The sequence below is a fragment of the Paenibacillus glycanilyticus genome (assembly GCF_051200795.1).
Classification (GTDB): Bacteria; Bacillota; Bacilli; order Paenibacillales; family Paenibacillaceae; genus Pristimantibacillus; species Pristimantibacillus glycanilyticus.
Window position 1 is genome coordinate 97501 of record NZ_CP195155.1, and the last position, 57087, is coordinate 154587.

General features: G+C 51.3%; 58 protein-coding genes, 2 tRNA genes, 2 rRNA genes, 1 other RNA gene and 1 riboswitch (1 of these 64 only partly in view). Of the genes, 44 read left to right on the forward strand and 19 right to left on the reverse strand.

Annotated elements, in window-relative coordinates:
- The 18 genes from ACR9FF_RS00470 to ACR9FF_RS00555 form a co-directional block, all read left to right on the forward strand.
- Positions 1–1135: ribosomal RNA gene (locus tag ACR9FF_RS00470) — 23S ribosomal RNA — on the forward strand (it extends 1798 nt beyond the left edge of the window).
- Between the two features lie 137 nt (positions 1136–1272).
- Positions 1273–1389, forward strand: a 5S ribosomal RNA gene (gene rrf / locus ACR9FF_RS00475).
- A gap of 125 nt (positions 1390–1514) precedes the next feature.
- Entirely contained in the window at positions 1515–2696 is a 1182-nt protein-coding gene (locus tag ACR9FF_RS00480; protein WP_435168194.1) for a GNAT family N-acetyltransferase, read from the forward strand.
- A gap of 166 nt (positions 2697–2862) precedes the next feature.
- Positions 2863–4320 (forward strand): IMP dehydrogenase, encoded by a 1458-nt coding sequence (guaB, locus tag ACR9FF_RS00485; protein ID WP_127497762.1) that lies wholly within the window; start codon positions 2863–2865, stop codon positions 4318–4320.
- Positions 4321–4605: 285 nt separating this feature from the next.
- The gene (locus ACR9FF_RS00490; protein WP_435168196.1) at positions 4606–5892 is read left to right on the forward strand and encodes a D-alanyl-D-alanine carboxypeptidase family protein; all 1287 of its coding nucleotides are present in this window, start codon (positions 4606–4608) and stop codon (positions 5890–5892) included.
- A gap of 178 nt (positions 5893–6070) precedes the next feature.
- Positions 6071–6952: a pyridoxal 5'-phosphate synthase lyase subunit PdxS gene (gene pdxS, locus ACR9FF_RS00495; RefSeq protein ID WP_127497766.1), complete on the forward strand. Its 882-nt coding sequence runs from the start codon at positions 6071–6073 to the stop codon at positions 6950–6952.
- A 38-nt stretch (positions 6953–6990) separates the two neighbouring features.
- Positions 6991–7578 (forward strand): pyridoxal 5'-phosphate synthase glutaminase subunit PdxT, encoded by a 588-nt coding sequence (pdxT, locus tag ACR9FF_RS00500; RefSeq protein WP_201008890.1) that lies wholly within the window; start codon positions 6991–6993, stop codon positions 7576–7578.
- Positions 7579–7614: 36 nt separating this feature from the next.
- Entirely contained in the window at positions 7615–8898 is a 1284-nt protein-coding gene (serS, locus tag ACR9FF_RS00505) for a serine--tRNA ligase (RefSeq protein ID WP_435168199.1), read from the forward strand.
- 79 nt (positions 8899–8977) lie between these two features.
- Positions 8978–9066 (forward strand) — tRNA-Ser (locus ACR9FF_RS00510).
- A 258-nt stretch (positions 9067–9324) separates the two neighbouring features.
- Positions 9325–9669, forward strand: coding sequence for a hypothetical protein (locus ACR9FF_RS00515; RefSeq protein ID WP_127497772.1), 345 nt, complete (start codon positions 9325–9327; stop codon positions 9667–9669).
- A gap of 12 nt (positions 9670–9681) precedes the next feature.
- On the forward strand, positions 9682–9858 hold the full coding sequence (locus ACR9FF_RS00520) for a hypothetical protein (protein ID WP_435168201.1): 177 nt from the start codon (positions 9682–9684) through the stop codon (positions 9856–9858).
- 23 nt (positions 9859–9881) lie between these two features.
- On the forward strand, positions 9882–10034 hold the full coding sequence (locus tag ACR9FF_RS00525) for a small acid-soluble spore protein P (protein WP_127497774.1): 153 nt from the start codon (positions 9882–9884) through the stop codon (positions 10032–10034).
- Between the two features lie 129 nt (positions 10035–10163).
- Positions 10164–11222: a hypothetical protein gene (locus ACR9FF_RS00530; RefSeq protein WP_435168204.1), complete on the forward strand. Its 1059-nt coding sequence runs from the start codon at positions 10164–10166 to the stop codon at positions 11220–11222.
- A gap of 23 nt (positions 11223–11245) precedes the next feature.
- Complete coding sequence (locus ACR9FF_RS00535) at positions 11246–11971, forward strand: DsbA family oxidoreductase (protein ID WP_435168206.1); 726 nt, start codon at positions 11246–11248, stop codon at positions 11969–11971.
- Between the two features lie 42 nt (positions 11972–12013).
- Positions 12014–12439: a NucA/NucB deoxyribonuclease domain-containing protein gene (locus tag ACR9FF_RS00540; protein WP_435168208.1), complete on the forward strand. Its 426-nt coding sequence runs from the start codon at positions 12014–12016 to the stop codon at positions 12437–12439.
- Positions 12440–12674: 235 nt separating this feature from the next.
- Positions 12675–13442, forward strand: coding sequence for a glycosyltransferase family 2 protein (locus ACR9FF_RS00545; protein ID WP_435168210.1), 768 nt, complete (start codon positions 12675–12677; stop codon positions 13440–13442).
- Between the two features lie 103 nt (positions 13443–13545).
- Positions 13546–14328, forward strand: a complete 783-nt coding sequence (locus ACR9FF_RS00550; RefSeq protein ID WP_435168212.1) for a methionine ABC transporter ATP-binding protein — start codon at positions 13546–13548, stop codon at positions 14326–14328.
- On the forward strand, positions 14321–14983 hold the full coding sequence (locus tag ACR9FF_RS00555; protein ID WP_435168214.1) for a methionine ABC transporter permease: 663 nt from the start codon (positions 14321–14323) through the stop codon (positions 14981–14983). Before ACR9FF_RS00550 ends, ACR9FF_RS00555 begins: the two co-directional genes overlap by 8 nt.
- Here ACR9FF_RS00555 and ACR9FF_RS00560 read toward each other — a convergent pair whose 3' ends face one another.
- From ACR9FF_RS00560 to ACR9FF_RS00570, 3 genes are all read right to left on the reverse strand, one after another.
- On the reverse strand, positions 14984–15502 hold the full coding sequence (locus ACR9FF_RS00560) for a DinB family protein (RefSeq protein WP_435168216.1): 519 nt from the start codon (positions 15500–15502) through the stop codon (positions 14984–14986).
- Positions 15503–15876: 374 nt separating this feature from the next.
- Positions 15877–16143 (reverse strand): hypothetical protein, encoded by a 267-nt coding sequence (locus tag ACR9FF_RS00565; protein ID WP_435168218.1) that lies wholly within the window; start codon positions 16141–16143, stop codon positions 15877–15879.
- A gap of 69 nt (positions 16144–16212) precedes the next feature.
- Entirely contained in the window at positions 16213–16443 is a 231-nt protein-coding gene (locus ACR9FF_RS00570) for a protein tyrosine phosphatase (RefSeq protein WP_435168220.1), read from the reverse strand.
- A gap of 89 nt (positions 16444–16532) precedes the next feature.
- Between ACR9FF_RS00570 and ACR9FF_RS00575 the strand changes: the two genes are divergently transcribed.
- Positions 16533–17258, forward strand: coding sequence for an MBL fold metallo-hydrolase (locus ACR9FF_RS00575; protein ID WP_435168222.1), 726 nt, complete (start codon positions 16533–16535; stop codon positions 17256–17258).
- 117 nt (positions 17259–17375) lie between these two features.
- On the opposite strand, the gene ACR9FF_RS00580 is transcribed toward ACR9FF_RS00575, so the two are convergent.
- Positions 17376–17453: transfer RNA gene (locus tag ACR9FF_RS00580), tRNA-Arg, on the reverse strand.
- A gap of 283 nt (positions 17454–17736) precedes the next feature.
- Here ACR9FF_RS00580 and ACR9FF_RS00585 point away from each other — a divergent pair.
- Positions 17737–17928, forward strand: coding sequence for an aspartyl-phosphate phosphatase Spo0E family protein (locus tag ACR9FF_RS00585; RefSeq protein WP_091190862.1), 192 nt, complete (start codon positions 17737–17739; stop codon positions 17926–17928).
- A gap of 2 nt (positions 17929–17930) precedes the next feature.
- Here ACR9FF_RS00585 and tadA read toward each other — a convergent pair whose 3' ends face one another.
- On the reverse strand, positions 17931–18401 hold the full coding sequence (tadA, locus tag ACR9FF_RS00590; protein ID WP_127497795.1) for a tRNA adenosine(34) deaminase TadA: 471 nt from the start codon (positions 18399–18401) through the stop codon (positions 17931–17933).
- Positions 18402–18614: 213 nt separating this feature from the next.
- Here tadA and ACR9FF_RS00595 point away from each other — a divergent pair, with 213 nt between their 5' ends.
- Genes ACR9FF_RS00595 through rluF form a run of 3 tightly spaced genes read left to right on the forward strand, consistent with a single transcriptional unit; the run spans position 18615 to position 21961 of the window.
- Positions 18615–20489, forward strand: coding sequence for a PAS domain S-box protein (locus ACR9FF_RS00595; protein WP_435168225.1), 1875 nt, complete (start codon positions 18615–18617; stop codon positions 20487–20489).
- 17 nt (positions 20490–20506) lie between these two features.
- Positions 20507–21253 carry an NAD-dependent epimerase/dehydratase family protein gene (locus tag ACR9FF_RS00600; RefSeq protein WP_435168227.1) on the forward strand — a complete coding sequence of 249 codons (747 nt, stop codon included), beginning with the start codon at positions 20507–20509 and terminating at the stop codon, positions 21251–21253.
- 6 nt (positions 21254–21259) lie between these two features.
- Positions 21260–21961 carry a 23S rRNA pseudouridine(2604) synthase RluF gene (rluF, locus tag ACR9FF_RS00605; RefSeq protein ID WP_201008900.1) on the forward strand — a complete coding sequence of 234 codons (702 nt, stop codon included), beginning with the start codon at positions 21260–21262 and terminating at the stop codon, positions 21959–21961.
- 64 nt (positions 21962–22025) lie between these two features.
- On the opposite strand, the gene motB is transcribed toward rluF, so the two are convergent.
- Both motB and motA read right to left on the reverse strand, forming a co-directional pair.
- Positions 22026–22844, reverse strand: coding sequence for a flagellar motor protein MotB (motB, locus tag ACR9FF_RS00610; protein WP_127497803.1), 819 nt, complete (start codon positions 22842–22844; stop codon positions 22026–22028).
- Positions 22831–23628, reverse strand: a complete 798-nt coding sequence (motA, locus tag ACR9FF_RS00615; RefSeq protein ID WP_132312498.1) for a flagellar motor stator protein MotA — start codon at positions 23626–23628, stop codon at positions 22831–22833. Before motA ends, motB begins: the two co-directional genes overlap by 14 nt.
- 169 nt (positions 23629–23797) lie before the next feature.
- Here motA and ACR9FF_RS00620 point away from each other — a divergent pair, with 169 nt between their 5' ends.
- Positions 23798–24091, forward strand: a complete 294-nt coding sequence (locus ACR9FF_RS00620) for a hypothetical protein (RefSeq protein WP_435168230.1) — start codon at positions 23798–23800, stop codon at positions 24089–24091.
- Between the two features lie 24 nt (positions 24092–24115).
- Entirely contained in the window at positions 24116–25354 is a 1239-nt protein-coding gene (locus ACR9FF_RS00625) for an EAL domain-containing protein (protein ID WP_435168232.1), read from the forward strand.
- Positions 25355–25359: 5 nt separating this feature from the next.
- On the opposite strand, the gene ACR9FF_RS00630 is transcribed toward ACR9FF_RS00625, so the two are convergent.
- Positions 25360–25878, reverse strand: a complete 519-nt coding sequence (locus ACR9FF_RS00630) for a GNAT family N-acetyltransferase (RefSeq protein WP_201008901.1) — start codon at positions 25876–25878, stop codon at positions 25360–25362.
- A gap of 106 nt (positions 25879–25984) precedes the next feature.
- Here ACR9FF_RS00630 and ACR9FF_RS00635 point away from each other — a divergent pair, with 106 nt between their 5' ends.
- Positions 25985–27202, forward strand: a complete 1218-nt coding sequence (locus ACR9FF_RS00635) for an MFS transporter (RefSeq protein WP_435168235.1) — start codon at positions 25985–25987, stop codon at positions 27200–27202.
- Between the two features lie 114 nt (positions 27203–27316).
- Here ACR9FF_RS00635 and ACR9FF_RS00640 read toward each other — a convergent pair whose 3' ends face one another.
- The 3 genes from ACR9FF_RS00640 to ACR9FF_RS00650 all read right to left on the reverse strand — a co-directional run bounded on the left by ACR9FF_RS00640 (position 27317) and on the right by ACR9FF_RS00650 (position 31182).
- Entirely contained in the window at positions 27317–27784 is a 468-nt protein-coding gene (locus ACR9FF_RS00640; protein ID WP_012772118.1) for a C40 family peptidase, read from the reverse strand.
- A 5-nt stretch (positions 27785–27789) separates the two neighbouring features.
- A riboswitch (cyclic di-AMP (ydaO/yuaA leader) is annotated at positions 27790–27946 on the reverse strand.
- 310 nt (positions 27947–28256) lie between these two features.
- Positions 28257–29078 (reverse strand): hypothetical protein, encoded by an 822-nt coding sequence (locus ACR9FF_RS00645; RefSeq protein WP_127497815.1) that lies wholly within the window; start codon positions 29076–29078, stop codon positions 28257–28259.
- Between the two features lie 97 nt (positions 29079–29175).
- Positions 29176–31182, reverse strand: coding sequence for a M1 family metallopeptidase (locus tag ACR9FF_RS00650; protein WP_127497817.1), 2007 nt, complete (start codon positions 31180–31182; stop codon positions 29176–29178).
- A 103-nt stretch (positions 31183–31285) separates the two neighbouring features.
- Between ACR9FF_RS00650 and ACR9FF_RS00655 the strand changes: the two genes are divergently transcribed.
- The 5 genes from ACR9FF_RS00655 to ACR9FF_RS00675 all read left to right on the forward strand — a co-directional run bounded on the left by ACR9FF_RS00655 (position 31286) and on the right by ACR9FF_RS00675 (position 34870).
- Positions 31286–31807 carry a YwhD family protein gene (locus tag ACR9FF_RS00655; RefSeq protein ID WP_127497819.1) on the forward strand — a complete coding sequence of 174 codons (522 nt, stop codon included), beginning with the start codon at positions 31286–31288 and terminating at the stop codon, positions 31805–31807.
- A gap of 74 nt (positions 31808–31881) precedes the next feature.
- On the forward strand, positions 31882–32505 hold the full coding sequence (locus tag ACR9FF_RS00660) for an RNA polymerase sigma factor (RefSeq protein WP_127497821.1): 624 nt from the start codon (positions 31882–31884) through the stop codon (positions 32503–32505).
- Positions 32502–33059: a zf-HC2 domain-containing protein gene (locus ACR9FF_RS00665; RefSeq protein WP_435168239.1), complete on the forward strand. Its 558-nt coding sequence runs from the start codon at positions 32502–32504 to the stop codon at positions 33057–33059. Before ACR9FF_RS00660 ends, ACR9FF_RS00665 begins: the two co-directional genes overlap by 4 nt.
- Positions 33060–33092: 33 nt before the next feature.
- Entirely contained in the window at positions 33093–34241 is a 1149-nt protein-coding gene (locus ACR9FF_RS00670) for a hypothetical protein (RefSeq protein ID WP_127497825.1), read from the forward strand.
- The gene (locus tag ACR9FF_RS00675) at positions 34238–34870 is read left to right on the forward strand and encodes a hypothetical protein (RefSeq protein ID WP_127497827.1); all 633 of its coding nucleotides are present in this window, start codon (positions 34238–34240) and stop codon (positions 34868–34870) included. The genes ACR9FF_RS00670 and ACR9FF_RS00675 overlap by 4 nt, the downstream gene beginning before the upstream one ends.
- 50 nt (positions 34871–34920) lie before the next feature.
- On the opposite strand, the gene ACR9FF_RS00680 is transcribed toward ACR9FF_RS00675, so the two are convergent.
- The 7 genes from ACR9FF_RS00680 to ACR9FF_RS00710 all read right to left on the reverse strand — a co-directional run bounded on the left by ACR9FF_RS00680 (position 34921) and on the right by ACR9FF_RS00710 (position 42431).
- Complete coding sequence (locus ACR9FF_RS00680; RefSeq protein ID WP_435168241.1) at positions 34921–35646, reverse strand: peptidylprolyl isomerase; 726 nt, start codon at positions 35644–35646, stop codon at positions 34921–34923.
- 120 nt (positions 35647–35766) lie between these two features.
- Positions 35767–36099, reverse strand: a complete 333-nt coding sequence (cyoD, locus tag ACR9FF_RS00685; RefSeq protein ID WP_127497831.1) for a cytochrome o ubiquinol oxidase subunit IV — start codon at positions 36097–36099, stop codon at positions 35767–35769.
- 1 nt (position 36100) lies between these two features.
- A complete protein-coding gene (cyoC, locus tag ACR9FF_RS00690) occupies positions 36101–36727 on the reverse strand; it encodes a cytochrome o ubiquinol oxidase subunit III (RefSeq protein ID WP_127497833.1) in 627 nt (208 codons plus the stop codon).
- A complete protein-coding gene (locus tag ACR9FF_RS00695; RefSeq protein ID WP_127497835.1) occupies positions 36728–38704 on the reverse strand; it encodes a cbb3-type cytochrome c oxidase subunit I in 1977 nt (658 codons plus the stop codon).
- 21 nt (positions 38705–38725) lie between these two features.
- Positions 38726–39679 (reverse strand): ubiquinol oxidase subunit II, encoded by a 954-nt coding sequence (gene cyoA, locus ACR9FF_RS00700; protein WP_435168244.1) that lies wholly within the window; start codon positions 39677–39679, stop codon positions 38726–38728.
- A gap of 222 nt (positions 39680–39901) precedes the next feature.
- Entirely contained in the window at positions 39902–40210 is a 309-nt protein-coding gene (locus ACR9FF_RS00705; RefSeq protein ID WP_174806602.1) for a hypothetical protein, read from the reverse strand.
- A gap of 127 nt (positions 40211–40337) precedes the next feature.
- Positions 40338–42431: a transglycosylase domain-containing protein gene (locus ACR9FF_RS00710; RefSeq protein ID WP_201008908.1), complete on the reverse strand. Its 2094-nt coding sequence runs from the start codon at positions 42429–42431 to the stop codon at positions 40338–40340.
- Between the two features lie 151 nt (positions 42432–42582).
- Here ACR9FF_RS00710 and speE point away from each other — a divergent pair, with 151 nt between their 5' ends.
- The 4 genes from speE to argS all read left to right on the forward strand — a co-directional run bounded on the left by speE (position 42583) and on the right by argS (position 46291).
- Positions 42583–43410 carry a polyamine aminopropyltransferase gene (gene speE / locus ACR9FF_RS00715; RefSeq protein WP_127497841.1) on the forward strand — a complete coding sequence of 276 codons (828 nt, stop codon included), beginning with the start codon at positions 42583–42585 and terminating at the stop codon, positions 43408–43410.
- Between the two features lie 154 nt (positions 43411–43564).
- Positions 43565–44098 carry a DNA-deoxyinosine glycosylase gene (locus ACR9FF_RS00720; RefSeq protein WP_435168247.1) on the forward strand — a complete coding sequence of 178 codons (534 nt, stop codon included), beginning with the start codon at positions 43565–43567 and terminating at the stop codon, positions 44096–44098.
- A gap of 70 nt (positions 44099–44168) precedes the next feature.
- Positions 44169–44615: a DUF1934 domain-containing protein gene (locus ACR9FF_RS00725; protein ID WP_435168249.1), complete on the forward strand. Its 447-nt coding sequence runs from the start codon at positions 44169–44171 to the stop codon at positions 44613–44615.
- Positions 44612–46291, forward strand: a complete 1680-nt coding sequence (gene argS, locus ACR9FF_RS00730) for an arginine--tRNA ligase (RefSeq protein WP_435168251.1) — start codon at positions 44612–44614, stop codon at positions 46289–46291. Before ACR9FF_RS00725 ends, argS begins: the two co-directional genes overlap by 4 nt.
- Positions 46292–46906: 615 nt before the next feature.
- Here argS and ACR9FF_RS00735 read toward each other — a convergent pair.
- Positions 46907–48037 carry a S8 family peptidase gene (locus ACR9FF_RS00735; protein WP_201008911.1) on the reverse strand — a complete coding sequence of 377 codons (1131 nt, stop codon included), beginning with the start codon at positions 48035–48037 and terminating at the stop codon, positions 46907–46909.
- 368 nt (positions 48038–48405) lie between these two features.
- Here ACR9FF_RS00735 and rpoE point away from each other — a divergent pair, with 368 nt between their 5' ends.
- From rpoE to ffs, 9 genes are all read left to right on the forward strand, one after another.
- On the forward strand, positions 48406–48990 hold the full coding sequence (gene rpoE, locus ACR9FF_RS00740) for a DNA-directed RNA polymerase subunit delta (RefSeq protein ID WP_127497851.1): 585 nt from the start codon (positions 48406–48408) through the stop codon (positions 48988–48990).
- Positions 48991–49374: 384 nt separating this feature from the next.
- On the forward strand, positions 49375–50979 hold the full coding sequence (locus tag ACR9FF_RS00745) for a CTP synthase (RefSeq protein WP_127497853.1): 1605 nt from the start codon (positions 49375–49377) through the stop codon (positions 50977–50979).
- Between the two features lie 134 nt (positions 50980–51113).
- Complete coding sequence (locus ACR9FF_RS00750) at positions 51114–51512, forward strand: response regulator (protein ID WP_012772140.1); 399 nt, start codon at positions 51114–51116, stop codon at positions 51510–51512.
- A gap of 330 nt (positions 51513–51842) precedes the next feature.
- Positions 51843–53096: a UDP-N-acetylglucosamine 1-carboxyvinyltransferase gene (locus ACR9FF_RS00755; protein WP_127497855.1), complete on the forward strand. Its 1254-nt coding sequence runs from the start codon at positions 51843–51845 to the stop codon at positions 53094–53096.
- Between the two features lie 119 nt (positions 53097–53215).
- Positions 53216–54580, forward strand: a complete 1365-nt coding sequence (gene rho / locus ACR9FF_RS00760) for a transcription termination factor Rho (protein WP_435168255.1) — start codon at positions 53216–53218, stop codon at positions 54578–54580.
- 24 nt (positions 54581–54604) lie between these two features.
- The gene (locus ACR9FF_RS00765) at positions 54605–55858 is read left to right on the forward strand and encodes a radical SAM protein (RefSeq protein ID WP_127497859.1); all 1254 of its coding nucleotides are present in this window, start codon (positions 54605–54607) and stop codon (positions 55856–55858) included.
- A gap of 109 nt (positions 55859–55967) precedes the next feature.
- Positions 55968–56165 (forward strand): 50S ribosomal protein L31, encoded by a 198-nt coding sequence (rpmE, locus tag ACR9FF_RS00770; RefSeq protein ID WP_012772144.1) that lies wholly within the window; start codon positions 55968–55970, stop codon positions 56163–56165.
- A gap of 75 nt (positions 56166–56240) precedes the next feature.
- A complete protein-coding gene (locus tag ACR9FF_RS00775) occupies positions 56241–56675 on the forward strand; it encodes a hypothetical protein (protein ID WP_435168258.1) in 435 nt (144 codons plus the stop codon).
- Between the two features lie 60 nt (positions 56676–56735).
- Positions 56736–57003: signal recognition particle sRNA large type (gene ffs, locus ACR9FF_RS00780), an RNA gene on the forward strand.
- Positions 57004–57087 lie beyond the last annotated feature (84 nt).

The window sequence follows — 57087 nt, forward strand, 5'->3', positions numbered from 1 at the left end:
AAAGGCCCAAGCGACTGTTTAGCAAAAACACAGGTCTGTGCGAAGCCGTAAGGCGAAGTATACGGGCTGACGCCTGCCCGGTGCTGGAAGGTTAAGGGGAGCGGTTAGGAGCAATCCGAAGCTGTGAACCGAAGCCCCAGTAAACGGCGGCCGTAACTATAACGGTCCTAAGGTAGCGAAATTCCTTGTCAGGTAAATTCTGACCCGCACGAATGGCGTAACGACTTGGGCGCTGTCTCAACGAGAGATCCGGTGAAATTTTAATACCTGTGAAGATGCAGGTTACCCGCGACAAGACGGAAAGACCCCATGGAGCTTTACTGCAGCTTGATATTGGACTTTGGTACGATCTGTACAGGATAGGTGGGAGCCTGAGAAGCATGAGCGCCAGCTTGTGTGGAGGCGACGTTGGGATACCACCCTGATCGTATCGGAGTTCTAACCTGCTACCCTGAATCGGGTAGAGGGACCGTGTCAGGTGGGCAGTTTGACTGGGGCGGTCGCCTCCTAAAATGTAACGGAGGCGCCCAAAGGTTCCCTCAGAATGGTTGGAAATCATTCGGAGAGTGCAAAGGCATAAGGGAGCTTGACTGCGAGACCAACAAGTCGAGCAGGGACGAAAGTCGGGCTTAGTGATCCGGTGGTACCGAATGGAAGGGCCATCGCTCAACGGATAAAAGCTACCCTGGGGATAACAGGCTTATCTCCCCCAAGAGTCCACATCGACGGGGAGGTTTGGCACCTCGATGTCGGCTCATCGCATCCTGGGGCTGAAGTAGGTCCCAAGGGTTGGGCTGTTCGCCCATTAAAGCGGTACGCGAGCTGGGTTCAGAACGTCGTGAGACAGTTCGGTCCCTATCTGTCGCGGGCGCAGGAAATTTGAGAGGAGCTGTCCTTAGTACGAGAGGACCGGGATGGACGTACCGCTGGTGTACCAGTTGTTCCGCCAGGAGCACCGCTGGGTAGCCAAGTACGGACGGGATAAGCGCTGAAAGCATCTAAGCGTGAAGCCCCCCTCAAGATGAGATTTCCCAACTAGTAAGACCCCTTGAAGACGACGAGGTTGATAGGTTCGGGGTGGAAGCACAGCAATGTGTGGAGCTGACGAATACTAATCGGTCGAGGGCTTATCCTAAACAACCCCCAAAAAGTGAAGTTAAGCGTTGCAGCTTATTCCGATTACTTTTCGGGGACCCCGCAAGAAACTTAAGGAATTCATAATTTCGCATCCAGTTTTCAAGGCGCAAGCTTTGAATAAGCCAAGAGCTTACGTTTGGTGGCGATGGCGGAGGGGAACCACGCGTTCCCATACCGAACACGACCGTTAAGCCCTCCAGCGCCGATGGTACTTGGACCGCAGGGTCCTGGGAGAGTAGGACGTCGCCAAGCAATAAAGAGCCTGTCGCATTTACGCGGCAGGTTTTTTTGTGTTTATCGTTTTCTAACATTGCCCTGTCTCCTCCCACTGTGCCATAATGTGAATGTTTACAGGCCAATTTGAGAGGAGTCTGGTTATGACCAAGGAAACACGATTGCTTACGATGGATCAATTCGACGATATGATTGAGTTAAGTCAGTTTGCATTTCAATATGAAATTCCGGCTGTTAAGCTGGCAGAATCACGGGAGCGTTTTGAACGGGAGGAAACGGATCGCTGGGGGATCTACATAGATGGCAAGCTTGCAGCTCAACTGGCCATCCTAGATTTATTTACCTATATTGGCGATAAGCGATTTGCCATGGGCGGTATTGCAGGCGTATCGACTTGGCCTGAGTTTAGACGTCAGGGGTTGGTTGCCGAATTGCTTCATCACTCTCTTGAGAAGATGAAAGAGAAGGGGCAAACTTTATCTTTTCTACATCCGTTCTCGATTGGCTTTTACCGCAAATTTGGCTGGGAGGTCTATACGGACCTTAAAACTTACCGGATCGATGTAAACCAGCTGCCCGCAAGAGCGCCATACAACGGAACCATCAAACGGGTGGAGCAGAGCTACGAGCTGTTGAATCCGATCTATAACACCTATGCCAAGCAAGTGAATGGCGCGTTGGACCGTTCGGTAGCCTGGTGGAATTACAGGATTGCCTCACGCAAGAAGGGACAGACCTGCGTCTTTTTTGACAGTGCCGGAGAAGCGCAAGGTTATGTCATCTACGAGGTGAAGAACAGAGAGCTGTTCGTTCATGAGTTGATTGATTTAACGGAAGAGGCTCGCCGTGCTCTATGGTCGTTCCTTGGTCAGCACGATTCTATGATTGACCGGCTGGAAATTAAAGTAGCGACAGACGACAGTCTTGCTTATCTGCTTAATAATCCGCGGATCAAGCAGGAGATTGAACCGTATTTTATGGCCCGGATTGTGGATGCGGAAGCATTCCTTAACGAATATCCGTTTGAGGCCGGCAAAGAGGAGACCCTCCTGCTCGACATTCAGGATGAGCATGCGGCTTGGAACAATGGACGGTTTGCGGTTCGTATTGCCGCTGATGGCACTGCGAATGCAGAACGTATATCGGGAGAAACTAATAAGGAGTCTATTCGGACAGGAATCGGATCCTTGGCAGCTGTTCTGACCGGCTATAAACGTCCGACCGAGCTGCTTCGTTACGGTCTCATTCAAGGCGACAGCCGGCAGGTGGAGCAGCTGGAGAGAAGAATTCTGGTACGCACAACGTTCCTGCCCGACTTTTTCTAAAGCGCTATCAACGAGATTGACTATTACTGGGTGTAAAAAGGCTTACTTTCCTGCATAAGGGAACCGTTCCACTCATAAACCTAACATCCTTGACAGCCCCTACCCCCTCTGATAATATTGCAATAATATGCGTGAGAGGTATCTAAATTAAGGGAGGAACTTACTCGTGTGGGAAACGAAATTCGCCAAAGAAGGCCTGACATTCGATGATGTACTGCTCGTACCGCGGAAATCTGTGGTGTTGCCTCGTGAATCGGACGTATCTACAAAACTTAGCGAAGGCATCAAGCTGAACATTCCGTTGATCAGCGCAGGGATGGACACTGTTACGGAGTCGGCTTTGGCGATTGCTATAGCTCGTGAGGGCGGAGTCGGCATTATTCATAAAAATATGTCGGTTGCTCAGCAGGCAGAAGAAGTTGATCGCGTTAAACGTTCGGAGAGCGGCGTTATTACGAATCCATTCTCGTTGACACCGGATCATCACGTTTACGACGCTGAAGAACTGATGGGCAAATACCGTATTTCCGGTGTTCCGATCGTAGACAACGAACAGAAGCTGGTTGGTATTTTGACAAACCGCGACTTGCGTTTTGTTCATGATTATTCGATTAAAATCAACGAAGTGATGACTCGTACGGATCTTGTAACGGCACCTGTCGGAACGACTTTGCAAGAGGCGGAAGGCCTTCTTCAAAAGCATAAGATCGAGAAGCTTCCTCTCGTTGATGAGAACAATATCCTTAAAGGGCTCATTACCATTAAAGATATTGAAAAAGCCATTCAATTCCCTAATGCGGCGAAAGACAAGCATGGTCGTCTGCTCTGCGGCGCTGCGGTTGGTATCGGCAAAGACACGGCTGACCGCGCGGATGCGCTCGTACAAGCAGGTATCGACGTATTGGTCGTTGACTCGGCGCATGGTCATCATATTAATATTATCGAAGCGGTTCGCAAACTGCGTGCTAAGTATCCGGATCTTACGATCATCGCGGGTAACGTAGCAACGGGTGAAGCCACACGCGACCTGATTGAAGCAGGCGCATCGGTCGTTAAAGTCGGTATCGGTCCTGGTTCGATCTGTACGACGCGCGTTATCGCGGGTATCGGCGTACCTCAAATTACCGCTATCTACGATTGCGCAACCGTAGCTCGCGAATACAATGTCCCAGTCATTGCAGACGGCGGCATCAAGTATTCCGGCGATATTACAAAAGCAATCGCCGCAGGCGCAAGCGCGATTATGATCGGCAGCTTGTTCGCGGGTACGGCTGAAAGCCCTGGCGAAACGGAAATTTTCCAAGGCCGCAGCTTTAAAGTATACCGCGGCATGGGCTCGCTTGGCGCTATGAAGGAAGGCAGTAAAGACCGTTACTTCCAAGAGAACGAGAGCAAGCTTGTTCCGGAAGGTATTGAAGGACGTGTTCCATTCAAAGGTCCTCTTGCCGATACCGTTCATCAGCTGCTTGGCGGACTTCGTTCCGGTATGGGCTATTGCGGTACTAAAAACCTTGATGAACTGCGCAACGATACGCAATTCATCCGGATTACAGGCTCGGGTCTTCGCGAGAGCCATCCGCATGACGTTCAAATTACAAAAGAAGCTCCAAACTACTCGCTGTAATAACCCGACCACGGGAAAAAGCAGACAAGGACTTAGCGACTATTCGTCTAGGTCTCTTGTCTGCTTTTTTGATATGGCGCGTAAGCTTAATAGATAAGATTTTTTTAATCTGCCTCCTGAAAAATACATAACTGCCATTCGGAAATGCGTTCCCACCGCTAGCAGACTGAGAAAACCGCTCTATTTATGCCAGAAAGTAGAATCGCCCCACATTGGTTTAACTCTACCTATCCCATGTGTTACAATGAAATTCAAACGACTTAGGGATGAAAAGGGGAGAAAACGTTGAAAGTATTGCCGGTAAGATTACGGTCACTAGTAGTAGCATTCGTTGCAGGTTTAGTAGCATTATCATTAGGGACGTCCTCCGTGAATGCGGCAGGTACGGCGGGCGGCGAATGGGTGGAAAACTCCCTTGGCCTTGAGTTAAGTTCAGCCATCTTGATCGACGCCGACACGGGCCAGGTTGTATATGAAGTAAATGCGGACGAGCCCCGTCCTCCTGCAAGTATGACCAAGATGATGACCGAATACATCGTTCTTGAGCAAATCAAGAGCAAAGCGCTTAATTGGGATGAAATGATCACGGTTAGCGAAGAAGCAGCAAACACGCCGAAAGACGGCTCACAGGTTTATCTGGCTCAAGGCGAGCAATATAAAGTGAAGGATCTTTATATGGCCATGGCCGTAGGCTCCGCGAATGACGCGACAATCGCTTTGGCTTCCGCGATCGGCGGCAGCGAGCAAGGATTTGTGGAAAAAATGAATGAAACGGCTCAAAAACTCGGACTTTCTTCCGCTCATTATACAAGCGCAACCGGTTTGGCTGATACGACAGTGATTTCGGCAAGAGACCAGGCGAAACTGGCTCAAATCATTATTAAGAATGATCCGGATTTCCTGGAGTACGCGTCGACGACCGAATACAAATTCCGTCCTCGCGATGACAAACCAATCGTGAATATTAACTGGATGCTTGCTTCCAATAAGAGCAACACTTATCTAAAGGCTTTTGCTTATGACGGTGTGGACGGTATGAAAACAGGCTATATCTCCGCTGCGGGTTATACGTTTACGGGTACAGTAAAACGCGGCGACCAGCGTTATATCAGCGTTGTTATGAACACGAAGTCGAAGGAAGCACGTTTTAACGAAACAGCGAAGCTGTACAACTACGCTTTTAACTCCCTCGAGAAGAAAACGGTTATTCCGGCAAAATCCGTGGTAGAAAAAGCAGAATCGGTTAAAATTAAAAAAGGTGTGAAAAAATCGGTTCCGATCATTACAGAATCCGATATTTCACTTATTGTGAAAAAGGGTACGGAGCCGAAGGTTGAGCTTACCGGCTATGAGCTTAAAAAACCGGAGGAGCTTGTTGCTCCGATTAAAGCCGGTCAAGTCGTAGGTAAGGCAACGTACAAATATACCGATGAGCAAGGCAAAGCATTGGAGAAAACGGTCAACCTGATCGCCAGCAAAGATGTGAAAAAGGCAAGCTGGTTCGCCTTGATGTTCCGCGGAATCGGAGGCTTCTTCTCCGGTCTGTTTAACGGTATCGTCGATTTGTTCTAATCTAGCGCCGGACATACTCTAAAGCGTGACAGGTAAGGCAAATCAAGGGTTGTCGATTAATGGCCCATCCTGTAAAATAAATGGTTAGAGTAAGCGGCGAGCTTCAACCTAAATAAGCGATTAAGCGCTTAGCCCCCTTCGCGGGGGCTGCGCTCCATTTTAAGGAGGATTTCTAAGCATGGAAACAGGTACTTCGCGCGTAAAACGCGGTATGGCAGAAATGCAAAAAGGCGGCGTCATCATGGACGTTATGAACGCCGAGCAAGCGAAAATTGCGGAAGCAGCAGGCGCAACTGCCGTTATGGCATTGGAACGCGTACCTTCTGACATTCGTGCAGCAGGCGGCGTAGCCCGTATGGCTGACCCGACAATCGTAGAAGAAGTTATGAAAGTGGTATCGATTCCGGTTATGGCGAAAGCCCGTATCGGTCATATCGTAGAAGCACGCGTTCTCGAATCGATGGGCGTTGACTACATCGACGAATCCGAAGTACTGACTCCTGCGGACGAAGTATTCCATATCAGCAAGAACGAATTCACCGTACCTTTCGTATGCGGCGCTAAGGATCTGGGTGAGGCTCTTCGCCGTATCCAAGAAGGCGCAGCTATGCTTCGTACAAAAGGCGAGCCGGGAACAGGCAACATCGTTGAAGCTGTTCGTCACCTTCGCTTGATCAATGGTCAAATCCGCAAAGTACAAAACCTGTCCAAGGACGAGCTGTACAACGAAGCAAAAGTTCTGGGCGTTCCTTACGATCTGCTTCTGCAAGTTCATGAGAGCGGCAAACTGCCGGTTGTTAACTTTGCAGCAGGCGGCGTTGCAACTCCATCCGACGCAGCACTCATGATGGAACTGGGCGCTGACGGCGTATTCGTAGGCTCCGGTATTTTCAAATCGGACAGCCCGGAGAAATTCGCTCGTGCAATCGTTGAAGCTACAACGCATTACAAAGACTACAAGTTGATCGCGGAAGTATCCAAAAACCTGGGCACTCCGATGAAAGGCATTGAAATTTCGAAGCTGCAAGCAGCTGAGCGTATGCAAGACCGCGGTCTGTAAGAAGCGGAAGCGGTATCTATAGAAAGGCGTGTAGGCTTATGAAAATTGGTGTACTGGCGCTTCAAGGCGCGGTAGCAGAGCATATACGCAGTTTGGAGGCGGCGGGCGCGGAAGCGGTCGCCGTTAAACGAATTGAAGAGCTTGCTGAGCTCGACGGTATCGTTATTCCAGGCGGCGAAAGCACAACAATCGGCAAGCTGATCCGCAAGTACGACTTCCTCGAGGCGCTCAAGGAGTTCTCGAAGCAAGGCAAGCCGTTATTCGGAACCTGTGCCGGTCTTATTATTTTGGCAAGCGAAATCGAAGGTCAAGAGGATGCGCATCTGCAGCTGATGGATATGGTTGTGGCCCGTAACGCCTTTGGCCGCCAGCGTGAAAGCTTCGAGACGGATCTTCCGATCAAAGGAATCGATGAACCGATCCGTGCGGTGTTCATCCGTGCTCCTCTCATTAAAGAAGTTGGCAGCAGCGTTGAAGTATTGTCCGTATACAACGATGAGATTGTAGCCGCAAGACAAGGGCATCTGCTCGCTTGCTCCTTCCATCCGGAGCTCACGGACGATTACCGTCTGCATGCTTATTTTGTCGACATGGTGAAAGAAGCGGCTAAAACAACGACGAAGTAAAATACTTCGTATAGCACTAGAGAGGGGTCAACTGTCGTGTTGGACGTGAAATGGCTACGTAACGAATATGAGCAGGTGGAGAAGGCGCTGAAGAACCGTAGCGCTTCGCTCGACCTTATTTCCGGTTTTCCGGAGCTGGACGTTAAGCGCCGCGCTCTGCTCGTTGAAACAGATAATTTGAAGACTCGCCGCAATACGGTATCGCAGGAAGTGGCGAAGCTGAAGAAATCCGGCGGCGACGCTGAAGCGCTGATTATCGAAATGCGCGAAGTGGGTGACCGGATTAAAGAACTGGACGAGGAGATTCGCACGGTTGAGGCCCAAGTGGAAGAGCTGATGCTGGCTATCCCGAACCTGCCTCATGAGAGTGTGCCGGTAGGTTCTTCGGAAGAAGACAATGTCGAGATCCGTCGTATCGGCGAGCAAACGACGTTTGACTTCGAACCGAAAGCTCACTGGGACCTTGCGCAGGATCTGGGTATCCTCGACTTCGAGCGCGCAGGCAAAGTAACAGGCTCGCGCTTTACCTTCTACCGCGGCCTTGGCGCTCGTCTGGAGCGTGCATTGATCAGCTTTATGATGGATCTGCACAGCGACCAGCACGGCTACGAAGAAGTGCTGCCGCCTTACCTTGTTAATCGCGACAGCTTGATCGGTACAGGCCAGCTGCCAAAGTTCGAAGAGGATCTGTTTAAGATCAGCGATTCGGACTATTTCCTTATTCCAACGGCTGAAGTTCCGGTAACGAACCTTCACCGGGAAGAAATTTTGTCGGTTGAAGAGCTGCCGAAGCATTTTGTCGCCTACAGCTCGTGTTTCCGTTCGGAGGCAGGTGCGGCCGGCCGCGATACGCGTGGTCTGATCCGTCAGCATCAGTTCAACAAAGTCGAGCTGATTAAGCTGGCGAAGCCGGAAGAGTCTTATGATGAGCTGGAGAAAATGACGGCGAATGCAGAGAAAGTGCTGCAGCTGCTTGGTCTGCCATACCGTGTTCTAACGCTTTGCACGGGCGATATGGGCTTTACGGCGGCTAAGACTTACGATCTTGAAGTGTGGCTGCCTAGCGCAGGCACTTACCGTGAGATTTCGTCCTGCTCCAATGTAGAGGACTTCCAGGCACGCCGCGCAGGCATTCGCTTCCGCCGCGATGCGAAGAGCAAGCCGGAGTTCGTGCATACGCTGAACGGTTCGGGTCTGGCGGTAGGCCGTACGTTTGCCGCTATTCTGGAGAATTACCAGCAAGCAGACGGAACGATTGTAGTACCGGAAGTACTACGCCCCTATATGTGTGGTCTGGAAAAAATCAGCCCGCGTGCTTAAATAATTTGCCATGGGCCAAAAATGCAGTTGATTCTGGTTTTTGGCCTGTGGTACAATAACTTTTGTCAGTTCTTTATATGGAGAGGTACCGAAGCGGTCATAACGGGGCGGTCTTGAAAACCGTTAGGGTGCAAGCCCACGTGGGTTCGAGTCCCACCCTCTCCGCCAGTTTTTATATACAGTATACATAACACGTCCGAGACGATGGTCTCGGGCGTTTTTTTGTTGTGTTTGATTAAGTGAATTGGGGATAACCTGTTCTGCGCCAATGGCCTGCCTGTGAATAAACCCTTGCTGCACCTTATACACAGCGTTGTGAATAAAGGGGAGAATATGTGGATAAGTCTGTGGATAACGTGAATGGCCGCAGCCGAATAATTCGAATCGCATTGCCGCATCTTATAGGTTGTGGAGGTGCTTTTACAAATGGCTAATGATAAGCTTCAAATTGATCAGAATCAGCTTGTAGCCGCATGGCAGCGTACCTTGCCGGAATGGATCAAGGATGCGGATAATTGCGAGGTTTTCGCCGATGAGTCGGATCCTAACGCACTCCGCGTTACCATTCATACCGCAGGACACCAAGCTTACTCCTTTGACTTCAAGGTATGTTATGTGGATAGCCGTGAAGTGAAGGTCGAAGTGATTGATGTGGATAAAAATAAAGTCTCCATTGATGAACGTACCGATCCGATGCAGCAATTAATTCAGGATTACACCCGTCACCTGCATGAATGCGCGCAAGCCCTTCATCAGCTGACACACGCGTAGGAGGGACCGTCCATGACGAAGGCAAAAGGCTCGCTCGACAAAAACCTGTCAAACGTAATTGACGATCTGGCTCAAACGCCGGTGAACAGCCATCAGGCTCAGCAGCTCAATCAGGATGCGAATGATCGGCGCCATCAAGATGGGCTTAATCATGACCAGCCGACAGATTTGCATCATCAGCGCAGTTAACCTTCTATAGGAGGCGTTAAACCATGAGCAAACCCGATTCTTATCCCGTCCCTGAAGCACAAGAAAATGGCGGCAGACAGCGTCAAAGCCATGGCCGTCAGCAGGAGCCATTGTCCGGCTCCAAAAAGGTGAAGCAAAGAAACCATGTTCGGCATAATAACCCCGAGGGTTCATGAACTTTATAAATCCGATTAGACGAAATCCCGTTCCAGTCCGCTGGAACGGGATTTTGCTGCATTTATCTTCTAAATGTCCCGGTGTTGTTATAGAATGAAGGTATTGTTTAAAAAGGGGGACGAACGGATTTGAAAACGGTACAGCGGTTGGCTTATGTTGCACTTATTGCTGTTCTACTCGTAATAGCAGGCTGCAGCTCCGGCGATGCACCGCCTAAGCAGGCTCTTCAGGATGCCATGCAAAATATGGAAAAACTAGACAGCTACTCCGCTAAAATGTCTCTTGGCATAGATAATATCGAATTACCTGCAAGCGAGGCGCAAAACGGAATCGATATGACTTCCGTTATCACCGGTATGATGAAGGGCGCTAAGCTGGATATTAAGATGGTCTATGCGAAGGAACCGAAGCGTACGGATATGGAGCTTAATCTTCTGTTATCGGGAACAACGATTACCATTCCGATGATTATGACGGCTGACAAGCTGTATATGAAGCTGCCGGCTTTGCCGATGCTTCAGCTTCCGGAATCGGCTGCCGGTAAATTCGTTGAGCTGGATTTGAAGGCGCTGGCGGAGCAGCAAGGCGCGGCCGGAACAACGCTGGATGCCGCAGCCCAGCAGCAATTGGTGCAAGAGCTTGGCGCGGTCGTACTTAAGCATTTTGACGAGAAAACCTATTTCAAGAGCGTGAAGGCCAAGGATGCCGGCATACCGGGTGATGTAAAGGCTGATCAAGTGATCCAGTTCAAGATGGATGAGAGCAATTACAAGCAATCTGTCCAGACCATTGTCAATGAGATGGTTCCGGAGCTTCTGACGGTAATCGCTTCAAACGACTCTTATTTGCAGGCCATTCAGAAGTCCAAGGAAGATGTAGAGAAAATGAAAACGGACTGGGAAGCAGATAAGGCAGCCAAGATCGATTATCTGAACCAGAATGTGAAGGTCAATGAGCTGACTTTTACTGGAGCCATCAATAAGGATAAGATGCTGTCGTATCAGGCGGGGAAGGTTAACGTTGAACTGACGGATAAGGATACCGGCGGTACAACCAAGGTAAATGTCCATTACGACATGACATACGGCGGCTTGAACGGAAGTCCGAAGTTCCTCTACGAGGTGCCGACGGACGCCGTGAAATTCGAGGATTTGATGAAGCAAATGCAGCTTCCGCTGGGACTGTAATTAAACAAAGGATGGTGTTTATTATGAAAATAGAAGTATGGTCCGATTTTGCTTGCCCGTTTTGTTATATCGGCAAACGCCGCTTGGAGCAGGCGCTTGGCGAATTCGAGCATGGTGATCAGGTTGAGGTGGAGTTCAGAAGCTTTGAGCTTGATCCAAACGCTCCTATCGAGATCGGTCATGATGTATACGATTATTTGTCGAACAAATACGGCATGTCCCGCCAGCAGGCGATTTCCAATAACGTTCAATTGACGCAGCAGGCAAAAGCGCTTGGCCTGGATTATCATTTCGATACGATGATTTTGACCAATACGTTCGACGCGCATCAGCTGACTCACTTTGCAGCCCAATACGGCAAGCGGGAAGAGATGGCGGAACGTCTGTTCGAAGCTTATTTCACCGATTCCAAGCATCTGGGACGCAAAGAAATATTGGCTGATCTAGCCGCCGAAATCGGACTTGACCGCGAGGAAGCGCTGAAGGCTCTGGAAGATGGCACTTACAAGCAGGAGGTTCGCGCAAACGAGCAGGAAGCAGGACAGCTTGGCGTGCGCGGCGTACCATTCTTCGTCATTGACCGCAAATACGCGGTTTCCGGCGCTCAGCCAAGCGAGGTATTCCTGCAGGCGGTATCGAAGGCTTGGGAGGAAAACAAGCCGCTTACCGTTATTGGCGGAGACAGCGGGACAGACGGAGCAGATGATGCCTGCGTTGATGGGGTTTGCGCTCATAAATCCGATAAGTAACGGAATCAGGCTTGTCTAATTGCAGCAGGAGGTCACTTCGCTTTGAAGAAACTACTCGCCATTTTATTTGTGGCTATTCTGATCTATGTCGTACCTCGTCTAGACGATTGGCAGGGGCAGCCAGGAACGGAGCCTGCTTCATCAAGCAGCTATACCTTGGAGTTCCCGGCTGACCGATATCCGGAGACGGCAAAGCATATCCGCGAAGCCATGGCTTCGGGAGAGTCCAAGATCTGTACGATTGACCGGGAGAATGCCGAGGAGAACCGCAAGGAATCGCTGAAGGATATTCCGACCAAAAAGGGCTATGACCGCGATGAATGGCCGATGGCCATGTGCAAGGAAGGCGGAGACGGAGCGGATATCGCTTATATCGCTCCCTCCGACAATCGCGGAGCGGGTGCTTGGGTAAGCAACCAGCTGGATACGTTCCCGGACGGGACCCGGGTGGAATTTATAGTGAAGTAAGCATAGGCCTTTGCAAGCGCGTCCGAACGCGTCTGCAAAGGCCTATTTCATCAGAATGATAATCAGGCTGTTGTCCGACGATAATGGGATAGGTACGCATATAATAACGGTATCGGCGCAATACCGCGATCCTATTTCACTTCATATTGAAAAGCTGTTAGAGATGGCAAGACATGAGCCCGAATGCCATGTCATGACCATTTTCACAACATTAATATAGGAGGTTGCGAAAGCAATGAGCGCTGCAGACGCAAGAGGCGTCACGATCATTACATCTACCATGCGCCCCCAGCTTATCAATCAATTGTTCCAGAACTATGCCCGGCAGGATTGGGAGAACAAAGAGCTTATCATTATTGTCAATAAAGATAGGGCTGGGCTCCAGCAATATCAGAATAAGGCTAAATCTTTCCCGAATGTGCGGGTATACCGGATGTCGGAGAGCTCAAATCTTGGTGCATGTCTCAATTACGCGGCTTCGCTGGCGAAGTACGACTATATCGCCAAATTCGACGACGATGATTATTATGGACCCAATTATATCTCTGAGGCTATGGTGATGTTCCAGATAAGTAAAGCGGATATTGTCGGAAAGCTGGACATCTATTATTTTTTCCCGCATCGTTCAACCTTAATGCTGCGAAGAAGGGGGGCATCCTGGTACTCCCCGGTAAGCAAGGTTGCCGGGGCGACCATTATGTTCCATAAGGGGGTGCTTGAGAAGGTGTCCTTTAACACCAAAGTCCGCCAAGGCTCGGACGCGCGGTTTATTAAGGGAGCGTTGAACAGTAAGTTCCGTGTTTACACGACATCGCCTTATAACTTTGCGGCCTTGCGAAGAGCGGACCGCACCTCTCACACGTGGAGAATTACGGATAATAATTTGCTTGGTTCTAAGGGAGCGGTCATAATCAGAACCAACAGATACCGAAAGCGCGTAAACCGCAGCCTGCAGCAGCTGCATGAAATGGGGCTGCATAGGCCGAATTACAACGCTCAATAAGGGCGATGGACAGCTAAGCTTCTCGGATGAGAGGCTTAGCTTGCCCTTGTCTATGGATGTTTGCTACCATAAGGGCAAGTTCACGAGATAAGTAGGAGAAACGATGATCACGTTTAAAGAAGTCAGCAAACGATACAAAGCCGGCAGGCAGTGGGTGGAAGCGGTCAAGCCTACCTCTTTACATATAGAAAAAGGGCAAATTCAAGGGATAATTGGTTTCAGCGGAGCGGGCAAATCGACCTTGCTTCGTATGGCCAATCTGCTCGAGACGCCAACTACCGGAGAGGTTTATATAGATGGACAAGAGCTTACGGGGCTGAGCGCAGGAGAATTGCGGGAAGCGAGACGATCGATCGGAATGATTTTTCAGCATTATAACTTGCTAAGCAACGAGACTTGCGCGGCCAATGTGGAATTCGTGCTGAGAGCGGCAGGACTGCCTTCCAGAGAGCGGAAGAGAAGAGTGGAAGAGTGCCTTGAGATCGTTGGGCTGGCGGATAAAGCGAAGCAGTATCCGGCGCAGCTGAGCGGCGGACAGAAGCAGCGGGTGGCAATCGCCAGGGCTCTTGCGAACGATCCTAAGGTGCTGCTGTGCGATGAGCCGACTTCGGCGCTTGATCCGGTTACGACCCTGTCGATTCTGGAATTTCTGGAGAAAATCAACCGTGAGTTCCAGGTGACGATCATGCTGGTGACGCATGAGATTCAGGTGGCTAAGCGGTTATGCAATAACATTGCCGTTATGGAGAACGGGCAGATCACCGAGCAGCTCGATAGGAATCTTCCCGGTGTTAAGCCGGTAACGCCGCTAGGGCAGTTTTTGTTCGACACCACCGATGGTTCTTCCTCTTCCGTGTGGTACAGAGGGGAGGATTACCATGGATAGTGTTCTGGCATTAAAATCAGAGATGATAAAAGCGATCGAGCAGACTCTCACAATGGTCTCCATCTCGGTCTCGGCAGCAGTCATTATCGGCTTGCCAATCGGCATACTCCTGTTCCTCACGGCACCTGGCCATCTACGGGCTAACCGCCCGTTATACGGCGTTGTTAGCTACGCGGTGAATCTGGTTCGTTCTTTTCCGTTCCTTATCCTGCTCGTAGCTTTAATTCCATTCTCCCGAATGATTGTAGGAACCGCGATTGGCCCCCTTGCAGCTTCCGTATCGTTGTCAGTGGCGGCTATTCCGTTCTATGCGCGGCTGGTGGAGCAAAGCCTGCGGGAAGTGCCTAATGGGGTTATAGAGGCTGCGGTGGCCTCGGGAGCGCCGATGAAGCATATCATATGGGGGGTACTGTTGTCCGAAGCCCGCCCGGGACTGGTATCCGGCCTTACGGTAACGATTATTAGCTTTATCTCGTATTCCGCGGCGGCAGGTACCGTCGGGGGCGGAGGGATCGGCGATTTAGCCATCCGTTACGGCTATCAGCGGTTTGATACCGAAGTAATGGCGGCGTGCATCGTGATTCTGGTTGTTCTCGTGCAGCTTGTCCAATGGACAGGCAGCTTCGCTGCCTCCCGGCTGGATAAACGTAAATAATTAACTGTTCAAGTAACGCTCTTGGATAATCGTGAGATGATTCCGTTCATGCCCGTAGATAATGCAAGCTAGCGCGCGGGCGCTAAGCGGTAACTGATTCGAAATGCCAAGCCGGGTGAATGCTTCTTTAGGCAACTGCTTCAGCAGAACGATCGTCGCTTGGCGAACGGCGTTATAGTTCTCGAGCAAGTCGGAAACAGAGAGACCTTCGAACGGATTGCCCTCCATATAAGCGTCCTGGTCAAAGCCGGGAAGCGGGGTGGAGTCGCCTCTTGCGATGCGAAGCAGACGGTAGCTCATAATACGTTCGGTGTCCGTGACATGACCCAAAACCTCTTTCAGCGACCACTTGCCCTCCGCATAACGATACTCCGCTTTCTCGTCCGATAACCCGGAGTAAATACGGTTCGTTTCCGCTTGCTGCTCAGCTAATAATGCAATCAAATCTCCTTCCGGGACAAGGTTGATATATCCGGTTACAAATCCTTGATATTCGCCTTCTTGCGGACGTTCGAGCATGAATGGCACCTCCTTAGAATTAATTGGAGTATACCTCCTGCGGTGGTTGTTTTCAATAGAAAAGAGGAGCCCTTTTACAGGCCCCTCTTTCGACGGTGTGTTGTTTGAATGAGACTTTACATATCACACTTCACGTATTGATCACTCGGGCGCGTCTTACTCACGAACCGTTAGGGCGGAACGTGTTAAGCTCGCGGTTGGATGTACTCTGCGGCACAACCCCTCGCTTCCATCGTTATAAGTAGCTAGTTAAGATCCCTCAGCAGTTCTTGCACTATAAAGTCCAATGGAACCACACCTCACTTACACCGTCACAAGTATTATGGTCCGGCTTCACCATTGTTATGCACGATTCGTAAAGAAATTGTAAATCGCTAATCCGAATCCCTTAATGCCAATCCGCAATTGGCGCATACCTTATCTGACTGATGGACGAGGTGTCCGCAGCCCGGGCAATTCTCGTGGTCTTCATTGTTTGCTGTTTGTGGAGGTTCGGGGCTTTTGCCGACCAGATGATCCCGGATTTCCTGAATGTTTCTTGCCATTGTTGAATTGTCGATGGCGCTTTGGATAACTTCATGCAGAATCCAGTAAGCAAAGAAGATAATTAATAATCCGAATATAATTAATACGACAATCATGATGAACCTCCATGGCAGAATGAATTTGGATGAAATTTACAATCAGTATACCATGGAGAAGAGGAAGGGTTAATCCGGAACTTCGATATAATCCGATACCGTGCTTTTCAGCAGATCGATAAGCTCCTCGTCCATAAAGCCGTATTCATCGGGAATCCCGAGACAAATAACCTGCTTGCCGATTAATTCGGAGGAGAATCTGGCCTGCAGTCTTCTCAGATGCTTTCTCTCCATCACAAAAGTAAGATCAGCCCAGCCGACATGCGCGGCGGTTTTTACTGCGAAATCCAGCTTTGACAACGGAGAATGCGGACGATTTGACGCGCGGCTATGGAGAGATCTATACTCTACTCGTATGTTACAGGATCAATTGAAACGGAGGCAGCGCTATGCGGATTGCAGATGGTATTGAGATGTTGGAGCTTGAATTGGGGCCGATGACAATCTGTCCGACGGTCTTGTTCGACAAGGATGAATGGGTGCTGGTCGACACGGGCATGCCGGGTTCGGACTCAACAATTATAGAGCTTGCCAAGCAGGCGGGCATTGGTGAACGGAAATTGAATACGATTCTTCTGACTCATCAGGATCTCGATCACATAGGAGGGCTTCCGGGCTTCAAAGCGGACAATCCGGAGCTTGTTGTCTACGCGCATGAGGGTGACCGTGCCGTTATCGATGGCAAGAAGCCAATGCTTAAGGCATCGCCCGAAAGAATAGCTACTTTGCTCGGGGCGCTGCCGGAGGCAGCCCGCAGCCAGTTCGAGGCGACTTTCATTCACCCTACAGGCGCAAACGTAAATCGGACATTGGCAGACGGAGAAAATCTGCCGTTCGGTGGCGGGATTACGGTTATTCATACGCCGGGCCATACGCCGGGCCATGTGAGTCTCTACCATCAGCCAAGCAAGACGTTAATTGCGGGCGATGCGATGGTAGTGGATAATGGAGAGCTTAAAGGCCCTAGGGAGGCTGTAACGCCCGACATGGCAACGGCGCTTCAGTCGCTGAAGAAGCTTAAGGATTTCGATATTGAAACCGTAATCTGTTATCATGGCGGAGTGATCAAAGGCGATGTGCAAAGCCGTATCGCTGCGATAACGGAAGGCATATAAAAGGTAGCTCAATGATAAACGCGCAAATTCCTTAGGGCAATTTGCGCGTTTCTCTTATTTATGGCCGCTTAAAATAAAAAAAACCGCACAAGGTGCGGTTCGGATATGTGATAAATATGGCGCGCCACGGCGGGATTCGAACCCGCGACGCACAGTTTAGGAAACTGTCGCTCTATCCTGCTGAGCTACGGGCGCGCAGTATGGTTTATTTTAGCACGGGTGGCTTGGAACTTGCAACGTCCCTGTTTTATCTCTAATATGTAACATTTCTTATCAACAAATATATGAACGAGTATGAAACATCTAGACGACTCCCACAAAAGATGGTAATTTAGTACTGTTGGTCCAATTCGTGTCGAATCGTGCCTGAAAATTGTGTTTTCTTGTCGACAGGTTTTTACAAACAGTAAAATGAAGAAAGCGTATAATAATTTTATACCTACATCAATGAATATAAGGAGCGTGCCCCAAAGCGATTATGGACAAAACAGATCTGCTTATACAATTGCAATCGCTGCGGCTGAAGCTTCATGAAGTAGCGGAGGCACGCGGTAGCCTGACCGACCCCGATGTCCTTGCGATCAGCGAAGAAGCTGATCAATTGATTGTTGCCCTGCAATATATCCAGCGTAACGAAGTGGCTTGTTCTTCCGCGCGCAGAAGCGAGTAGCGTTACTTCCGCTTGTTTCTCAGGTTTCTGAAGAAATTCGTCAACAGCTCGGCGCATTCTTGCTGAAGAATGCCGCTTGTTAATTCTGTTTCATGATTGAAACGGGGTTCCTGGAGCAAGTTCATTAACGTGCCCGCACAGCCTGCTTTAGGATCGCCCGTTCCGTATACAACCCGTTTCACCCTGGACTGGACTATGGCGCCTGCGCACATCGGACAAGGCTCAAGTGTGACGTACAGCGTACAGTCCAAGAGCCGCCAAGCACCAAGCCGCTCACAAGCTTCTCGAATAGCGACCATTTCGGCATGCGCAGTCGGATCATGGTTAGTCTCCCGCAAGTTATAACCCCTTCCGACAACTTCCCCATTTTTCACTAGGATGGCACCGATCGGTACTTCGCCTATTTGTTCGGCTTTTTTGGCTTCTTCTATGGCGAGCTGCATCCAGGCCTGATCTTCTTGTTCTCGAATCATATTACCCTCCAACGTACGATAAAATCGAACAAATTCGCATTTATTCATCGAACAGATATTCTGTTGTTAACATGTAGTGGATAAAATTGTGGATAACTATCATGGTGTCCACAAAACTACACACAAACTATTCTATGGGCATGTGGATTAGTTGTTGATAATGTCAATAACTTGTGGATAACTAATGCCCAATTTAAAGGATGTGCATAGCCAGTGTCTTTTAAAGCCAAGTTCTCCATCTACATCTTTATGATTGTTCTGGCGATGTTTATCCTTATCGTTATTTTGGACCAATATGCCGCGCTTCGCAATATGAATCAGGATATGGAGGAAGTGATGGAGCAGGCTTCGGCTAAGCTCTCGGACTCATTTGACCAGCATCCGGGCTGGACCTCGGACGCAGCCGCTTTAAGAGACGATCCGGAGTTCGAACCCAATGAAATGCAGGACTTATTAAAAAAGCTTTACCCCGATCTGGAGGAAGTAACCGTGTTCCGTCCGGATTCTACCGGAATAATGTCCGAGGATAAGGTGTTGTTCGGCACTTACACCTTCAAGGACGAAGCCAAAGATATGGCTTACGCCGCGCAGGTTGCCGAGAAGGGGTTCCAGGTCCGCGAGGTGAATTGGAACGGCAAGGAGTATATCAAGAGCTATTACAGCGACGCCAGCCTTGCGCCTTACGTGATTGGCATGGTGTACGACTGCGAGGAATATAACCAGATTATGAGCATGAAACGGATGGATGCGATGACCTATGCCGGCGTTATCCTGCTGTTCGTGCTTATTAGCAGTTATCTGCTTGCCGGATTTATGCTGAGGCCGCTAAACGCGATTTTGTGGAAGGTAAACGAAGTATCGCTTGGGCGCTTCCAGACGGCTATAAAAGTCAGAGGCAAGGATGAGTTCGGCCTGCTGGCGCTGAAGATAAACGCGATGTCCCAAAACCTAAGCATTTATATGGAGAAGCTCCGCCAGGCCTTTGAGGATAACCGGCAGATGAAGGAATATTTGCAGTCCTTTATCGACCATACAAGCGATGCGATTCATGTCGTGGATTTACAGGGGAAATTCATTCAAGTGAACAAAGCCTTCGAGCAGTTGTTCGGTTACACCTCGGAGGAGGTGTTTGGCGCGGAGATCGAGCTGGTACCGGACACGCATAGGGGAGAAATGCGCTTGATTATCAATTCTCTGCAGGAGGGCAAGGTGCTGCCTGCCCAGGAGACGATCCGGATGACCAAAAGCGGCGAGATCATTCCCGTCAGCGTCACCATATCCCCTATAAGGGACACGGAGGGCGTCATTCAGGCTTTCGCAAGCATTACCCGCGATATGAGAAGCCGTAACCGTATGGAAGAGCTGCTACGCCGTTCTGAGAAGCTTACGACGGTCGGGCAGCTGGCAGCCGGAGTGGCGCACGAGATCCGCAATCCGTTGACTACCCTGCGCGGCTTCCTGCAGCTTCAGCAGCATACGGGCAAGATGAATCTGGAGCATACCGGACTGATGCTGTCGGAGCTTGACCGGATCAACCTGATTGTCGGAGAATTTCTGATTCTGGCAAAGCCGCAGGCAACCAGATTCGCGACAAGAGACGTCAGGGACGTTTTCCGAAGCGTTTTGTCGCTGATCGACAGCGAAGGGCATTTGCATAACGTGACCTTTACGACATCTTTTACCGAAGCGCCATGCCTTGTGTCCTGTGAAGAGAATCAACTGAAGCAGGTTTTCATTAATCTGCTCAAGAACGGAATCGAGGCCATGCCGTCCGGAGGAAGAATACATACCCATATCGCTTCAAAAAACGACCAGATTACGATTGCCATTACGGATGAAGGAATCGGAATACCGGATGACATGATCCCGAAGATCGGCAACCCGTTCTTCACCGGCAAGGAAAGCGGCACGGGGCTTGGCATGATGATCAGCCAGCGGATTATCCACAGTCATCAGGGGCTGATGGAGATCAAGAGCCAGGTGAACGTCGGAACAACGATTATCATTACGCTCCCTGCTTTGAAAGAAGGGAACGCGAACGGTATACTAGTTGAAGGATTGGATAAACATAGCGCAAATGTCGGCTGAGGAGGAGTAATCCGTCAATGGACAACATTGCAGGTACCAGTACTTACAGCTGCTTGATTGCGGGAGCTACGGGACTTGTCGGATCGGCGCTGCTGGAGCAGCTTCTGAACGATCAGGCCTGTCATTCCATTACGGTATTAGCCAGGCGGCCGATCGGCCGCATAGAGGTGGAGCCGGAAGCGAGGTCCAAGCTGCACGTCATTATCGCGGATTTCGACCGGATGTGGGAAGCGCTGGACGACGTGACGGTGGATCTCGTGTATTGTACGCTGGGGACTACGATAAAGACGGCGGGATCCCAGGAAGAGTTCCGCAAGGTGGATTATGACTATCCGCTTGCCTTGGCAGAGTGGGGACAGCATACGGGAGCGCGTCATTTTCTGGTCATAACGGCAATGGGAGCGTCGTCTTCCTCTGCCTTTTTCTATAATCGGGTAAAAGGCGAGCTTGAAGAGCAGCTGGCCCTGATTCCGCTGGAATCGGTCCGGATCTTCAGGCCGTCGCTGCTGCTTGGCCCGCGTCAGTCGTTCCGACTTGGAGAAACGATTGGCGCGGCCGTGTCGAAGGCAGTACAATGGGGTATGGTAGGCTCGCTTCGGCCATACCGTCCGATTGCGGGCGAGGCTGTCGCCAAAGCGATGCGGATAGCAGCGAAGCAAGCCATGACGGAGCAAGCATGGGATAGGCAGGCGGAAGGACAGCCATCTATTCATACGTATTCCTCCGATCGCATAGCGGAAATGGCAGCACAGATTACGGGGTGAACTTTTGTGCGTATTAATAAGTTTATAAGCGAGACAGGATATTGCTCCCGTCGTGAGGCGGATAAGCTGGTCGACAGCGGACGCGTCACGATTAACGGAGAGAAGGCTGAGCTCGGCAGCCAAGCGGAGCTTGGCGATGATGTACGGATTGACGGGAAACGGATCGGCGAGCAGAAGCATCATGTTTATATCGCTCTGAACAAGCCGGTGGGCATTACGAGCACGACCGAGCTGCATATCCGCGGCAATATCGTCGATTTTGTCGGCCATCAAGAGAGGATCTTTCCGATCGGCCGGCTGGACAAGGATTCCGAAGGGCTGATTCTGCTCACGAATGACGGCGACGTGGTTAATCCGATTCTCCGCTCGGAAGGCAAGCACGAGAAGGAGTATATCGTTACGGTTGATCGTCCGGTTACGGCGGAGTTTGTCAAAGGAATGTCGAGCGGAGTTCGCATCCTGGGCAGCATGACGCTGCCATGCCAGGTGACCAGAGTAGGGGATCGTGTCTTCCGGATTGTTCTGACCGAAGGGAAGAACCGGCAGATTCGCCGGATGTGCGAGGCATTTGGTTACCATGTGCGGAAGCTGCAGCGCATCCGCATTATGAATATTCATCTCGGACAATTGCCAACGGGCAAATGGCGGGACTTGACGGAAGCGGAAAAAGCGGAGCTGTTCGGTTCCTTGAATTACCGCCCGTCGTAAGGCAGGTTAAAACAGAAACTCCCCTGATTCTAGGAATCGGGGGAGTTTTCTTTAAAGGCGTCTCTCACTGCTTAGGCGTTGCAGGAATTTGCTGCACCTTGCTCGAATCGACATATTTACGAATGATCGATACTTCAACCCGGCGGTTCTTCGCCCGTCCGGCCGTTGTATCATTGGAAGCTACCGGACGGTATTCGCCGTAACCGATGGCGCTAAAGCGTTCCGGCTTCAGCTTGTTATTCTCCAGAAGCACGTCCATAAACCGGATCGCCCTGGAAGAGCTCAGATCCCAGTTGGATTTGAAGTTCTGCGTCCGGATCGGCTGGTCGTCGGTATGTCCGGATACGACAATCTCATAGCCTGTATAAGGCTCCAGCATCTTGGAGATATTGGCTGCCAGCTCCTTCGATTCCGTCTTGAGAGCATCGCTGCCGGAAGCAAATAACGCATTGTCGCTAATCGTAATCATCAGCTGGGATTGATTAAGCTTCGTTTCCAGCTCAGAGGACAAGCCATTCTTCTTAATATACTGGTCAAGCTGCTTCTTCAGCTTTTCCAAATCTTCCTGTTCCTTTTTGATCAGCTCTTGAAGATTGGACTCCGTATCCTCATGCTGATCCTTGCTGGTCTTCTTCCCGTCATCGATTTGCTGCTGCGGCTGCTCGCCCGACTTGATAACCGACGGATTGTCCATGATACCGGCCCCGGAATTGAATGCGGCGCTGAACGCCTCGCTCATCCGTTCGAACTTTCTCGCATCCGTGGAGCTCGCCGCATACAATACGATAAAGAGCGCGAGAAGCAGCGTCAGCAGATCGGCATAAGGGATAAGCCATGATTCGTCGATATGTTCATCGTGATCGTCGTGCTTACGCTTTTTCACCGGCGCCAGCCTCCTTCTCCCTCATAGCCGCCCGTTCCGTTGGGGTGAGGAATACAGACAGCTTCTGGTTAATCGCGATCGTGGATACGCCGGATTGAATCGACAGCAGGCCTTCTACCATCATCAGGCGAAGCTGCACTTCTTTCTTGGACAAACGCTTCAGTTTATTCGCAAGCGGATGCCAGAGCACGTAACCGGTAAAGATACCGAGCAGCGTTGCGATAAAGGCGCCGGCAATGGAGTGGGCAAGAGTCTCCATATCGTCCATGTGGCCAAGCGCGCCGATCAGACCAACTACGGCACCGAGTACGCCAAGCGTTGGAGCGTAAGTACCGGCCTGCGTGAAGATCAAGGCACCGGCTTTATGACGGTCTTCCGTTGCGGAAATATCCTCGAGCAGGACATCACGGACGAAATCCTGGTCATTCCCGTCAATAATCATGCGCATGCCGTTGCGGAGGAAAGTATCTTCAATATCCTCGACCTTGGCTTCCAGGGCAAGGAGGCCTTCGCGGCGGGTAATCGAAGCCCATTCCATAAAGCTCTCGATCAGCTGCTCGCGAGGCATCAGCGGTTGTTCCTTGAAGGCGATCTTGAACAGCTTGCCGACCTTGGAAAGCTCCGACATCGGGAAGGCGATCATAACCGAAGCGATGGTCCCGAGGACGATAATCATATAAGCGGCGGGATTTAACAGATTGCTAAGAGCGGCACCCTTCAGCGTCATACCGACCAGTACCGCTACGAGTCCTAATATAATACCGATAATTGTAGAATTTTTCATCATGCACCCCGTCCAGTACGTTTTCGACAAATCTCTAGTACTTATATCGACAAGTTATCGTACGGAAATTAGACTTTCAGAAATGATTTAAGAGAGAGAGCGTTAATTTTCGTGAAAATGCGGTAAAATGAGTATAGAAGATAATTATGGTAAAGGTGGTTGACCAATAGTGGGAGTTAGACATGCAAGAGAGTATGCAGATATATTGAAAGAACTGACGGAAGCGGTTAGCGAAGTAGAAGGAAGCTACACGTTTTTCGAGATGGAAGAAGAAGAGTGGGCGGCGCTTGGGGCGGACGACCGGCATGAAGTCATGGAGGCGCTTGCCGACGATGTGTTCTTCGGGCTTGGCGAGCAGCCGGTAATCGAGGTAGGCAAAGGAGCGATTACGTACCATCCGAAGCATCATGTCATTGAAGTGTCGCATGGAGACAACGTGACCCGTATGATTCGGCTGACATAAAGGCAACAAAGGGAGAGCGTGAGCGTGACGAACGATTGCTTATCAAATACGACGTTACCGCAGACGCTGCAGCTGGATGGCGAGCAGCTGTCTGCTTTCTATCAGCCGATCATTGCTCTTGATACGAGAAAAGTGGTTGGTTACGAGGTGCTGGGGAGAGCCTGCAAGGACGATGCCGTCCGCAGTCTGGGGCCGTTTTTCTGCGACGCCTCCGTACCTGTCGAAGATCATATCGCGGTTGACCGGATTTTGCGTGAACAGGCTTTTCGGAAAATAGGCGAAATTCCGCAGCCTCCGATGCTGTTTATTAATTTGAAGCCGAACTGGATGCACCGGGGCGTGCAGTCAGGGGAGATATACACCTTATCTCTGCTGGATAAATATCGGATTGATCCCCGCAGAGTCGTGATAGAGATTACGGAAGAAAGCTTTAACGGCGAGATCGAGGAGCTGCGCGAAATTATCGATTTGTACCGCTCCAAGGGCTGTCTGATTGCGATTGACGATGTTGGCAGCGGCTTTAGCGGGATGGACCGGATTGCCCTGATTCAGCCGAACATTCTGAAAATCGACATTCATATGCTGAAACGGAGCGCGAGTCACGACGGCTATCTGGGTACGCTCCGTTCCCTCTCCGCGCTGGCTGACCAGCTTGGGGCTTCGTTGCTTGCCGAAGGCGTGGAGACCAAGCAGGATTTGGCGAGAGCGATCCAAGCGGGAGTCCGGTACGTACAGGGCTTTCTGTTCGCGAAGGCCGAGCCGGAGTTCGACGAGCCGTCCCGTTTTTCGGTCCTGCTGGAAGAAGAACTGGAGGCGCACCGGCAGCTGCAGCTCTATTCGGAGAACTACTGGAGCTATTTGTCGGACAGGCTGTCCGGCAAGATCGACCGGATTGGTCATCTGGAGGAGCTGGAGGACGAGGATAATGAATGGATCGTCCGGCTGCTGCAGGAACTGGAGAACAACAGCATCCGCGTCTACCTTTGCAGCGAAGACGGCATCCAAATCTCCTCCAACTATTCGAGAAGAGAAGACGGAAGCTGGCGGCGGGAGGACGAATACTGCGGGGCCAACTGGAGCTGGCGGCCGTATTTCGTTCCGAATGTCGTGCAATTAAACGAGAACCGCCGCTCCATGGTTTCCCGCGCCTATACCGATCTGGATTCAAGGGCATGGATCCGGACGGTATCGGTGCTGGTGAAGCCCGGCATTATTTTGTTCGTTGATATGAAAGATCCCGCGCCTGATTATTACCGGTTATAGGGATATTAAAGAATAGACTGGTACACCATACAATGGAACTCGGCCGGCCCCTGCGGCGTTGGCCTTACATACGTATCTTCGATGGCAAAGCCGGCCCGTTCGTAAGCGCGAATGGCCCGCGTGTTCCAGGTCAGCACCTCTAGGTCAATGCTGTTCTGAGGGGCTCGGCGAAGAGCTTCGCGGATCAGCAGCCGCAGAAAGCCGGGGCCGATGCCTCTTCCGCATAAAGCGGGATGAAGGCCGAGACCGAGGCGGGTAACGCCAACAATGGGAAAGAATTGGGCGAACCCGATCAGTTCCCGGTCGCGATTCACGACAGCCGCATATTGCATGCGTCGCAGGACGGGGTCGCCGAATTCGATCTCGTCCTTTTGCATCGTATCCCATGCCGGCCAATGGTAAAGATCGTAAGGCGATTCGTATTGCCATTCGCAGATTTGCCGGGCATGATCGATTTCCATCGGCTGGATAGTCATGTCCTCCAGTGATGGTTTATAATGTACCTCATCAGTAAAATTAGTCATGGATCTACCCTCATTAATAAGAATCTATAAGTTTCTTTCCATTATAACATTTCGGTAATCGACTTCATGAGGATTTGGCGAAGGACAACGAAGGAGAACTTTTACGATGCGGAAATTAATAGCGCTTGGCTGTTTGTCTTATCTCGTAATTGGATTAGCTCATGTTGTGGGCGGGTCGGTAATGGAGCAGATGCTCGATAAATACGGTTTGTCTTATGACGACGGCGGGCAATGGATGATGAATCAGTTTTTTGGTTTTTTGGTGGGCGTATTGCTGTCCCCGTTTATTACGTCCAAGCTGGGTAAAAGAGGGGGAGTGCTTCTCTCGCTTGGTCTCCTGACGCTTGGCGAAGCGGCTTACAGCCTTACTCCCCACTCCTGGGGACTGATGCTGTTCATCGCCTTGTTTGCCGGGTTCGGCTTTGGCATGACGGAATCCGTCATTGGTGCCATGGTCATTGATCTGGCGGAAGAAAGCGGCAAGGCCAACGCGATGACCAAGCTGGAAACGTTCTTTGGAATCGGCGCTTTCCTGATGCCAACGATGGCAAGCATATTGATCCGATACGATGTATGGCAATTATCTTTCCCGATACTCTCGGCACTAGCCGGCATTACCTTTATCTTATGGATGACGATTTCGTTTGGGCCAATCGACGACAAGATCGGTTTTCATGCCAGAGGGAAGAAGGCGTCGGCGGAGCGGGAAGCTGGTGAACCGCGTCCACAAGGATGGTTCGGTTATAAGAGAGCTTCGATTCCGTTCCTGCTGCTGTCGGCGTTATTTTTCTTCCTCTATGTTGGCGTGGAAATGAGCTTCTCCAATTATCTGCCTTCCATTATGATCGAACGCTCCGGCATGTCGGAGGCGAATGCCCCTTCCTCGCTTAGCCTGTTCTGGGGCACGATGATCCTGGGGCGTCTGTTCGCCGGACGGCTGGCGGATCGTGTCGGATACATCCGCTATCTGTTTGTTGCGATTGCCGGAGCCTGCGTCGTTATTCTTGCGATGGGGGCCGTTGGGCAGTTAAGCGGCATGATGGTTCTTGTGGGACTAAGCGGATTGTTCTTCTCCGGCGTATTCGGGATTGCTCTCGTATTCGCGAACGGATTAATTCCGGGGATGACCGAGCGGACAACCAGTCTGCTTGTCGCTTGCGGAGGCATAGGCGGGGCGATCTTCCCGAAGCTGACGGGATGGATGATGGACAACTATGGTGCGGACCGCACGGTCTGGATTCTTGGAGCTTTCTTAATTGCGATGTTTGTCGTATTGCTTGCGATGCTGGCGCTCGGCCGGAAGCAGCAGACGGCAGCTGCCTGAATAGAGTAGCGGGAAACAATAAAGCCGCATGCGGTTTGTCCGGTGGGACAAGCTGCATGCGGCTTTATTGTAGGAATCCTGCCAATCCGCCCCCATGGAAGCGGCTGCTTGATTCTATTGTTCGTCGGCATATTTATCAAAAGTGCTAGGGTCCATGACACGTCGAGCAGTCACATACCGGTTGACATAATAAGAGTCACTAAGGTTGCTTATCGTAACGCCCTTGCTGGACGATGCATGAGCAAACTTGCCATCTCCTACATAAATGCCGACATGAGATACACCACGACCGTTCGTGTTGAAGAACACGAGATCTCCGGCCACTAGATCGCTTTTTGCGATCTTCTTACCTGTTTCAGATTGCGAAGTGGATGTACGAGGAAGATCGATGCCCATTTTGTCGAAAACGTAAGAAGTAAATCCGGAGCAGTCGAATCCTTTCGTGGATGTTCCACCTGCAACGTACGGCGTGCCAATCAAGTTGCTGACAATGCCGTCCATTTTGGAGTCTGCGAAAACGCTTCCAGCCTGAAAAGCCAGCATTAGCGCAAGTCCAAGGAGTAGTGCTGTAACCTTTTTCAAAGCGGTAAAGCTCCTTCCAATGCCGACGAGGTTAGCTGTGGGGTTCGGTTGAAGGATCCCTATGACTTCTCGGGCGCCGATAGAATCATTCGGACGTCGAAGTCAATTCACCCAGAGGTGGTTCCCCCGTTTCCAGTACAAGGAATTAGGCAGTTTGTTTTATGTACTTGGTAACTATTCGGTAATTTTCGTTTATCTCCTCCTCTATACGGCAATTTCTAATAATTCTCATGCAACCTTTTGACTAATGGAAGCGGAAAAGCTTGTATCCTGCGGTTAATAGTCTTCATGTAGGGCGCGCAGACTAGCAGAGAAGCACTATAAAGATTTACTAACTCTTTACTATGTGGTTTTGCTAGCCGATATGTTGATTTATTTGGAGAATGGCGGACGAGCGAGCCCGAAAAAACGCGAAAAGCCCGCGCTGCGACTAGGTCGCAGGGCGGGCTGCTTCTATAATTATGAGAAAATTTTAAACTTCCTTTGATCTTAAAATGTCGTATTGGGAGGCTAGAGTCCATACTTTCATAAGGGTACGGACAAGATGATAGCCTTGGTGGACAAGAAGGGCGATAAAGCCGGCCCATACGAGGGAGAAGCCGCTGACAAACAATCCGATTCCCGAGCCGATCGCCCACATGAGAAGCGATAATCCGGCAAAAGGCAGAAGATGCTTGACTGCTGTGCCAAGAGATTGGAAAATGCCGCCGGTCTTGCCGCTCGTTGCCCCGAGCTGCATGGCCAGGAACAGCAGATGGAGCAGGATGCCCCATAACAGCCAGCCACCTACGGCAGGAAGGGTCTGCTGCAGCAAGGCTCCGATCGAGCGGCTGTGAAGCAGAGCCTCAAGCCCCTTTGGCGCCAGCCACCATGCGGGAGCAAGAGCAAGAATCGTCTCGATCCAGTACAGTAGGGTAACCGGCTTCCATGCCCGGCGGATACCTTGCAGGAACTGCGTTCCTCCCGCATCGGTCGCATGCTGCAGGGAGTAGAGGAGCCCCGCGTTAAACAGCGGAGAGAGCAGCATTCTTGCGGCGAATAAGCCGCCAAGCAGCCACAGGTACGGAGTAAGCAGGTCCGTCTTCATAATCTGGAACTGCGCTTCGCTCAAAAATAGCTGGACGGCCGCTTTGGACGGGGAGTGATCCGGGAACCGCCGCAGCAGCGGCGCAACTACCGAATCGATAAACCGGTATAGGAAGAATCCCCACAGCAGCTGGTACAGGAATAGCAGAATAACGATATAGAAGTGCTTGATCGTAAGCCGCCAGCCTTGCCTCATATGATTTTTCATGGCTAATCCTCCTAAAATTGCGAAGCAATTCTTAGCTACCACATAACCTACCTCTAGACGCGGTCGCTCTTCTTCGAATTCTTCGATAGAGGTTTTCTCACCAGCCCAGTAATCCGAGCAGACCTTGAATGACGTTGGAAGCCCCAAGACTCCAACGGGTACGCGTGACCTCGGATAAATCGGCCTTCATATAGTCGTTGATATGCTTATTGTCGAGCACGTTTGTATGCTGCGGATCGACAGCCACCCATTCGAGCGGGGAGCTATGGACAACTTTGTACTGAATTTGAGCCTCCGTCGGATCCCAGGACTTCGGAACAATGGTGCCGTCCTTGAACTTCAGGACAATCGGAACCGTACCGTTATAGCCGCCGTTGCGCTGAAGAGAGACAACCGATTCATACATCCGCGTTCCATCCTGCTCGACCGGATGGACAGTAATGGACTCTACGGATACGTCCGCCATCTGATTGCCGTAGACATATTGGTCGAAGTAATTGGCCCACTTTTGTTTGGTAACCTGCTCGACAACTCGCTGGAAGTCGGTGGTGGTTGGATGCTTGAACTTATATTTCTGGAAGTAGGTTCGCATAATCTTCTGCATCATTTTCTCGCCGACCTGCTTCTCGATGCCAATCAGCACAAGCTTTGCCCGCATGTACACATTCTCGGCATAGACGTTATTGCTCGGATATGCCCAGGATGGCTGCTTGAGCGGAGCGGGGGCCGTCATATAGCTCGCTTCCAGCGGCAGGTTGGCTTCGATGCCGTATTCGCTGGCCATAACCTTGTCTTCCGCATAGCTCGTAAAGCCTTCGTCGAGCCAGGCTTCTTCGAATTCATTAGAGGCTACCATGCCGTACCAGTATTGATGCCCGACCTCATGCACAACGGTCCTCTCGAGACTGTAGCCCGGATTGTCCGTCTCGGCGGCGAAAGCCGTGACGAGTGTCGGATACTCCATTCCGCCGGAGCCATTAGCTCCTTTGGGAGGGACTACAACCGATAAGGTCGAGTACGGATACTCGCCATACCATTGCCCATACTTGGAGAGCGCGGATTTGGCGGCATGCATATACCGGTCCTTCAATTCCTCATGTGCGGGATCCAGATACAGCTTAATGCGCACACCCGGAATGCCGGGGCCGGATAACGTGTCTTCATAATAGATAAAGTCGGGAGAGGCGGCCCAGGCGAAATCATGCACGTCATCGGCGTAGAACTGATAGAACGCCCGGTTGCCCTTTTTCTCTACTGCCTTCGTCTGAAAGCCCGTTGCTGCAACGGTATAGGATTCCGGCACCTGAATGCGGACGGAATAAATGCCGAAGTCGCTGTAAAACTCGGAGTTGCCGTGGTACTGATGCGTGTTCCAGCCTTCTGTGGTGCGGCCTCTTGTCCCCGCTGTCTCGTACACGGCCAGCTTAGGAAACCATTGGCCAGCCATCACGTAATTGCCGGAGTAGCCCATGCGCGCGAATACTTCGGGCAGCTTCACCTCAAAGCCCATCTCGAGGGTAACCGACTTGCCGGGGGCAACCGGCTCGGGCAGTTTAAGCTTGGCCAGCGTAAAGTCATTCGGATTGTTGTCATCGGGCTGAACATAATGCAGCCGCGGAAGCAGGCTTTCCCCTTCCGTCGTTTCCAGCGTAAGCAGCTTCATATAGCCCTGGCTTGCTTCGGTTGCTTTATCCGAGCGCAGCTTTCCGCCGGATTCCTTCATAAACGTGGTTTTGTCCGACATGAAGGCGTTCGGATAGAGGTGGAAATACAGCTCGGACACCGTCTTTTTGCCGGGGTTCGTCCAGGTGACGGTCTGCTGGCCGTCGAGATACCGGATATCGTCGCGAAGCGATACGTTGATATGGTACTCGGTGATTCGCTTGCTAAGCGCCTGCGGTTTCGGAGCCACGTTGTCAGGTTGGGACGAGGCAGGCGGCTTGGCCGATTTTGGCGCAGAATCGGTCGCTGCTTTGGCGGCAGGGGCGAGAGCATAGGTATATTGGGATTGCCAAGCGCGGCCGAAGCCCTGCTGGATGGAGAGGCCGAGCAGGACGGCGGTAAGCGTAAACAGCAACAATCGTTTGACGTAGCGTGGAGACATGATACAATTCCCTCCCGTGACAAGCATCTACAGCATGTATATGTTTGCTTTTCGCGGATTATTAGCTAAAATGGAATTATTGTACGGGGAAGGTGGAAGAGCGATGACGGAACAGCAAGGACAGCCGGCAGAGCCGGAAAAAAAAGAGAAGAAGTCCCTCTCTCTTAACGTAGTCAGCAACAAACAACATAAAGGCTTTGGAGCCGGAACGATAGATTTAAGCGCAGTATCCTGCGTTATTATTGATAATGGCGTAGCCTATATCGATGACGGGGCGATGCATGCGAAGAGCAAGGTGGAGCGGGGCATCAAGTTCAGTCCGAATAAAGAAGACTGCCCGAACGGCCGCAAATGCTGGATCGTATGGACTGCCGTGGAGCGGGGCGAGACAGGTTCATATTATGCTGGGGCTACGGCCTGCGAGATGTGGATCGATACCGAAGCGCGCCGCGGCTGGAAAATTCTCGCCGATCACGTGAACAAGCTGGATGCCGCGATTAAACGCAAGTACAAGCTTGAAGAGCTGGATGCGGAAGAGAAAGCGGCTTACCGCAAGCTTCTGGCCGAACATAATGAAGAATGGTGGAATAATTCGCCGGAAGAGCTTAAGGAAGCTTTGGCGTAAGCAATGAATTCAATAACCGGGGATCGCAAGGCGGATGGCCGCGCGATCCCCGGTTTTTTTCTTGAAAACTTTTTTTGAAGCATGCGCAGGGATGGAGAGCGCAGCTGTCGTCTATTATAACGGGAAGGGAGGAGAGCGAGATACAAGACGAACAATGGATCACGGCCATCAAGAACGGCGGTCCTGCGGCGTTTCAGATTTTTGTAGACGAATATGGGCCTTATATCTATCGAACCGTGTTTGCTGTTATCCGTTCGCCGCATGATGCGGAGGACGTGACGCAGGAAGCGCTGCTGCAAATCTATCGCTCCCTCCCGGAGTTCCGAATGGACGGCTTCAAGACGTGGATTACCCGCATAGCCGTCAATAAGGCGATTGATTGGAAGAGAAGCCGGATGCGCAAGCCCGAGGAGCTGGTGGGCAGCTTGACGGGGCTTGAGGCGGAAGGGATGATTACGGAACGCGGGCTGGCCGTTGAGACGGCGGTTATAGACCGCGAAGAGCAGCGGCAGGTGCGCGAGCAGGTGGAGCAGCTGCCGGACAATTATCGGGAAGTCGTGACCGCTTATTATATGGAGAACAAATCGTACGAGGAGATCGCGGTTCAGACCGGACTTGAGAAAAAAAGCGTTGAGTCGAGGCTCTACCGGGCACGTAACTGGATCAAGCGGCATTGGCGGAAGGAGGACTTCGAATGAATGAGCAGGAGTGGAAGGAACATGTGACGGCGGCAGACCTGACCGCTTATATCCATGATGAACTCGCTGAACCTAAGCGGGAGGAGATCGAGCTGCATATCGCGGCATGCGAGCCGTGTATGGTGCTTTTTATGAATGCGATAGAGGCATCGGAGGCTCGGGAATCGGATCCGGCATCTGATGGAACGGCGGAGGCAAGGGCCGTCATTCCGGATATGAAAAAGCTGGGGAAGCGGGTTGTCGGTATTCTGCTCGCCGAGTCGGCAAGAAAGAATCCGGTTATGCGGGCGGAGCCTGCCCGCCGCCAGTCTTTCCTTCAGCGTCCCGTTGTTCACTTTACCGCCGCAGCGGCCATTACGCTGCTGTTGCTTGGCACAGGGACGTTTAGCGGGCTTTCGGCTAAGCTGGGGGAGATGGACTCCCATTCCGCCAATACAGAGCAAACCATCGAGAAGGACGCCGAACAACCGCCGCAAGGTCCAACGTGGTCCGACCGGATGGTCACGCGTACCTCCTCCTGGTTCGATAAGCTGGAGAATGACCGTTTTAAATAAGGAAGAATGATGATGGGGGAGAGGAAAGACGAAATGTCAAAAAATCCGATAGTCGCTTTATTGCTGTCCTTTATTCCGGGCGTCGGGCATGCCTATCTGGGGCGCCCGTTTCGCTGCCTGCTGTATGGAGGAGGGTTCTTTGGCTCCTTAATGCTTTTGTTTATTGCTGTGCAATCCGGGGACGGAGGGGATATTGGCCTCTTCTTCTTATTCACGGCCGCTCTCAGCTGGCTAATTAATATGATCGATATGGTCGTGACGCTGCTGTCTCCAAAGCCGCCTGCGGCGCCTTACAGCGAGCGGGGAGATATCCCGTTTGATCCGGGTTACATGGCATACGAGCAGCAGCGGGAAAAGACAAGCACCGTCATGCTCTCGCTTATACCGGGTCTTGGCCATATGTCGCTTGGCCTCATGCAGCGCGGCATTACATTCCTGGTTGCTTTCCTTGGCCTGTTCGCGGTTGTGGTATTTATCGGTGTCGTGACGAATACCGCCGCTTTTCTGGTATTTCTGCTGGGGCTGCCGGTGATCTGGATTTACAGCATCTTTGATGCGATTCAGCAGCTTCACAGGAAGCAGCGCGGAGAGGAGCTTAGCGACCGTCCGCTGTTCGAGGAGATCGAGAACCATATGGGAACCGGCCGGAAAAATAAAGTGCTTGCCGCAATCCTGTCGCTTTTCCCGGGAGCGGGGCATCTGTATTTGGGCTTGCAGAAGCGGGGCCTTCAGCTGATGGGCGGTTTTCTTATCGCTATCTATTTGATGGATTCTCTGCGGCTGTCGATTTTCTTGTTCCTGATGCCGCTGCTCTGGTTCTATGCCTTCTTCGACTCCATGCAGCAGATGTCGCGATACGAAAGAGGCGAGCTTCATGACGAAGCGGTAGTCGCTCAGCTTGCTCCTTATCAGAAGTGGATCGGGATTGGCCTTTTGCTGCTCGGCATTTATTATTTGGGTGACCGGGTAATGGGCGGCTATATCTCGCAGACATGGCCGGGAATCTATGCGGAGTATGTAAAATTGAAATATAATCTGCCAACCGCGATCGTCGCTTTCCTGATGATTGCTCTCGGTTTCCGGCTAGTGTTCGGCAGCGGCAGCAGAAAATCCTACTCGGCACCGGCTCCTCTTCCGCCTCATCCCGCGGAGATGATGAGAGAAGAGGAGGGAGACCGATGAGAGAATGGCGGGTAGGTTCGCTGTCTATGGGCATTACGCTGCTCCTGATCGGTGTTTCCATTGCCATATCGATTTGGAGCGGTACAGATGCGCTGAATACGCTGCTATGGGTAGCGCCCGTCGTATTTATCCTGCTTGGAGCGGAGCTTCTCCTTCACCTCAAGCTGTCGGGGAAGGAACGGCCGGTTATGCGTTACGACTGGATGAGTATGTTCTATGTGGCGGTTATCGGGGCGGGCAGCCTGCTTATGGCGTCTTTTACTTCGACGGGATTGCTTGGGGAAGTACGGGATCAGCTGCAAATGACGGAGCGTACGGCTATCGTTCAATCGGATCCGGTAAAGGTACCGGACGGTATCAAGAAGATTGTCGTGCAGTCGCTTCGTCCGATCCAGCTCGACCAAGGAGAGGTTCGCGCCGTGCAGCTTCTCGGGCAAGTGCAGTACTGGGCGCCCAAGCCGCTCAAGCAGCCGGAGAGGATGGTTGCCACCAGCACAGTAGGCAGCACCATGTACGTACTTATTAATAGCTTCGAGCATAAGGATGGATCTATTGGTTCGGAGAACATCAATCAGGAGCTGACGCTTGTTCTGCCGCAGGAGATAGAGGTAGAGAAGCGGGGTTTCTAATACGGTTGAAAAAAGGCAGTTCCTCATTTGTTGCGAGGAACTGCCTTCTATCATTTATTCACCTTTTCAGGCTCGGCAAAGGTCATGCCTTTTGTATCGACAGTCGCTTTCTTAATCGCCATCGGCTTAACCGGACGGGAGCCTTCGCCCGTCTTCTCGGTTTCCTGGTTGACGATCTCATCCACCGTGTCCATGCCTTCGGTTACTTTGCCAAATGCCGCGTAATCGCCGTCGAGCGACGGTGCATCGGCAACCATGACGAAGAACTGGGAGCCTGCGGAATCGGGATCTCCGGAGCGTGCCATGGAAATGACGCCGCGCGTATGGAGCAGATCGTTCTGGAAGCCGTTGCTCATGAACTCGCCCTTAATGCCGTAGCCAGGGCCTCCCATGCCCGTGCCTTCGGGATCGCCGCCCTGAATCATAAAGCCGGGGATGACGCGATGGAAGATCGTGCCGTCATAGAAGCCTTTTTTCACAAGCGATACGAAGTTGTTGACGGTATTTGGAGCAATCTCCGGGTACAGCTCAACCTTGAAGGTCTTTCCGTTATCCATCTCGACCGTCACGACCGGATGCTTGTCGGAGCCAAGCAGCTTGTCCGGCTGAGGCGGCTCTGTTGCTTCCGGCGTTGCCGTTGCGTTAGCGGCCCCGGAGCCGCTTGTGGCGTTATTGTTGGAGCTGGTCTTGCTGCCGCCGCCGCAGCCGGCAATGACGAGCAGCAGCGCTGCCGTAAGCAGTACAAGCACAGGCAGACGCATATTGCGTTTAAACATCGTAAGAATGCCTCCTCTGAGGGTGTTGTCCTATCGTTCTATATGTAATCATACCATAGCGTTCGGAACGAAAAAAAGCCCGGGTGCTTCTCGAAGGAGAAGACCCGGGCTTCTTGCTTTTTAACCTACGGTGTTGTAAGCCATAATCCAGATCGAGCCTGCAATAATCGTGACCAGGATGACAAGACCGAAGATAAGCGCCATGACGTTGTAACGCGGCTTCTTCTCTTCGCGAAGATGCATGAAGAAGAAGAGCTGAACGACGAACTGCAATACCGCCATGATCAGAATAAAGATCAAAGTTGGCGTTTTGTCCATCAAATCGTTCAATACGACAACAAGCGGCAGAATCGTAAGCACAATGGAGATAACAAAACCGATGACATAGGATTTCATCGAGCCATGGGATTCATGCTCGTCATGCCCGTGTCCATGCGTGTTATGGTTGGCCATCCTACATCACCCCCATCAAGTAAACGACCGTGAGGACGAAGATCCACACAACGTCAAGAAAGTGCCAGTACAAGCTTACAATGGTAACTTTGCGTTTGGTAACCGAATTGATACCGTGTTTGCCGATCTGAATCATCAGGCCGACCATCCAGCAAAGACCAACCGAAACGTGAAGTCCGTGAGTTCCTACCAAGGTGAAGAATGCGGACCAGTAACCGCTTGTACCGATCGTAACGCCTTCGTCGACCATTTTGATAAACTCGGATACTTCAAGGAAAATAAACGATGCGCCGAGAAGGGCCGTAATGATCAGCCAGCCGATCAGGCCTTTTTTGTTACCCTTGTGCATTTGAAGAACAGCGATACCGCTGGTGAAGCTTGATGTTAACAAGATAAACGTCTCGGCGATTACGCCAGGCATTTCGAACATCTCATGCGGCGTAGGACCGCCGTTTGTGCTGTTGTGCAGGACGGAGAACGTCGCGAACAGCGTACCGAACAAGATAACGTCGGTTATAAGAAACATCCAGAAGCCAAGAACCTTAATCGATTCATGATCGTGATGATCATCATGGTGGCCGTGATCGTTATGACCATGGCCGCCATGAGGCGTCACTGTGTGTGCCATTTACCGTACCCCCTTTAATGCTGCTTCCGTACGTTCAATCTCGTCAACCGGAATGTAATAATCCGGGTCGTAATCGAAGGAACGGGCGAACAGGCAGCAAGCAACGCCGATCAGGCCAGGAACAATCATCCAAGTCCAGTGCCATACAAAGCCAAAGCCGGCGATGAAGAAGAACACAGACATAATGAACGGAATACCCGAGTTTTTCGGCATATGAATCGGTTCCAGCGGACCAGGCGCTTTAGGCTGAATACCTTTTGCACGGCGCTGTTTCTCTTCCCACCATTCATCCGAGCTTGTAACCTCGGGAAGATGCGCGAAGTTGTACATTGGAGCCGGCGATGGAATCGACCATTCGAGCGTACGGCCTTCGCCCCATGCGTCTCCGGATTTTTCTTTCTTCAGGAACTTGATGCTGTGCGCAATTTGCCACACTTGGAAAATAAAGCCCAGACCCATGATGAAGGCGCCCACCGTCGAAACGATGTTAAGCGGCTGCCAGCCAAGGTCGAAGTTGTATTCGTTGAAACGACGCGTCATACCCATCAGACCAAGCGCGTACTGCGGCATGAAGCAGACATAGAAGCCGATATTCCACAGCCAGAACGCCCATTTGCCAAGGCCGTCGTGCAGCTTGAAGCCGAACATTTTTGGCCACCAGTAGTACAAGCCTGCGAAGTAACCAAATACAACGCCGCCGATGAGCACTTGGTGGAAGTGCGCAATCAGGAAGTAACTGTTATGGAACTGGAAGTCAGCAGGCGCAACCGAGAGCATAACCCCCGTCATACCGCCGACGACGAAACACGGTATAAAGGCAATGGTCCAAAGCATTGGCTGGCTGAAGGTGATCCTTCCTCGGAACATCGTAAACAGCCAGTTGAACACTTTTACACCGGTCGGTATGGCAATGAGCATCGTCGTAACCGCGAAGAACGCGTTGACGTCGGCGCCGGAGCCCATGGTGAAGAAGTGGTGAAGCCAAGTAAAGAACGAGAAGAAGCTGATCGACATAAGAGCGAATACCATGGACTTGTAGCCGAACAGTTTTTTCTTCGAGAAGGTGGATACGACATCCGAGAATACCCCGAAGGCCGGCAAAATAACGATATATACTTCCGGGTGACCCCACATCCATATCAAGTTGACGTACATCATCGGGTTGCCCCCGCCGTCAAGCGTGAAGAAGTGAGCGCCCAAGTAACGGTCGATGAACAGAAGGAACAGCGTAACCGTCAGAATCGGGAATGCGAACATGATCGTAATCGAAGACGACAATACGGACCAGGTGAACATCGGCATTTGCATCAGCTTCATGCCCGGCGCGCGCATCTTCAGGATGGTGACAACGAAGTTGATACCGGACGCAAGGGAACCGATACCGGAGATCTGAATACCCCAAATATAGAAGTCTTGGCCGAGACCAGGACTGCCGGAAAGCTCGGATAGCGGCGGATAAGCCAGCCAGCCTGCATCAGGCGAACCCCCGATAACGAACGATACGTTGAACAGCATGGCGCCAAAGAAGAAGAGCCAGAAGCTGAGAGAGTTCAGGTAAGGGAACGCTACGTCGCGCGCGCCTATCTGGAGCGGCACAACGATATTGAATAAACCGAACATGAGAGGCATCGCCATGAACAAGATCATGATAACGCCGTGGGTTGTAAAGATCGCATTATAGTGCCCTGCATGCAGGAACTCTAATTGCGGAACGGCAAGCTGAGTACGGATCAGAAGGGCGTCGACGCCCCCGCGGAACAGCATGAGAAGCGCTGCGATAACGTACATAATACCGATTTTTTTATGATCGACGGTTGTCAGCCATTCGGTCCACAACCAGCGCCATTTTTTAAAGTAAGTCAGAGCAATGACGATCGCTACCATGGAAAGACCAATGGAAACCTGGGCACCCAGGATGAGCGGATCGCCGGTGATGAAAAAGTCATTCATCAGGAAATCCCAAAATTCTTTAAACATAGTGCATCTCCTTTCCTTACATTATGATTTAGCTTCATCAGTAGTGGTAGGCGACTGCGTGTCATGCCCGCCCTCTGCATCATGAACAGGTCCTGATTTTTTTCCGGAGTTCGGAGCGTCAATACCGTTCGGGCCAACATATTGCATAACGACTTGATCGAACAGGCCTTTAGGGAATGCCGAGAAGGTTTGTTGCTCGGACGAACCCGGCAGCTTCAACTCTTTGAAGCCTTCTTCGGTAAGAGCAGGCGAATTTTGTTTCACGCTGTCTACCCAAGCACGGTAATCGGCATCGGAAGTCGATTTGACGTTAAACGTCATTTTCGCGAATTGCTCGCCCGTGAAGTTTGCGCCCATTCCAAGGAAGTCGCCAACCTCGTCAGCTTGCAAATACAAGGTCATAGCCATGCCGCTCATCGCGTAAATCTGGCCGCCGAGCTGCGGAATCCAGAAGGAGTTCATCGCTTGGTCAGCGGTTACGCGGAAGCGAATCGGCGTATCCTCCGGAATTTGAAGGTAGTTAACGGTGGAAATGCCCTCATCCGGATAAGTGAAAAGCCATTTCCAGTCAAGCGATGTTGCTTCGATTGTAATCGGCTGTTTAGCCGACTCAAGCGGTTTGCTTGGCTCGAGATCATACGTGTATTTGATCGTCACCGTCGCCAGAATAGCGATAATGATGATAGGGATCGCCCACCAAATGGTCTCCAGCTTTGTGCTGTGCTCCCAGTTAGGCTGGTAGCCTGCTTTGTTATCTTTCTTATCGCGGTAACGCCATACGATAATCGCAGTCAGGATCAGGACCGGAACGAGAATGATCGCACACAGCCAGACAGTGATCCAGATAAGATCTTTTTGCGATTCGCCGATTGGCCCCTTAGGATCGAGGACAACGTATTGGTCGCTGCAGCCGGACAGCATAACGGCTATCAGCATAATCATCAACGGAACCAGAAAGCGAATGTACTTTCTCATGATTTGTTTCAACTCCTCAATATTGCTTCTTGTCATTAAGATTAGCAGAAGTCGCTCAAAATAACTGCTGGCTTAACAATTACGACAACAATTCGTCTTTTTTCTGTAAAAGAAAGTTCACTATATTGACAACTGTACCTTTTTTCCTTGGAAATAAAACACAAAAAAGCCGCCTCCCGTCAATATTGACGGAAAGGCGGCTTTTTAAAAGCGAATTTGGCTTTACAAAATCGGATTGGATGGATCATCGTTTTGTTCGTCTTCTTTTGCCTGATGGATTCTTGCATGGACCAGACCGATAGCTGTGCCGATCGTATAAATAAATACGCTGCCAACAAGGCAACCTACGCCAATCATCAAAGTTGTATTCTTATCGCTAAAGTGGCTGATTTTGATTAGGCATAACAACACACCTACTGTCAAACATGTCCATGCAAATATAGTCATTAGAGTAACAAGACGTTTCACGCTAGCAGCTGTTACTTCCGAATCCGACTTTACATTGCTTACCGTTGCAGTTTTCGTAGCCATCTGAAACACTCCCATAAAGTTTGTAAGTGCTTACTTCTTGGTTCTACTATACCACAGTATATGACGTTTGTTCAAAGAAATTTCACTTTTTGATCATATTTCGGACAAATTTGTATTCCAGGACATGCTAATTCTTCCACCAGCGCTTCAAATCATTCCACCAGGTTCGGCTGTTATCCTTGGTCGCATTGTCTGCAGGGGCATCTTTCGCCGCAGGTCCGCCGCAAACCTCGGTAGGCTCCGTGCCCGCCACAAAGGACTCAAGCCGTTTGCTCGCGCAGGTGGCTGCTGCTAGCTTGCCGCTCGCCGGATCGACGTATACGTTAACAACGCCGTCCGGAATCGGAAAGATCTTAGGCGGTATGGCAGATAGCGCCTGCTCGGTAAACTGGGCGAAGATTGGAGCAGCGCGGTGCGCTTCGGTCACGGTCAGCTTGCGGTTCTTGTCATACCCTACCCAGACGGCGGTCGCCAGCTCCGGGGTATAGCCGACCAGCCAGGCATCCGTTGAGGTGGTTCCCGTCTTGCCGGCAACCGGTCTTTTAATAATGGAAGAAACCCGGTTAGCCGTGCCGCCTCCTTCGAACACGCTCTCCATTAGACTGGTCATCACGTAAGCTTCTGCCGGATTAATAACCTGCTCTTCGTGATGCTCCGCTTCATATATAATGTGTCCGTTCTTATCGGTGATGCGCAGGATCGCAACAGGCTCTACCTTTACGCCGCCGTTTGCGATAACGGAGAATGCGGAGGCCATCTCCAGCGGACTAACCGGGAAGGTGCCAAGCGCCAGGGAAGGAACCGGGTTCATCGGGCTTGTAATGCCCAGCTTGCGTGCCGTCTCGATTACGCGGTCGGCGCCCACCGTCATAATGGTGTTCACGGCGTATATGTTATCCGAGCTCGCAATCGCCGTGCGCATATCAATGAAGTCGTTAAAGTATTTGTCGTTATAGTTATGCGGCTCATACTTTTTTCGTCCTTCATCGTAGGTAAAGGCCGTTGGCTCGCTCTTGAACCGGGTGACCGGCGTCATAAAGCCGCTGTGCAGCGCCGTCAAATACAGCACCGGCTTGAACGAGGATCCGGGCTGGCGGGTTTCGGCAAGCGCCCGGTTGAACTGATTCGTCTTATAGTCGCGTCCGCCGACCATTGCTTTTATATACCCGTTGCGCGGGTCAATAGAAACAAGCGCCGCCTGCTGCTCTTCGCTGCCGGCAAGGCCATTCTTGACGGCATCCTCAGCGGCGCGCTGCGCGGCAGAGTCCAGCGTGGTATAGATCGTAACGCCGCCTTCATTAAATAGCTGCTCATTGATGCCCAGCTTGTCGACGGCTATGTAACGGATATAATCGCGGAAATAGGGAGCAAAACCCGCCTGTTCGCCGGAGCCTAGCGGCTGGAAGTTCAGGACTTCCTTATAAGCCGCGTCGGCTTGCTCCTGCGTAATGTCGCCGGATTCGGTCATGGCATGCAGGATGTTCAACTGCCGGTCTTTCGCGTTTTTCATATCCATAAACGGCGAGTAGTATTTGGGTCCCTTCGGAATGCCGGCCAGCATCGCGCTTTCCGCAAGCGTTAACTGCGAAGCATGCTTTTTGAAATACAGCTGGGAAGCCGCTTCAATTCCGTAGGCGCCATGACCGTAATAGATCTGATTCAGGTAAAGGCTCAGAATCTCATCCTTGGAGTAATTCATCTCCAGCTGGACCGTATACATGGCTTCCTTCAGCTTGCGCTGCCATGTCTTCTCGTGAGTGAGATACAGGTTGCGGGCGAGCTGCTGCGTCAGCGTGCTGGCTCCCTGCTTGGCCGACATGGTCTCCACGTTGACCAGAACGGCACGGGCCATTCCTTTCATATCAAACCCTTTGTGCTCGTAGAAGCGGTGGTCTTCGATCGCCAGCGTCGCCTCCACCAGGTAAGGGGAAATTTCTTTGAGCGGTACGGAGCTGCGATTCTCTCCGGTATGGAACGTATCGATTACCTGCCCCTGCAGATCAAGCATGCGGGAGGATTGGCTAATCGAAGTAACCGGAAGAGATTGAAACTTTAAATAGAGGAGCATGGACACGATGCCAAGCACGACGACAGCGGAAACGGCTGCGGTTAAGCGCAGGCTTTTTTTGAACCTCATAACATGAGGAAGAAAACGTTCGGTTATAATAGGAAAAGCATATTTGCGGCGCGGCTTGCCCGGCCTGATCTGCTGCTTCTTCATGATGGTGCTCCCTTCGCAAGAACGACCTTTTCCTTAGTATGGAAAAACGCGGGGGCCGATATTCATGGAAGCGAGCAGAAAAGGTTGATTTTTCGCCCCGAACTACTATAATACATGGTGAACCATTGACGGAAAGAAGGGATTTATCGAAATGGAATTGTGGTATACGGAAAAACAAACCGAGAACTTCGGCATTACGGCGAAGATTACAAAGACGTATGTAAATGAACAAACTGAGTTTCAACAGCTCGATATGATCGAAACGGAAGAATTCGGCACCATGCTGGTTCTTGACGGTATGGTCATGACTACGGTTAAAGATGAGTTCGTGTATCACGAAATGGTAGCCCATCCGGTACTCTTCACGCATCCGAACCCGGAGCATGTGCTCGTAGTAGGCGGCGGCGACGGCGGCGTTATCCGTGAAATTATGAAGCATCCGAAAGTGAAGAAAGCCGTTCTCGTTGATATCGACGGCAAGGTTATCGAGTATTCGAAGAAATACCTGCCGACTATCGCAGGCGAGCTGGACAACCCTCGCGTTGAAGTGCTCGTAAACGACGGCTTCATGCATATTCATGATCATAAAAATACTTACGATGTCATCATGGTGGACTCCACGGAGCCGGTTGGCCCAGCGGCTAACCTGTTCACGCGCGGCTTCTACCAAGGCATCTACGAAGCGCTGAAGGAAGACGGCATCTTCGTGGCTCAAACCGACAACCCTTGGTTCAAGGCCGATCTGATTCAAAGCGTAAACAAAGACGTGAAGGAAGTATTCCCGATCGTTCGCGTATACGGCGCAAACATCCCGACTTACCCAAGCGGTCTGTGGACCTTTACAATGGGCAGCAAGAAGTACGATCCGCTTGAAGTGGACGAAGCTTCCATCGCTGATATCCCGACGAAGTACTACACTCCGCGCCTTCACAAAGCGGCATTTGTTCTGCCTAAATTTGTTGAAGATCTCGTGAAGTAATATTTAATAGTAACGTTTCATGCGAAGAGACGACCTTCTTCCGCGGCTTTCAATAAGCTGCGAATTAGGCGTCTCTTTTTATTTTTAAGGCGCTGCTGGTGTAGAATACGTAGTGAAGATCTTTAAGGCAGGAGCTAAAAGGAGTGGACGGTATATGGAGCAGGAGCAGACGGAGCGCATCTATTCATTCCCGCCGGTCATTGACGAGCGGGCTCGCGTATTGGTGCTGGGTACGGCGCCAAGCGTGAAATCGCTGGAGCACCGGCAGTTCTACGGTCATCCACGCAATTATTTTTGGGGAATGGTGTATGGCTTGTTTGGCGCGGGAGCACCGGATGAGGATTACGGGGAGCGTCTTGCTTTTTTGCAGGACCATCATATGGCCGTGTTTGACGTCATCAAGTCCTGCGAACGGCCCGGCAGCCTTGACGTAAACATCAAGAACGAGGAGCCCAATGATCTGCCGGCTTTGGCGGGCAAGTATCCGGGACTGAAATGCTTTGCTTTTAATGGAAGCAAGGCATACGATACGTTCCGCAAATATTTCCGCGATCATCCGGCACTGCAGCATCTTACCCTTTTGAAACTGCCTTCGACAAGTCCCATTCCCACGCAGAAGATGCGCAATCTGGAGGACCGGATCGGAGCTTGGAAAGCAATTGTTCCGTACTTGGAGTTACCGGAATAGCGCGCAATCGTTGAAATTAAGGGGCTTCCTGTATATAGTAGTAACATACGAGAAGACTGGAGATATAGCGATGCAAGACAGAATGGCGGTTACAATTACGCTGACAAGCACCCAGGATGGGGAGTCCGTCGTACATACGTATTCGGGGGAATGGTTCCGGAAGGAACGGACGGTTTATATCCGGTATGAAGAGCCGGTGGAGGGAAGTGCTTCTCCCATCAGGACCCTTGTGCGTTACCGGAAGGACGAGCTGTTGATCACGCGCCGGGGCGTCGTGGAATCGGAGCAGCTGTTCGTGCCCGGAGAAATGCGAAGAAGCGGCTACTACCGCTCTCCCTATACATCGTTCCAGATGGAGACGGCAACCGCATTTATTGAACTCAAGGGAGAGGGCGGCGAGAAGCAGGCTTACGCAGAACCTCCATTCGCGATTGAGTGGCAGTATGAACTATGGATGAATGAACATTTATCGGGCCGGTTCCTGAACCGGCTCCATATACAGGAGGAGAAACAATGAGTACGAACGTGTTGGAGCAAATGTATGAGAAGGTGAAGGAGGCGATTGCGGACGCGGCGGTAACAGGCGGTCTTGCGGCTCGCGAGGAGCTTCCTGCCTTTGTGCTGGAGGTGCCGAAGGATAAGGCGCACGGCGACCTGGCGACAAACGCGGCTATGCAGCTTACCAAGCTGGCGAAGAAAAACCCGCGCCAAATCGCCGAGACGATTATCGCCAACCTGAACGGCGAGAAGTTCGGCATCCAATCGGCCGAGATTGCCGGCCCGGGCTTTATTAATTTCCGCATGGACAAAAGCTATTTATATTCCGTTATCGGCGAGATTACATCTGCGGGAGACAACTACGGACGCACCAACGAAGGATCCGGCCAACGCGTGGAAGTCGAATTTGTCAGCGCGAATCCGACAGGCAACCTTCACCTTGGCCACGCGCGCGGCGCGGCCGTGGGCGATGCGCTTTGCAACGTGCTCGACTTCGCAGGTTATGAAGTAACCCGCGAGTACTATATTAATGACGCGGGCAACCAGGTGAACAACCTGGCGCGCTCGATTGAAGCGCGTTACCGCCAAGCGCTTGGACAAGATGCGGAAATGCCGGAAGACGGCTACCATGGCGAAGACATCGTAGGTTTCGGCAAGCTGCTCGCAGAAGAGAAAGGCGATAGTCTTCTATCGCTGTCCGATGAAGAGCGTTTCGCCTACTTCCGTCAATACGGACTGGAAAAAGAACTCGACAAAATCAAACGCGACCTTGGACGCTTCCGCGTAAACTTCGATATCTGGTACAGCGAAACTTCGCTGTATGAGAGCGGCCGAGTGGAAAAGGCGCTTGAGGCGCTTAAGGCCAAAGGCCAAGTGTACGAGGAAGAGGGCGCTACGTGGCTGTCGACGATGCCTTACGGCGACGACAAGAACCGCGTGCTTGTGAAAAATGACGGCTCTTACACTTATTTGACGCCGGACATCGCTTACCATCAAGACAAATTCAGCCGCGGCTACGACCGGATGATCAACATCTGGGGCGCCGACCACCATGGCTATATTCCTCGCGTGAAGGCTGCTATGGCCGCGCTTGGCAATGATCCCGAAAAGTTGGTCGTATTGATCGCTCAGATGGTAAGCCTGTTCCAGGACGGCGAAAAAGTGAAAATGTCCAAGCGTACCGGCAAAGCCGTTACGATGCAGGATCTGATGGATGAGGTTGGCGTCGACGCCATTCGTTACTTCTTCACGATGCGCAGCATGGACTCGCATCTGGATTTCGATATGGACCTTGCGATCTCGACTTCGAACGAGAACCCTGTCTTCTACGTGCAATATGCGCATGCCCGCATTTGCAGCATCTTCCGCCAGGCGGAGGAGCAAAACGTTGCCCTCCTGCCCATCGGCGACATCGACTTCGGCAAGCTTTCGTCCGAAGCCGAATTCGACCTGCTTCGCAAGCTCGGCGAGCTGCCGCAGGAAGTGTCGGAAGCTGCGGCTCAATACGCGCCGCATCGCTTGATCCGCTATGTGTATGAACTGGCTTCGCAGTTCCACAGCTATTACAAAGCCGAGCGCGTCATTACCGAAGACGCGGCTCAGACCCAGGCGCGCATCGCGCTGCTTGGCGCTGTGCGCATCGTTATCGCCAACACGCTCCGCCTCGTTGGCGTATCGGCTCCGGAGCGGATGTAATCCGCCCGGCCGAATATACAAGCAAAGCCGCCAGTTTTTATCTGGCGGCTTTGTGCGTTTGGTGTTTTTTCGTTCTTACTGGCGCCGCAATAGAGCATCGTATTTCGCTTACGGCCTCGAGGCAAATAACTAATCATGCTTGATATGCGCGAAGATGGCATCTGATCTTAGATTTCCGAGGTACAGTATCTTTTTTCTGTCAGCATGTACTTCGTTGCCACTGGTTTTCCCGTACATTGTACGGAATACAGTAAATTCAACCCTTTAAGTAAAGAAACACAACTTACATTGCATTTAATGCAGTATATCAACTCTAAAGAGGCACTAAACGGCCGTTTCAGCCCGCTCTCATAATACAGCGTAGCAATCGCTGTAATCCTAAACAAAGAAACCGTTCCGGGGAAAAACCCAGGAACGGTTTCTTTTCGTCCCTCAACAGGACCGATGAGTGCGGGCAAGGACAATGTATCTCCCGGAGGAGCGGAGCGCTTGCCTTTGTGTACACTTTGCATCCTATGAACATTGTTCAGGCAAAGTGTACACAACAGCAACCGGAGGGAGATACATTGTTCGCCGCCAGTCTCCTCACGGCAAACAAAGTCCTTCGCCCTCAATTCATCGGTCCGCCGCCCCCAGCATCTTCATCACGTCAATCTCCCCGGTATACCGGGGAGCCTTTGTGCTTCGAAGCGGCAGGTACGATTTTTTCAGAATCGCTTTAATCTCCGCGGGAGACAATCCCGGCTTATGAGCCAGCAGCAAAGCGATGGCCCCGCTGACATGGGAGGTAGCCATCGATGTTCCGCTCATCTCGTGATACTTGCCGCGGAGCCAAGCGGAAAAAATTTTGTCGCCCGGTGCGTAAATGTCAATAAACGTGCCCCGGTTGCTGAACGGCGCGATGCGCCGCAGCTTGTTTGTTGCCCCGACCGAGATCGTCTGCGGATATCTGGCCGGATAATCGACAGTCCGGCGTTTGCCGTCGTTGCCCGAAGACGCAACAACGATAACGCCGGCATTATAAGCGTTGTTTATCGCATTGAGGAGAGCTTTGCTGCGCGTCTTCATGCCAAAGCTCATGTTAATAATGTTGACCCGGTTACGGACGCACCAATCGATGCCGAGAATAATGTCGGATACAAAGGCGCTTCCGTTATGGTCGAATGCTTTTACCGGGAGAATTTGCGCCCGCGGCGCAATGCCGATCATGCCTTGCACCTGGTTGGCGGCTGCGATTGTGCCCGCGATGTGCGTGCCGTGACCGTTGTCGTCATGAGGCAGCATGCTGCGGTTGAGCAGGTTGATGCCGCGCGACAGCGATTGGCGGAGATCGGGATGGCTAAAGTCTACGCCGGTATCGATGACGCCGATTTTGACGCGGTGTCCGGTCGTCGTGCTCCAGGCAAGCGGGGCTTTGATTTGCTGAACGCCCCAGGGGATGCCTTTTTCCAATGGCATGGTTTTCGCTGCGGTGTGAACGGTAATACGGCGGTCGTCCTCGATCCATACGCCGCCGGAAAAGCCGGATAAAGTTGCTTCGACAGGGAGCTGACAAGATATTGCACGAATGATGCGCATTTGCTTAACCGGCTTCAGTTCCGGGGATGCTGTCGATGCTTCTGACCATTCCTGCAGAAACCGTCGATAGTCACCTTGCTGCTGAAATCGGATAATCCGATTTTTTGTCGTTTGGCCCGTGCAAGCCATCGTGTCCTTCAACCAATGGAGAAAAGCGGTGATGTCCAATTACGCGTCCCCTCCCGACGGACGATGCTGAACTATTGTATGAAACGGGGAGTTCGGCCGCATGAGCAACTTGCCTTTTTTCAGATAATTAGGCGTGGAGCCGTGTCAAAACGCCGTGAAGGACATAGGATGATGTAAGAGTTCTAACGACTCTTACGCTCCGGTCCCGCATTACTCGATGCGTGCTCCGGATGGATACAGTCAAAGCGAAGGGACAGCCCTTCGCTTTTTTCTTTTGCAGGGAACATTTGCATAGGCGAGAAGCAGCCGGGAGACAGCTTGCTTTTTTGAATAAAATAGGTTTTACTATACTTTGATAATGGTTATGATTACGAAAGTATGAAGATAGCAAGAGAGGATGTGTCCATGTGAGCAACGGCAATATTGCATTGAAGCTCGATCCTGAGCGGATGAAAGAAATGCCTATGGTGGACTTGGCGTTTGAAGTGCTGAAGGCAGCCAATACGCCTTATTACTACCGTGACCTAATGATGGAAATTGCGAAGCTTCGCGGACTTTCCGCGGACGGAGTTAATCAAGTAATCGCTCAAGTATATACGGAGATCAACATTGACGGCCGTTTCGCCTGCGTAGGCAGCAATATGTGGGGCCTTAAACGCTGGTATCCGGTTGAACGCAACGAAGATCCGATCTCGAACGCGAAACGTCCGCGCATCATTAATGACGATGACGACGATGATGAAGATCTGTTCGCAGATGAAGAAGATGATTCGTACACAGCGGATGAGGAAGATTACGATTCTTACGATGAAGATCGTGAATTCGGCGAAGCAGAAGCTGAAGAAGAAGTTGACGAAGAGGTTGGCATCGAAGACGAAGAGCTCGAAGATGATGAATCTGACGAGGAACTCGACGCGGATGCCGAGCTTGACGATGAAGACTCCGAAGATGAAGATTTTGAAGACGATGAGGAAGAAGAAGACGATAAATAATCATCCTCAAGCTTGCCGTGTTTAAGCTTGACAGTCCGCATACGGGCAGAGTAAACTATTGCATGGGCTTTAAGATTCGGTTAACGTACCGCATAAGCAGCAATGGCTTACCTTCCCGTTTTTGAAGGATACAAGCCTCTGCGGATCTAGCATTTGCCGCGTTTTTCCGGCAAGCTACACGTTTAATAATATGCCAAATGAAAAGTGCCCCGTGAAGACGGGTGTCACTTTTTTTGTTTGTAGAAGCAAGTTAGAAGCAAGTTCAGGAGCCTGATTTGTTCATCCATAAACTGGACAGAGGAATAGAGAGTCTGCTAATCCATGTTTATTGTGCAAATGGGATAACCTAAACATAACCAGAGGAGCATGGAGGGTATTAGCAAAGTGACAAAATATATTTTTGTAACCGGGGGCGTCGTTTCATCGCTTGGCAAAGGAATTACCGCTGCATCACTCGGCCGTCTGCTTAAGAACAGAGGGTTGAAAGTAACGATTCAAAAGTTCGATCCTTATATCAACGTTGACCCGGGAACGATGAGCCCGTACCAGCATGGCGAAGTATTCGTAACAGACGACGGCGCGGAAACAGACCTTGACCTTGGGCATTATGAACGGTTTATCGATATTAACCTGACGAAGTACAGCAGCGTTACGACCGGCAAGATTTATTCGAACGTTATCTCCAAGGAACGCCGCGGCGAATATCTGGGCGGAACGGTTCAGGTTATCCCGCACATTACGAACGAAATCAAGGAGCGCGTATACCGCGCTGGCAAAGAAGCCGGCTCCGACGTTGTAATCACCGAAATCGGCGGTACGGTGGGCGACATCGAAAGCTTGCCTTTCCTTGAAGCGATCCGCCAAATCAAAAGCGATATCGGGCGCGACAACGTGATGTACATTCACGTAACGCTTATTCCATACATCAAAGCAGCGGGCGAAGTGAAAACCAAGCCAACGCAGCATAGCGTAAAAGAACTTCGCAGCATCGGCATTCAGCCTAACGTCATCGTATGCCGTACCGAGCATGCGCTGTCGGAAGACCTGAAACGCAAAATCGGCTTGTTCTGCGACATAGACGCTAACGCGGTTGTTGAATGTATCGACGCTTCGACTTTGTATGAAGTACCACTGATGCTTCGCGAGCAAGGTCTCGACGATATCGTGGTGAACCATCTGAAGCTTACGACGAACCAACCGGACATGACGCAATGGGAAGATCTTGTGAACCGCGTAAAATCGTTGCATAAAACGACGGAAATCGCCATTGTCGGCAAATACGTTGCGCTCCATGACGCTTACCTTTCCATCGTTGAAGCTCTGGGCCATGCGGGTATCGATGCGGACTCCGAAGTGAAGCTTCGCTGGGTGAACGCGGAAGAGATCGACGACGAGAACGTTTCGGAAATGCTGAAAGGCGTACACGGTATTCTTGTGCCTGGCGGCTTTGGCGATCGCGGTATTGAAGGGAAAGTTTCGGCTATCCGTTATGCCCGCGAGCAGCAAATTCCGTTCTTCGGCATTTGCCTTGGCATGCAGGTTGCCGTTATCGAATACGCGCGCAGCGTAGCCGGCCTGTCGGGCGCGAACAGCGCGGAGATCAATCCGTCGACGCCGTATCCGGTTATCGACCTTCTGCCGGATCAGAAAGACATCGAGGACATGGGCGGCACGATGCGTCTTGGCCTTTACCCTTGCAAATTGAAGCCGGGATCGCTTGCGGCTACTGAATATAACGATGAGCTTGTTTATGAGCGTCACCGTCACCGGTATGAATTCAATAACGAGTACCGTGAGCGCATTGAATCGGCGGGTCTTCGCATTTCCGGCACTTCGCCGGACGGCCGTCTGGTGGAAATGGTGGAGCTTCCGGAGCATCCATGGTTCCTTGCGGTTCAATTCCATCCGGAATTCACTTCCCGTCCGAACCGTCCTCAACCGCTCTTCCGCGGCTTTGTGCGTGCGGCTTTGAAATACTCCGGACAGTAAGAACAGCTGTTCTGACATCCGATGTCTCCAATTTTTTTAGTGGAAAAGCAGGATAATGTACCTCTCCGCGCGAATATATTAACGATTATGGAAGAGTTGACCAGTTGTGGGTCGAGTCGCGGGAGGTAAATATCTTGGAGAAGAAGAAGCTATTGATCGTTGACGATCAGAATGGCATCCGTGTGCTTCTGATGGAAGTGTTCAGCAGTGAAGGCTACAATACTTTCCAAGCTTCAAACGGTAGGTTGGCACTGGAAATCGTAAAAGCCGAGAATCCTGACCTCGTTCTGCTTGATATGAAGATTCCGGGGATGGACGGACTTGAAATTTTAAAGCATGTGAAGGCAATTAACCGTGATATCAAAGTCATCATGATGACGGCTTACGGCGAGCTTGACATGATCAAGGAAGCGACCGATCTGGGGGCTGTTATGCATTTCACGAAACCGTTCGATATCGATGAGATGCGGATTGCGGTTAATATGCAGCTTCACGGCGGCAATTCCAATAACCGCTTTGCGGTAGGGTCCTAAGGGACCCTTTTTTTTATGAGAATTCCCTTTTAAAAGGATTAATTTGCACCCCCTATATTAAAGGTTTCTAACCCGTTGCCTACTTCTGTAAGAGAAATACCATTCCCTGTCCCGATATGGTATAATGGCTCAGAATCAACGGTCTAATAGACATGTTAATCTTTTATTAACGATAAAATTTTGCTTCGCAAAGAAGCAAAAACAAGCAAAGTGTACTAAATAGGAGTACGGGATAATGAGCCGCCCATCACGGCGAGCGTGTCAGTATAAGCTCGCGCCATATGGCGGTTTTCCTATGTTTCTTCTTACATTTCGGGAGGACTATATTTGATGGAGAAATTGATGATACGCGGTGGACGTCCGCTGCGGGGCACCGTCCAAATAAGCGGAGCAAAGAACAGTGCCGTCGCTCTGGTTCCGGCTGCCATATTGGCAGAATCAGAAGTGGTATTGGACAATTTGCCCCATTTGAGCGATGTTGTCGTATATAGTGAGATCCTGCAGGACCTCGGTGCTGTCGTAAGCTGGCAGGGCGATGTCATGAAGATTGATCCTTCGCGGCTTGAATCGAAACCGATGCCAAATGGAAAAGTGAAGCTGCTGCGTGCTTCTTATTATTTGATGGGTGCCATGCTTGGACGCTTTGGGGAAGCGATTATCGGATTGCCTGGCGGATGTAATTTCGAGCCAAGACCAATCGATCAGCATATTAAAGGCTTTGAAGCTCTGGGTGCTACCGTTACCAACGAACAAGGCTCGATGCGGATTCATGCCAAAGAGCTGCGTGGAGCGAAAATTTATCTCGACGTTGTCAGCGTTGGCGCGACCATTAATATAATGCTTGCGGCCTCCCGGGCCAAAGGCTCTACGATTATCGAAAATGCGGCAAAAGAGCCTGAGATTATAGATGTAGCAACGCTTTTGAACGCGATGGGCGCGAGGATCAAGGGTGCGGGTACGGAGACGATCCGGATTGAAGGGGTAGACAGCATGCATGGCTGCCGCCATTCGATTATTCCGGACCGGATTCAGGCAGGCACTTACATGATTGCAGCCGCGGCAACGCGCGGAGACGTTACCATCGACAACGTTATTCCGAAGCATATGGAAGCCATGACGGCAAAGCTTGAAGAAATGGGCGTAACCGTTCAGGAAATGGACGAGTCTATCCGTATTATCGGTGCTCCGGAGTATACGGCCGTTGACGTGAAAGCTCTGGTTTACCCGGGTTTTGCAACGGACCTTCAGTCTCCGATGACAACGCTGCTTGCCCAGGCCAAGGGCGTCAGCATCCTGAGCGATTATGTCTACAGCAACCGTTTCAAGCATGTGCCGGAACTGAACCGGATGGGCGCGAATATTCGCGTGGAAGGCCGTTCCGCCATTATTGAGGGCGGAGAGTTTTTTGCGGCAAAGGTTAAAGCCGCCGATCTGCGGGCAGGGGCGGCGCTTGTGATAGCCGGTCTTACCGTCAAAGAAGGAATTACGGAGATCACTGGCGTAGAATATATTGACCGCGGTTACGACAATCTCGTTGATAACCTGCGCAGACTTGGTGCGGATGTTTGGCGGGAAACGGAATAATTGTTATTTTTAACGGAGTGAACCACCCGATTTGGCGTTTTTCTGGCAGGCTGAACGAATAGAATTCGTCAAATCGGGTATATAATGATAGCTAAAACTGAATACAAAGTGGTGAGAATATGACAGATCTTCAGATCTCCGATCTCGAAGAAATGAAGCTGACCGAGTTGTACAAATTGGCGAAGCAATATCAAATACCGTACTACGGCCAGCTGAAGAAGAAGGAATTAATATTTGCGATTTTACGGGCACAAGCGGAAAAAAGCGGCCTCATGTTTATGCAGGGTGTACTTGAAACACTACCGGAAGGCTTCGGCTTCTTACGGCCAATCAACTATTTGCCTAGCAAAGAGGATATTTATATCTCTGCTTCCCAGATTCGAAAATTCGACTTGCGTACCGGCGACCTTGTATCGGGCAAATGCCGGCTGCCGAAAGACTCTGAGAAATACTTTGGTCTCCTCCAGGTAAACGCCGTAAACGGCACCGATCCTGCGCAAGCGGCCGAAAGACTTCATTTTCCCGCTCTAACTCCTCTTTATCCACAGAAAAAGCTCGTGCTGGAAACGGCATCTTCCAAACTTTCTACTCGAATTATGGACTTACTTGCGCCTGTTGGCCTTGGTCAACGCGGACTGATTGTAGCTCCGCCAAAAGCGGGTAAAACCTTGCTGCTCAAAGAAATAGCGAACAGTATTTCGACGAATCACCCGGATATCGAGTTGTTTGTGCTGCTTATTGATGAACGCCCCGAGGAAGTAACGGATATGCAGCGTTCCGTGAAGGGTGAAGTTATTGCTTCTACGTTTGATGAAGTACCTGAAAACCATATAAAAGTAGCCGAGCTTGTGCTTGAACGGGCGCTGCGTCTGGTAGAACACAAGAAAGACGTTGTTATTTTGCTCGACAGCATTACCCGTCTTGCCCGTGCTTATAACCTGGTTGTGCCGCCATCCGGACGTACGCTTAGCGGCGGTATCGATCCGGCAGCTTTCCATCGTCCGAAGCGCTTCTTTGGCGCGGCCCGGAATGTGGAAGAGGGCGGCAGCTTGACGATTCTCGCGACGGCGCTTATCGAGACCGGCTCGCGTATGGATGACATCATTTATGAAGAATTTAAAGGTACGGGCAATATGGAGCTGCATCTAGACCGCAAGCTTGCAGAACGCCGTATTTTCCCGGCGCTCGATATCCGCAGATCGGGTACGCGCCGCGAAGAAATGCTTTTATCGAAAGAAGAATTGGATAAATTATGGGTTGTGCGCCGCAATATGACCGATACGCCTGACTTCGTCGACGGCTTCCTGAAGAAGCTCGCCGATTCGAAGACGAATGAGGAATTCCTGATGTCGCTTGACACATCGGAAGATCAACCTGCCCCGCAGCAGCGGACAAGCGCAGGTACGGGTACTACAGGTGCGGGACTCAAAAGCAGCGCAGCAACCGGAAGGCGACCGGCGCCGCGCACGACGCACGGCTCCTAGTGCCGCCGGAAGGAGGACATCAAGATGAATCTCGTATACGCGGATGAGAAAGGCAATGTGTTTGATCATCCTGACTATATAGCGCTTGGGCGCAGCGGCGATATGATCGTCGAATTAATGGAGGACGAGCTGATCCCTCTGCCAAGGGGGGCTACGCTCGTAGGGCTGCCTCATACCCGTCCGGTCTTTATGGATCCGGATACCGGCGAAATGAAAATGCTCTCCGGCAATTACCAGGCTGTAGGCGCTTTGTTGCCGCAGGGTTATACCCGGCTGGCGCTGCCAAGCTATGTGAAGACCGATAAGAATGAGAAGTTTCCGCTCTTTGGCTACACCTCTGTCGTTTGGAAGGACGGCGGTTTTTATGTGGCGGCGGAGCAAAGCGATGATCCGTACAAATGGGATCCGCTTAACTGCGACCGGGGAGATGTCCGCAAAGGAGTAGAACTGCTGACTGCTAAATACCCGGAGAACAGACTGTACAAGCATTTGTCACATTGCGCCCTTGGCTACGAATGCTTAACTTCCTCCAACACGTTCCTTCAGCGCTGGGAGGGCGGGGTACCCGTTTCTTATTCCTGCAACGCGGGATGCTTCGGCTGCATTTCGGAGCAGCCGGATGACAGCGGGTTTGTTGCGCCTCAGACGCGGATGAACTTCAAGCCTACGGTGGATGAGATCGTGGAAGTAATGCTGGAGCACCTGAAAACGCCGGAATCGATCATCAGCTTTGGCCAAGGCTGCGAAGGCGAGCCTTCCACGCAGGCCAAAATCATCGTGGAAGCGATGAAGATCGTGAGAAGCCAGACAAACCAGGGCTATATCAATATCAATACGAATGCCGGACTTACGGACTTCATGCGCGCAATCGTCGACGCGGGTCTTGACCTGATGCGCGTCAGCACGATAAGCGCTATTGACGAGCATTACAATGCTTACTACAAGCCGCGCGCATATACGCTTGCCAATGTGGAGAAATCCTTGAAGTACGCGACGGATAAAGGGGTATACACCTCCATCAACTACTTGATCTTCCCCGGGGTAACCGACCGCGAGGAAGAGATCGAGGCGATGATCGGATTCGCGAAGCGAACCGGACTAAAGCTTATTCAAATGCGTAACCTGAATATCGATCCGGAGAGCTACCTGCAGCTGATTCCTCCTGCCAAAGGCGAGATTTACGGGATGAAGCAGATGCTTGAAATCTTTCGAGAAGAGCTGCCGGATGTCGTTATCGGCTCGTACACGCATCTTCCGCCGGCGGCGGCGCGCAAGTAGCTGGCAAAACATCGGCATTGCATGCTTGTAATGGTCGTGCTATAATCCGAGTTGTGTGATTTATAACTCTGGATCCGCATGTGGTTCAGGGCAGAAAGAGGTGAACGAGATGAAACAAGGTATTCATCCGACATACCACGTATCCAACATCACTTGCGCTTGCGGTAACACGTTCGAGACAGGTTCGATCAAATCGAATCTTCGCGTAGAGGTTTGTTCCGCATGTCACCCGTTCTTCACGGGTAAGCAAAAGTTCTTGGATGCAGGCGGTCGCGTCGATCGTTTCAAAAAGAAATACGGCATTTAATCTCATCTGCCGCTTAATTTGGCAGAATAAGAAAACCTCCCTTAGCCATCCTATGGTTAAAGGGAGGTTTTTTGATTGCTTACCAAAAAGATGCTGCGCCGCAAGCTGCGCTTAATATTTATGGGATTCGCGATACCCGCATTGGTCATCGCTAGTTTGACCGGCTGTGCTGCCGACGGGGTGAACAATGGGCACCGGACGAATGACGGCAAGGTGGAAACCTATGGCCATGACGGATACATGGGTTATTCCAACAGCAACCCGAACCTGCCTAATAACAAGACATTCCTTAATTACGAGTCGGACAGGAAGCTTATTAATCAGGTGCTGCAGCCAATCGACGGAATCAAAAGCAGTCGTGTCGCGTTTAATGGCGGGGATCTCACCGTTCATATCAAGGCTGCTTCCAATCTGACGGACGCTCAGCTTGAGGCGCTGCGCGCAAAGACGGAGCAGGCTGTTCAGCTTAACATGCCGCGCTACCATGTCAAAGTGAAAGCGTCCCGTTAATCCTAACTACCATTATCCTACGGTTGCGCTTTGCGATTGGATGGGCTATACTTAGTTTTGCCGTGCTAGATGGGGAGTTAGCGGTGCCCTGTAACTCGCAATCCGCTTTAGCGAGGTTGAATTCCTGCTTTAGGTTATGTGATGCAGGGTTTGGCGCTTGCAATCAGTGTTGACGGTTGGGTCCTCCGCAATGGACGCTTGTGAACCTGGTCAGGTCCGGAAGGAAGCAGCCATAAGCAAGTTTGTTCATGTGCCGGGGGAGTGCCTGACCCGAGCTGAGACGCAAGAGTGCCGCCTGGATCGCATGTTATCGAGGGCAGGTGCACGGTTCATCATTTTCATAGTTTAAGTGAAGGAACACCAGCGATGGGGATCTGTTTTGAAGAAGCAGATGCCGGAAATGCGGGTGTTT

Bases quoted from the DNA above. Each gene is read 5' to 3' on its own strand.
- ACR9FF_RS00535 (WP_435168206.1), top strand. From the start codon at position 11,246: ATGAAAATAGAAGTATGGTCCGATTTTGCTTGCCCGTTTTGTTATATC.
- ACR9FF_RS00650 (WP_127497817.1), bottom strand. From the start codon at position 31,182: ATGTCTCCACGCTACGTCAAACGATTGTTGCTGTTTACGCTTACCGCC.
- ACR9FF_RS00635 (WP_435168235.1), top strand. From the start codon at position 25,985: ATGCGGAAATTAATAGCGCTTGGCTGTTTGTCTTATCTCGTAATTGGA.
- ACR9FF_RS00670 (WP_127497825.1), top strand. From the start codon at position 33,093: ATGTCAAAAAATCCGATAGTCGCTTTATTGCTGTCCTTTATTCCGGGC.
- ACR9FF_RS00705 (WP_174806602.1), bottom strand. From the start codon at position 40,210: ATGGCTACGAAAACTGCAACGGTAAGCAATGTAAAGTCGGATTCGGAA.
- ACR9FF_RS00480 (WP_435168194.1), top strand. From the start codon at position 1,515: ATGACCAAGGAAACACGATTGCTTACGATGGATCAATTCGACGATATG.
- ACR9FF_RS00655 (WP_127497819.1), top strand. From the start codon at position 31,286: ATGACGGAACAGCAAGGACAGCCGGCAGAGCCGGAAAAAAAAGAGAAG.
- ACR9FF_RS00680 (WP_435168241.1), bottom strand. From the start codon at position 35,646: ATGTTTAAACGCAATATGCGTCTGCCTGTGCTTGTACTGCTTACGGCA.
- cyoC (WP_127497833.1), bottom strand. From the start codon at position 36,727: ATGGCACACACAGTGACGCCTCATGGCGGCCATGGTCATAACGATCAC.
- ACR9FF_RS00665 (WP_435168239.1), top strand. From the start codon at position 32,502: ATGAATGAGCAGGAGTGGAAGGAACATGTGACGGCGGCAGACCTGACC.
- rpmE (WP_012772144.1), top strand. From the start codon at position 55,968: ATGAAACAAGGTATTCATCCGACATACCACGTATCCAACATCACTTGC.
- ACR9FF_RS00720 (WP_435168247.1), top strand. From the start codon at position 43,565: ATGGAGCAGGAGCAGACGGAGCGCATCTATTCATTCCCGCCGGTCATT.
- argS (WP_435168251.1), top strand. From the start codon at position 44,612: ATGAGTACGAACGTGTTGGAGCAAATGTATGAGAAGGTGAAGGAGGCG.
- ACR9FF_RS00585 (WP_091190862.1), top strand. From the start codon at position 17,737: ATGGACAAAACAGATCTGCTTATACAATTGCAATCGCTGCGGCTGAAG.
- pdxT (WP_201008890.1), top strand. From the start codon at position 6,991: ATGAAAATTGGTGTACTGGCGCTTCAAGGCGCGGTAGCAGAGCATATA.
- ACR9FF_RS00565 (WP_435168218.1), bottom strand. From the start codon at position 16,143: ATGATTGTCGTATTAATTATATTCGGATTATTAATTATCTTCTTTGCT.
- cyoD (WP_127497831.1), bottom strand. From the start codon at position 36,099: ATGGCCAACCATAACACGCATGGACACGGGCATGACGAGCATGAATCC.
- ACR9FF_RS00675 (WP_127497827.1), top strand. From the start codon at position 34,238: ATGAGAGAATGGCGGGTAGGTTCGCTGTCTATGGGCATTACGCTGCTC.
- ACR9FF_RS00525 (WP_127497774.1), top strand. From the start codon at position 9,882: ATGAGCAAACCCGATTCTTATCCCGTCCCTGAAGCACAAGAAAATGGC.
- speE (WP_127497841.1), top strand. From the start codon at position 42,583: ATGGAATTGTGGTATACGGAAAAACAAACCGAGAACTTCGGCATTACG.
- cyoA (WP_435168244.1), bottom strand. From the start codon at position 39,679: ATGAGAAAGTACATTCGCTTTCTGGTTCCGTTGATGATTATGCTGATA.
- ACR9FF_RS00560 (WP_435168216.1), bottom strand. From the start codon at position 15,502: ATGCTCGAACGTCCGCAAGAAGGCGAATATCAAGGATTTGTAACCGGA.
- ACR9FF_RS00575 (WP_435168222.1), top strand. From the start codon at position 16,533: ATGCGGATTGCAGATGGTATTGAGATGTTGGAGCTTGAATTGGGGCCG.
- ACR9FF_RS00520 (WP_435168201.1), top strand. From the start codon at position 9,682: ATGACGAAGGCAAAAGGCTCGCTCGACAAAAACCTGTCAAACGTAATT.
- pdxS (WP_127497766.1), top strand. From the start codon at position 6,071: ATGGAAACAGGTACTTCGCGCGTAAAACGCGGTATGGCAGAAATGCAA.
- ACR9FF_RS00550 (WP_435168212.1), top strand. From the start codon at position 13,546: ATGATCACGTTTAAAGAAGTCAGCAAACGATACAAAGCCGGCAGGCAG.
- ACR9FF_RS00765 (WP_127497859.1), top strand. From the start codon at position 54,605: ATGAATCTCGTATACGCGGATGAGAAAGGCAATGTGTTTGATCATCCT.
- tadA (WP_127497795.1), bottom strand. From the start codon at position 18,401: ATGATTCGAGAACAAGAAGATCAGGCCTGGATGCAGCTCGCCATAGAA.
- ACR9FF_RS00630 (WP_201008901.1), bottom strand. From the start codon at position 25,878: ATGACTAATTTTACTGATGAGGTACATTATAAACCATCACTGGAGGAC.
- ACR9FF_RS00695 (WP_127497835.1), bottom strand. From the start codon at position 38,704: ATGTTTAAAGAATTTTGGGATTTCCTGATGAATGACTTTTTCATCACC.
- ACR9FF_RS00725 (WP_435168249.1), top strand. From the start codon at position 44,169: ATGCAAGACAGAATGGCGGTTACAATTACGCTGACAAGCACCCAGGAT.
- ACR9FF_RS00755 (WP_127497855.1), top strand. From the start codon at position 51,843: ATGGAGAAATTGATGATACGCGGTGGACGTCCGCTGCGGGGCACCGTC.
- ACR9FF_RS00515 (WP_127497772.1), top strand. From the start codon at position 9,325: ATGGCTAATGATAAGCTTCAAATTGATCAGAATCAGCTTGTAGCCGCA.
- ACR9FF_RS00645 (WP_127497815.1), bottom strand. From the start codon at position 29,078: ATGAAAAATCATATGAGGCAAGGCTGGCGGCTTACGATCAAGCACTTC.
- ACR9FF_RS00555 (WP_435168214.1), top strand. From the start codon at position 14,321: ATGGATAGTGTTCTGGCATTAAAATCAGAGATGATAAAAGCGATCGAG.
- ACR9FF_RS00545 (WP_435168210.1), top strand. From the start codon at position 12,675: ATGAGCGCTGCAGACGCAAGAGGCGTCACGATCATTACATCTACCATG.
- rho (WP_435168255.1), top strand. From the start codon at position 53,216: ATGACAGATCTTCAGATCTCCGATCTCGAAGAAATGAAGCTGACCGAG.
- ACR9FF_RS00600 (WP_435168227.1), top strand. From the start codon at position 20,507: ATGGACAACATTGCAGGTACCAGTACTTACAGCTGCTTGATTGCGGGA.
- ACR9FF_RS00710 (WP_201008908.1), bottom strand. From the start codon at position 42,431: ATGAAGAAGCAGCAGATCAGGCCGGGCAAGCCGCGCCGCAAATATGCT.
- motA (WP_132312498.1), bottom strand. From the start codon at position 23,628: ATGAAAAATTCTACAATTATCGGTATTATATTAGGACTCGTAGCGGTA.